18 protein-coding genes (2 of these 18 running past the window's edge) are annotated in these 57,671 nt (G+C 60.0%); 2 read left to right on the forward strand and 16 right to left on the reverse strand.

Annotation, left to right across the window (positions count from 1 at the left end; all coding sequences use genetic code 11):
• From J3R75_RS05275 to J3R75_RS05350, 16 genes are all read right to left on the reverse strand, one after another.
• Positions 1-32,831: the 5' portion of a LamG-like jellyroll fold domain-containing protein gene (locus J3R75_RS05275; RefSeq protein ID WP_307260324.1), read on the reverse strand. 18,136 nt of this gene lie to the left of the window's left edge; only the first 32,831 of its 50,967 coding nucleotides appear in the window; its start codon is at positions 32,829-32,831; the stop codon falls past the left edge of the window.
• Between the two features lie 1,653 nt (positions 32,832-34,484).
• Positions 34,485-35,201: a transposase gene (locus J3R75_RS05280; protein WP_307260325.1), complete on the reverse strand. Its 717-nt coding sequence runs from the start codon at positions 35,199-35,201 to the stop codon at positions 34,485-34,487.
• A gap of 2,520 nt (positions 35,202-37,721) precedes the next feature.
• Positions 37,722-40,616 (reverse strand): secretin GspD/PilQ domain-containing protein, encoded by a 2,895-nt coding sequence (locus J3R75_RS05285; RefSeq protein WP_307260326.1) that lies wholly within the window; start codon positions 40,614-40,616, stop codon positions 37,722-37,724.
• Between the two features lie 152 nt (positions 40,617-40,768).
• Positions 40,769-42,001 (reverse strand): hypothetical protein, encoded by a 1,233-nt coding sequence (locus tag J3R75_RS05290; RefSeq protein WP_307260327.1) that lies wholly within the window; start codon positions 41,999-42,001, stop codon positions 40,769-40,771.
• 3 nt (positions 42,002-42,004) lie between these two features.
• Positions 42,005-43,108, reverse strand: coding sequence for an Amuc_1100 family pilus-like protein (locus J3R75_RS05295; protein WP_307260328.1), 1,104 nt, complete (start codon positions 43,106-43,108; stop codon positions 42,005-42,007).
• A gap of 40 nt (positions 43,109-43,148) precedes the next feature.
• Positions 43,149-45,170 carry a type IV pilus assembly protein PilM gene (gene pilM, locus J3R75_RS05300; RefSeq protein WP_307260329.1) on the reverse strand — a complete coding sequence of 674 codons (2,022 nt, stop codon included), beginning with the start codon at positions 45,168-45,170 and terminating at the stop codon, positions 43,149-43,151.
• A gap of 50 nt (positions 45,171-45,220) precedes the next feature.
• On the reverse strand, positions 45,221-45,841 hold the full coding sequence (locus J3R75_RS05305) for an Amuc_1102 family pilus-like protein (RefSeq protein ID WP_307260330.1): 621 nt from the start codon (positions 45,839-45,841) through the stop codon (positions 45,221-45,223).
• Positions 45,842-46,107: 266 nt separating this feature from the next.
• On the reverse strand, positions 46,108-47,094 hold the full coding sequence (locus tag J3R75_RS05310) for a flotillin-like FloA family protein (RefSeq protein ID WP_307260331.1): 987 nt from the start codon (positions 47,092-47,094) through the stop codon (positions 46,108-46,110).
• Between the two features lie 80 nt (positions 47,095-47,174).
• Positions 47,175-48,671: an IMP dehydrogenase gene (gene guaB / locus J3R75_RS05315; protein WP_307260332.1), complete on the reverse strand. Its 1,497-nt coding sequence runs from the start codon at positions 48,669-48,671 to the stop codon at positions 47,175-47,177.
• Positions 48,672-48,788: 117 nt separating this feature from the next.
• On the reverse strand, positions 48,789-49,331 hold the full coding sequence (locus J3R75_RS05320) for a Jag family protein (RefSeq protein ID WP_307260333.1): 543 nt from the start codon (positions 49,329-49,331) through the stop codon (positions 48,789-48,791).
• 58 nt (positions 49,332-49,389) lie between these two features.
• Positions 49,390-51,219: a YidC/Oxa1 family insertase periplasmic-domain containing protein gene (locus J3R75_RS05325; RefSeq protein ID WP_307260334.1), complete on the reverse strand. Its 1,830-nt coding sequence runs from the start codon at positions 51,217-51,219 to the stop codon at positions 49,390-49,392.
• Positions 51,220-51,295: 76 nt separating this feature from the next.
• Entirely contained in the window at positions 51,296-51,520 is a 225-nt protein-coding gene (gene yidD, locus J3R75_RS05330; protein WP_307260335.1) for a membrane protein insertion efficiency factor YidD, read from the reverse strand.
• Entirely contained in the window at positions 51,513-51,950 is a 438-nt protein-coding gene (gene rnpA, locus J3R75_RS05335) for a ribonuclease P protein component (RefSeq protein WP_307260336.1), read from the reverse strand. The genes yidD and rnpA overlap by 8 nt, the downstream gene beginning before the upstream one ends.
• A 9-nt stretch (positions 51,951-51,959) precedes the next feature.
• Positions 51,960-52,094 carry a 50S ribosomal protein L34 gene (gene rpmH / locus J3R75_RS05340; protein ID WP_307260337.1) on the reverse strand — a complete coding sequence of 45 codons (135 nt, stop codon included), beginning with the start codon at positions 52,092-52,094 and terminating at the stop codon, positions 51,960-51,962.
• Positions 52,095-52,456: 362 nt separating this feature from the next.
• The gene (gnd, locus tag J3R75_RS05345; protein WP_307260338.1) at positions 52,457-53,905 is read right to left on the reverse strand and encodes a decarboxylating NADP(+)-dependent phosphogluconate dehydrogenase; all 1,449 of its coding nucleotides are present in this window, start codon (positions 53,903-53,905) and stop codon (positions 52,457-52,459) included.
• A gap of 69 nt (positions 53,906-53,974) precedes the next feature.
• Positions 53,975-54,856 (reverse strand): HAD family hydrolase, encoded by an 882-nt coding sequence (locus J3R75_RS05350; RefSeq protein ID WP_307260339.1) that lies wholly within the window; start codon positions 54,854-54,856, stop codon positions 53,975-53,977.
• A 471-nt stretch (positions 54,857-55,327) separates the two neighbouring features.
• On the opposite strand from J3R75_RS05350, the gene J3R75_RS05355 reads away from it, so the two are divergent.
• The gene (locus tag J3R75_RS05355) at positions 55,328-56,359 is read left to right on the forward strand and encodes an ABC transporter substrate-binding protein (protein ID WP_307260340.1); all 1,032 of its coding nucleotides are present in this window, start codon (positions 55,328-55,330) and stop codon (positions 56,357-56,359) included.
• Positions 56,360-56,465: 106 nt separating this feature from the next.
• A protein-coding gene (gene hrpB / locus J3R75_RS05360; RefSeq protein ID WP_307260341.1) for an ATP-dependent helicase HrpB crosses the window boundary here: on the forward strand, positions 56,466-57,671 show its 5' end (the start). It continues 1,350 nt past the right edge of the window; 1,206 of the gene's 2,556 nt are visible here — the first part of the coding sequence; its start codon is at positions 56,466-56,468; its stop codon lies beyond the right edge, outside the window.

The following is a 57,671-nucleotide window of genomic DNA, read 5'->3' on the forward strand; positions in this document are numbered from 1 at the left end:
ACCGTCCAGAAGCGGACTTCGTCCACCATAGCGCCAGCAAGAGCGGCCGTACCGCCCAGGTTCGCAATCGTCACAACCGAACCCAGATCGAAGGTCGATGTGACAACGTCACCCATGACCGACAGAGCATCGCGATACAGACGGAAGCTGCCATTGGTGGGATCCCAAACCACCGCCAGCTGTGTCCAAGTGCTCTGCACTAAGGCCGGCGCGACTTGCGCGCCGCCGACAGTGGCAATCACGTCAGTGCCGTTGGTCCGATACAACTCGGCGATGGGCGCGCTGTTTTCCAGACCGAGACGGAAGCCATAGCCCGTCGCGCCCCGGAGCTCGAACAGCCACTGCGTGCCAGCGGCAACACCATCTGCCTTCACCAGCATTTCCAACGTGAACGCGCCGGTGCCAACCGCAAAACGCTGAGCCAGCGGCAACGCATAGGCGCCCTTGCTCAGATCAAGCGCCTTGGCCGACGCCTGGGCATAGCGGTAGGACTGCGCAGCGATGTTGGCGCTGTAAGCACCCGTCACTAGGTTGCCGGCAGCATCAACCACCACGGCCTGCGGATGCGTCGGCGAGCTGCCAAAGGCGACTTCCACGCCATCCACAACGCCATCGTCGTCCGTATCGGCAAGCGTCGGGTCCGTGCCCCACTTCTGCTCGTCAATACTACTGAGGCCGTCACTGTCGGCATCGTAGGTCATGTCCGGTATCGGCTGACCCACGCCATCCGTGTAGGTGTAGTTTCTGGTCGGATCGGTACCTGCCAGGTATTCGTAGTAGTCGTTGAGACCATCACCGTCAAAGTCGGTATAGCCATTGACCGAACCCGGACCGGCGGTATAGAGGTCGCCGAAGTAGTCGTATTCCCACCAGTCGGCCATGAGGTCGCCGTCACTGTCGCCGTCCAAGTAGTCCTTGAAGTCGGCTACCGCGAAGACTGCGCCGCCTTCGAGCGTCGCCGCAGCGGCCACAAAGACCTTCACGGCCAACGTGTCGATCTTGGAGCCAGCGAAGGACCGCGTCGCATCTTCGGCAGTCACGCCGTCGTCGTCAAAGCGGTAGTACGCCGCCAGGCTGGCCCAGGCGTTTTCGGTCGCCGCCGTGCGGAACATGTCACGCGCCACCGCCACCTGCGCCGCCGTACGGGCGCTGTTCCAGATGCGGACTTCGTCCAACAGCATGCTCAAGCCACCGGCCGCATTTTGGCCGAACACTAGGTCGCCCTTGTTGCTGGCCGTGTACTTGGCGCCATCAACAGTGATTGTCTGGCTGTACTCAACGCCATCAACGCTGACCAACGCAGTCACATCCGTACGCGTCGTGCCGTTGGCACTGATGACCACGGCCACGTGCACCCACTGGCCAGTCACGACCAGGTTTACCGGCAGACCGGCAAAGCTGGCCGTAGCCAGTGTAGCCGCGCTGCCAGCCTTGCGATAGCGGACCGTCAGATCGCCGTTGACCAAACCAACCCAGAAGTCGCCCGTCTGGCCGGCCACACTGGCCGTCTTCTGCACAAAGGCACCGCTATTGGCAGAACCAGCATTGAGCTGGTACCAGAATTCGACCGTCAGGGCTTGCGACGGATTGACCTGCGTTTCAAACTCCGCCACCTGCGCATAAGCGCCGGCGACAGTCAGGTCCAGAACGCGATTGACCAGCGGCGAATAGGGATCGTGGGCATCCGTGCCCGCAAGCACTTCGTCGCCATCGGTCTCGCCATCGTCGTCGGAGTCGTCATTGGCCGGATGCAGGTTCATCGCCCACTCTTCGCCGTTGGTCAGGCCATCGGCATCACTGTCATCCAGGGAATCGAGGTCACCGAAGACCAGATTGCTGATGGGATTCCACGGATCGCTACCAGCCAAGAACTCGTAGAGCTCACTGAGGTCGTCGGAATCACTGTCGCCTTGAGCACCGGCAACGCCAAGCAGCTGGCCGAAGTACAGATACTCCCACCAGTCGGCAATCAGGTTACTGTCCGTATCCACAAAGTCTAGCTCACGATCGCATTCCACAAATACCACACTGTTGTTCGAGAACGCGCCAGCGCAGTCCAGGTTAGGCAGCTCATAGCCCGCCACATAACTGACATTCTCAACAAAGTTCTGAGCACTCACGCCGCCATCCTCAAAGTTGGCGTAGAGAGCCAGACTCGGGAACATCGTCGCGTCGAGCACCGCGTCGCGGAACGTCGCGATCTGCTGAGCCGTACGCACGCCCGACCAAATGCAGAGGTTATCGATCTCAAGGTCGGCCGCCATGGCAGCATCGCCAATGACCACGGCCGTACCGGCACTGGCCGGGACATCACCAAAGGCGCGAGACTTGGTGCTGACTTTCTCAACCAGTTGCGCGCCTTCACGCTGCGCCAGACGCAGGGTGAGGATCGGCGACGCACCAGCCGTATAGGTCGCGGCGATATGCGCCCAACCACCAACGGCGGCGACCTCCGCGCTCTTCAGCGTCTGCCCACCAACCGTGAAGCTCACATAGCCCGTGGCATCGATATCAATCTGGTAATGCGGCGCCACACCGGCCGTCGAGGCCTTCTTCAGCAGCAGGCCAGCTCCACCTTGATTCTTGAACCAGAACTCGACCGTGAAGCTGCCATTGATCGCCGCGCGATCCGTCGCCGCCGACATGGGCCGGAAGACCACCGTCTGGCCAGCAGATATCAGCAGGCTTGCGCCGCTGTCATAGTTGATGAAGCCCGGATGCATGCTATTCCACGGATCCGTACCAGCAGCCAGCTCGTCGCCGTCATTATGGCCATCGTCATCGCTGTCGAGCTTGCCGGGATTCAGACCCAGAAGCTGCTCATAGCCATTGGTCAGACCGTCGTTATCGGAATCAACCAGACTGTCATTTTCACCGACTGCGGCCGGATCGGTCTTGGGCAGCAACGGGTTGGTACCTGCGAGATACTCGTAGAGGTTGTTCAAGCCATCACTGTCAGGATCGGCCGTTTCATCACCGGCAGCCAGGAGCTGACCGAAGTACAGCATCTCCCACCAGTCGGCGATGAGATTGGCATTGCTGTCCACAAAGTCGGCCTTGCGCGCCGCGATATTGTCAAAGGCCGCGCCGCCGCTGAAGACACCAGCCAGGGCCAGATCCGGCACCTGACGACCAACCATGTGCTCAATGCGGGCAACATGATTTTCAGCCGTGCCCGTGCCGGCAACAACCGCCAGCGAGGGCGCAGGCAGAACCTGCTGCACGCCGCCATCGTCAAAGCTGGAGTACAGCGCCAGGCCGGCCGCGTCATACGCAAAGACGGCGTCGCGGAACTGCGCAATCTGCGCTGCCGTCCGCGCCTGCGACCAGAGCCGCAGGTCATCCAGATGCCAAGCGCCAGCAGCGGGGCCGCTCAGCACGAGGTTGGTGCCCACGCTTGCAGGCATGCTGCCCTGGGCATTGACACTGGTCACGCGGGCTTCTTCTGCACCGGCGACCGTCCACGGCGTCAAACTCAGAGTCAGGGACGACTGCGCGCCGGCACTGTATACCGCCGCAACATGCGACCAGGCAGGCGCAGCGATCGTACCGGCCAGAGCAACGTGGCTCGTGACCTTGTCCGCACCCACCGCAAAGCTCAGCTTGCCATCGGCAGCAACCGACAACTCGTAGTGCGGCAGCGCACTCGTCGCCGCAGCCTTACGCACAATCGTGCCGCTCTGGCCAGTCGTGTAGCGGAACCAGAACTCGACCGTGAAAGAGCCGGTGAAAGCCACGGCGTCCGTGTCGTTATCATCGGGGCTATACACCAGCATGGCGCCAGCGGGTAGCACGACGCACTGCGGCGCATCCTGCACCGGGCTGCGGCTGTCACGCGGATTCGTACCCGCAATGGCCTCGGCACCGTCGAGCTCGCCATCATCATCCGTGTCCGGATTGGCCGGGTGCGTGCCCAACGCCTGCTCCTGAGCGTTGGTCAGGGCGTCGCCGTCGTAGTCTTCGTCGGCATCACTCGTGGCATCGCCGTCGCTGTCGGCCAGGATCGGGCTGGTGCCGGACAGGTACTCGTAGTACTCGCAGAGGCCGTCTTTGTCGCTGTCGAGATATTCCGCACCGGCGGCCAGCAAGGCGCCGAAATGCAGCATTTCCCAATCATCAGCAATGCGGTTGTTATTCATGTCGCGAACTTCCATGTCGCGCACGTCGGTGGAGAAGTCGACCTTTGCGGTGTCATTCAACCAGCCAGCCTGTTCGAGAGCCGGGATAGCGAAGCCAGCCATGAGTTCGGCGCTGGCCTTGATATCCTCGGCGCTGTAGCTGCCAGCAACACCGGCCGTCGCCGTACCGAAGTCATCAAAGCTCGAGTACAGAACCAATGCCGCATTCGCGATCATATCGGTAACAGCCGCATCGCGATTGTCAGCGATCTGCTCGGCACTACGTGCACTGTTCCAGATGCGCAGTTCATCGACATGGCCGACAAAACCACCGCCGAGAACCAGGTCGGTGCCAGCGGCGTCAGGCATGACGCTACCAAAGGTCTGCACCGTCATCTCGCTGTCCTGAACATTAGCCTGCGCATCCACATAGTAGAGACGCAAGGTTATGGAACCGGCGGCAGCGTCGTAAACAGCCGCCACCTGCGCCCAAGTCAGAGCCGGTATTGCCACTGCGCTACTGACGCGGTTGGCACCCATCCAGAACACCACCTTGCCAGCAACCATCTCGGCCTTGAAAAGCGGCTGCGCGCCGGTCTTCACCGCCTTCTTGACCAAGACCTGGCCATTGGCATTGTCGGCCGCCGCCTTCAGCCAGAATTCCAACGTGAAGGAGCCGGCAAAGGCCAGCTTGTCAGCAACCTGAGCTTCAGGCTGGTAGGTGACCGTGCCATCAACAGCCTTGAATTCCATACTGTAGGTCGCGACGCTCGTACGGCTCAGGCTGGAGCGCGGATTCGTGCCCGCCGCCACTTCGACACCATCGGTCTCGCCGTCGTCATCCGTATCCGGATTGTTCGGGTAGGTACCAGCCAACTGCTCGTCGAGATTCGTCAAGAGGTCGCCGTCGAAGTCGCCGTTCGGGCCGACCGTGTTGTCGTTCGGGTCGGTCGCGCTCAGGAACTCATAGAGGTTGTTCAGGCCGTCGCCATCGGCGTCGGCGAACTCTTCGCCAGCAGCGAGCAGGCGCTCGAAGTTCGCCTGTTCCCAGCTGTCCAGGATGTTGTTCTCGTTGGCGTCGTCAACCCGGTCGTTGACCGTGAACACACCGAGAGTGATGTCGCCGTTGGTTTCCGGATCGCGATAGGTCTTGCCCGTCATCAGGAAGGTCAAGGCGCCATTGCGGTTTTCGGCCGTCGCACCCAGGTCGTCGAAGTCGGCCGTCAGGACCGCCGTCGCGCCACTGGAAACAACCACGTCGTCAATGCCGAAGGCGCCGGTAGAGCCCAGCACGATGTCGGCCGTCGCAGCCGGCAGATCGGCCGCGAACATTGAACCGGTCGTCACGAAGTCGACATAGACGTCGTTAGCCAGTTCGTCGTAGCTCACCGTCAGGGTCAGGGCCGCGCCAACGCGCTCGGCCGTCACCTGGTACCACCCCGCGCCAGGCAGAGCGTCACTGGCAAGCTGATACTGGCCGATCGAGAAGACCACTTTGCCACCCACGAGCGCGACATTGAACTGGTCGAGGCCCACCGTGGTGGAGGCGCGGCTCACGAAGGTCGCGTCAGCGAGGTTGTCCAGGCGAGCCCAGAAGCTCACACTGAAGTCACCCGCAAGCACGATCTCCGCACCCGGGAAGGTCACCGTGTCAGCGGCGGCAAGCGCCATGTAGTGGTTGACGATGTTGTCAGCACTCGACAGCGGGTTGCGACCCGCAGTCACTTCGGCAAAGTCGTTCTGGCCGTCGTCATCCGTGTCAACTTCCGTCGGGTCCGTACCCGCAAGCTGTTCCTGCAGGTTCGTCAGGCCGTCGAGGTCGAAGTCGCCGTTCGGGCCGACCGTGTTGTCGTTCGGGTCGGTCGCGCTCAGGAACTCATAGAGGTTGTTCAGGCCGTCGCCATCGGCGTCGGCGAACTCTTCGCCAGCAGCGAGCAAGCGCTCGAAGTTCGCCTGTTCCCAGCTGTCCAGGATGTTGTTCTCGTTGGCGTCGTCAACCCGGTCGTTGACCGTGAACACACCGAGAGTGATGTCGCCGTTGGTTTCCGGATCGCGATAGGTCTTGCCCGTCATCAGGAAGGTCAAGGCGCCATTGCGGTTTTCGGCCGTCGCGCCCAGGTCGTCGAAGTCGGCCGTCAGGACCGCCGTCGCGCCACTGGAAACAACCACGTCGTCAATGCCGAAGGCGCCGGTAGAGCCCAGCACGATGTCGGCCGTCGCAGCCGGCAGATCGGCCGCGAACATTGAACCGGTCGTCACGAAGTCGACATAGACGTCGTTAGCCAGTTCGTCGTAGCTCACCGTCAGGGTCAGGGCCGCGCCAACGCGCTCGGCCGTCACCTGGTACCACCCCGCGCCAGGCAGAGCGTCGCTGGCAAGCTGATACTGCCCGATCGAGAAGACCACTTTGCCACCCACGAGCGCGACATTGAACTGGTCGAGGCCCACCGTGGTGGAGGCGCGGCTCACGAAGGTCGCGTCAGCGAGGTTGTCCAGGCGAGCCCAGAAGCTCACACTGAAGTCACCCGCAAGCACGATCTCCGCACCCGGGAAGGTCACCGTGTCAGCGGCGGCAAGCGCCATGTAGTGGTTGACGATGTTGTCAGCACTCGACAGCGGGTTGCGACCAGCCGTCACTTCGGCAAAGTCGTTCTGGCCGTCGTCATCCGTGTCAACTTCCGTCGGGTCCGTACCCGCAAGCTGTTCCTGCAGGTTCGTCAGGCCGTCGAGGTCGAGGTCGCCGTTCGGGCCGACCGTGTTGTCGTTCGGGTCGGTCGTGCTCAGGAACTCATAGAGGTTGTTCAGGCCGTCGCCATCGGCGTCGGCGAACTCTTCGCCAGCAGCGAGCAGGCGCTCGAAGTTCGCCTGTTCCCAGCTGTCCAAGATGTTGTTCTCGTTGGCGTCGTCCACGCGGTCGTTAACCAGGAAGCCCTGGTGCGTAAGAGGCTTGACCAAGTCATGGGCTTCGCTGAAGGCGCCGTTGGTTTCCGGATCGCGGAAGTTCTTGCCCGTCATGAGCGAGATCAAAGCGCCATTGCGGTTCTCGGCTTCAAGGCCGAGGTCGTCAAAGTTGGCGTTGATGAGCGGGGTGGTCACGACGGTAGTCGTCGTCACGGGCTGGTTGTTGACGATGGTCGTCGTCGTGACCGTGCGCGTCGCGGCCAACGTGAACGCGTCGATGCCGAAGGCGACTGCGCCGCCAATGACGACGTCAGCCGTCGATGCCGGCAGATCGGCCACCGCGAAGGCGGTCGTCGTCGTCTCGGACACGACCACGTCGTTGCCAAGCTCGTCGTAGCTCACCGTCAGGGACAACGCGCCGTTGTTCAAAGCGGCATTGACCTGGAACCAGGTGAACGTTTCAACCGGATTGGCAACGATCGCGGCGCTCGTCACGCTCTTGGCGCCAACCGTGAACACCACTTCGCGGTCGCCGGTCAGGGCGATCTTGAACTGGCTGCCAGCCGTAGCAGCGGCGCGCTCGACCAGCGTGGTCGCAGCGCCGAAGGACGCGTTGTCCAAGCGAGCCCAGAAGCTCACCGTGAAGTCTTCGGCAATGGCGAAATCAGCGCCGGGGAAGCTCACGGTATTGGCGGCCAAAAGCGCGAAGTAGTGGTCAACCACGTTGTCCACGCTCAATAGCGGATCGCGATCGGCATCGACCTCGGCCTTGTCATTCATGCCGTCGTCGTCCGTGTCAACTTCCGTCGGGTCCGTACCATAGAGCTGCTCGTAGTAGTTCGTCAAGAGGTCGCCGTCGAAGTCGCCGTTCGGGCCAAAGGCCGCGTCGTTCGGGTCGGTCGTGCTCAGGAACTCATAGAGGTTGTTCAGGCCGTCGCCATCGGCGTCGGCAAACTCTTCGCCAGCAGCGAGCAGGCGCTCGAAGTTCGCCTGTTCCCAGCTGTCCAGGATGTTGTTCTCGTTGGCGTCGTCAACCCGGTCGTTGACCGTGAACACACCGAGAGTGATGTCGCCGTTGGTTTCCGGATCGCGATAGGTCTTGCCCGTCATCAGGAAGGTCAAGGCGCCATTGCGGTTTTCGGCCGTCGCACCCAGGTCGTCGAAGTCGGCCGTCAGGACCGCCGTCGCGCCACTGGAAACAACCACGTCGTCAATGCCGAAGGCGCCGGTAGAGCCCAGCACGATGTCGGCCGTCGCAGCCGGTAGATCGGCCGCGAACATTGAACCGGTCGTCACGAAGTCGACATAGACGTCGTTAGCCAGTTCGTCGTAGCTCACCGTCAGGGTCAGGGCCGCGCCAACGCGCTCGGCCGTCACCTGGTACCACCCCGCGCCAGGCAGAGCGTCACTGGCAAGCTGATACTGGCCGATCGAGAAGACCACTTTGCCACCCACGAGCGCGACATTGAACTGGTCGAGGCCCACCGTGGTGGAGGCGCGGCTCACGAAGGTCGCGTCAGCGAGGTTGTCCAGGCGAGCCCAGAAGCTCACACTGAAGTCACCCGCAAGCACGATCTCCGCACCCGGGAAGGTCACCGTGTCAGCGGCGGCAAGCGCCATGTAGTGGTTGACGATGTTGTCAGCACTCGACAGCGGGTTGCGACCAGCCGTCACTTCGGCAAAGTCGTTCTGGCCGTCGTCATCCGTGTCAACTTCCGTCGGGTCCGTACCCGCAAGCTGTTCCTGCAGGTTCGTCAGGCCGTCGAGGTCGAAGTCGCCGTTCGGGCCGACCGTGTTGTCGTTCGGGTCGGTCGCGCTCAGGAACTCATAGAGGTTGTTCAACCCGTCCGCATCGGCGTCGGCGAACTCTTCGCCAGCAGCGAGCAGGCGCTCGAAGTTCGCCTGTTCCCAGCTGTCCAGGATGTTGTTCTCGTTGGCGTCGTCAACCCGGTCGTTGACCGTGAACACACCGAGAGTGATGTCGCCGTTGGTTTCCGGATCGCGATAGGTCTTGCCCGTCATCAGGAAGGTCAAGGCGCCATTGCGGTTTTCGGCCGTCGCGCCCAGGTCGTCGAAGTCGGCCGTCAGGACCGCCGTCGCGCCACTGGAAACAACCACGTCGTCAATGCCGAAGGCGCCGGTAGAGCCCAGCACGATGTCGGCCGTCGCAGCCGGCAGATCGGCCGCGAACATTGAACCGGTCGTCACGAAGTCGACATAGACGTCGTTAGCCAGTTCGTCGTAGCTCACCGTCAGGGTCAGGGCCGCGCCAACGCGCTCGGCCGTCACCTGGTACCACCCCGCGCCAGGCAGAGCGTCACTGGCAAGCTGATACTGGCCGATCGAGAAGACCACTTTGCCACCCACGAGCGCGACATTGAACTGGTCGAGGCCCACCGTGGTGGAGGCGCGGCTCACGAAGGTCGCGTCAGCGAGGTTGTCCAGGCGAGCCCAGAAGCTCACACTGAAGTCACCCGCAAGCACGATCTCCGCACCCGGGAAGGTCACCGTGTCAGCGGCGGCAAGCGCCATGTAGTGGTTGACGATGTTGTCAGCACTCGACAGCGGGTTGCGACCAGCCGTCACTTCGGCAAAGTCGTTCTGGCCGTCGTCATCCGTGTCAACTTCCGTCGGGTCCGTACCCGCAAGCTGTTCCTGCAGGTTCGTCAGGCCGTCGAGGTCGAAGTCGCCGTTCGGGCCAAAGGCCGCGTCGTTCGGGTCGGTCGCGCTCAGGAACTCATAGAGGTTGTTCAACCCGTCGCCATCCGCATCGGCGAACTCTTCGCCAGCAGCGAGCAGGCGCTCGAAGTTCGCCTGTTCCCAGCTGTCCAGGATGTTGTTCTCGTTGGCGTCGTCAACCCGGTCGTTGACCGTGAACACACCGAGAGTGATGTCGCCGTTGGTTTCCGGATCGCGATAGGTCTTGCCCGTCATCAGGAAGGTCAAGGCGCCATTGCGGTTTTCGGCCGTCGCGCCCAGGTCGTCGAAGTCGGCCGTCAGGACCGCCGTCGCGCCACTGGAAACAACCACGTCGTCAATGCCGAAGGCGCCGGTAGAGCCCAGCACGATGTCGGCCGTCGCAGCCGGCAGATCGGCCGCGAACATTGAACCGGTCGTCACGAAGTCGACATAGACGTCGTTAGCCAGTTCGTCGTAGCTCACCGTCAGGGTCAGGGCCGCGCCAACGCGCTCGGCCGTCACCTGGTACCACCCCGCGCCAGGCAGAGCGTCACTGGCAAGCTGATACTGGCCGATCGAGAAGACCACTTTGCCACCCACGAGCGCGACATTGAACTGGTCGAGGCCCACCGTGGTGGAGGCGCGGCTCACGAAGGTCGCGTCAGCGAGGTTGTCCAGGCGAGCCCAGAAGCTCACACTGAAGTCACCCGCAAGCACGATCTCCGCACCCGGGAAGGTCACCGTGTCAGCGGCGGCAAGCGCCATGTAGTGGTTGACGATGTTGTCAGCACTCGACAGCGGGTTGCGACCAGCCGTCACTTCGGCAAAGTCGTTCTGGCCGTCGTCATCCGTGTCAACTTCCGTCGGGTCCGTACCCGCAAGCTGTTCCTGCAGGTTCGTCAGGCCGTCGAGGTCGAGGTCGCCGTTCGGGCCGACCGTGTTGTCGTTCGGGTCGGTCGTGCTCAGGAACTCATAGAGGTTGTTCAGGCCGTCGCCATCGGCGTCGGCGAACTCTTCGCCAGCAGCGAGCAGGCGCTCGAAGTTCGCCTGTTCCCAGCTGTCCAAGATGTTGTTCTCGTTGGCGTCGTCCACGCGGTCGTTAACCAGGAAGCCCTGGTGCGTAAGAGGCTTGACCAAGTCATGGGCTTCGCTGAAGGCGCCGTTGGTTTCCGGATCGCGGAAGTTCTTGCCCGTCATGAGCGAGATCAAAGCGCCATTGCGGTTCTCGGCTTCAAGGCCGAGGTCGTCAAAGTTGGCGTTGATGAGCGGGGTGGTCACGACGGTAGTCGTCGTCACGGGCTGGTTGTTGACGATGGTCGTCGTCGTGACCGTGCGCGTCGCGGCCAACGTGAACGCGTCGATGCCGAAGGCGACTGCGCCGCCAATGACGACGTCAGCCGTCGATGCCGGCAGATCGGCCACCGCGAAGGCGGTCGTCGTCGTCTCGGACACGACCACGTCGTTGCCAAGCTCGTCGTAGCTCACCGTCAGGGACAACGCGCCGTTGTTCAAAGCGGCATTGACCTGGAACCAGGTGAACGTTTCAACCGGATTGGCAACGATCGCGGCGCTCGTCACGCTCTTGGCGCCAACCGTGAACACCACTTCGCGGTCGCCGGTCAGGGCGATCTTGAACTGGCTGCCAGCCGTAGCAGCGGCGCGCTCGACCAGCGTGGTCGCAGCGCCGAAGGACGCGTTGTCCAAGCGAGCCCAGAAGCTCACCGTGAAGTCTTCGGCAATGGCGAAATCAGCGCCGGGGAAGCTCACGGTATTGGCGGCCAAAAGCGCGAAGTAGTGGTCAACCACGTTGTCCACGCTCAATAGCGGATCGCGATCGGCATCGACCTCGGCCTTGTCATTCATGCCGTCGTCGTCCGTGTCAACTTCCGTCGGGTCCGTACCATAGAGCTGCTCGTAGTAGTTCGTCAAGAGGTCGCCGTCGAAGTCGCCGTTCGGGCCAAAGGCCGCGTCGTTCGGGTCGGTCGTGCTCAGGAACTCATAGAGGTTGTTCAGGCCGTCGCCATCGGCGTCGGCAAACTCTTCGCCAGCAGCGAGCAGGCGCTCGAAGTTCGCCTGTTCCCAGCTGTCCAGGATGTTGTTCTCGTTGGCGTCGTCAACCCGGTCGTTGACCGTGAACACACCGAGAGTGATGTCGCCGTTGGTTTCCGGATCGCGATAGGTCTTGCCCGTCATCAGGAAGGTCAAGGCGCCATTGCGGTTTTCGGCCGTCGCACCCAGGTCGTCGAAGTCGGCCGTCAGGACCGCCGTCGCGCCACTGGAAACAACCACGTCGTCAATGCCGAAGGCGCCGGTAGAGCCCAGCACGATGTCGGCCGTCGCAGCCGGCAGATCGGCCGCGAACATTGAACCGGTCGTCACGAAGTCGACATAGACGTCGTTAGCCAGTTCGTCGTAGCTCACCGTCAGGGTCAGGGCCGCGCCAACGCGCTCGGCCGTCACCTGGTACCACCCCGCGCCAGGCAGAGCGTCACTGGCAAGCTGATACTGGCCGATCGAGAAGACCACTTTGCCACCCACGAGCGCGACATTGAACTGGTCGAGGCCCACCGTGGTGGAGGCGCGGCTCACGAAGGTCGCGTCAGCGAGGTTGTCCAGGCGAGCCCAGAAGCTCACACTGAAGTCACCCGCAAGCACGATCTCCGCACCCGGGAAGGTCACCGTGTCAGCGGCGGCAAGCGCCATGTAGTGGTTGACGATGTTGTCAGCACTCGACAGCGGGTTGCGACCCGCAGTCACTTCGGCAAAGTCGTTCTGGCCGTCGTCATCCGTGTCAACTTCCGTCGGGTCCGTACCCGCAAGCTGTTCCTGCAGGTTCGTCAGGCCGTCGAGGTCGAAGTCGCCGTTCGGGCCGACCGTGTTGTCGTTCGGGTCGGTCGCGCTCAGGAACTCATAGAGGTTGTTCAACCCGTCCGCATCGGCGTCGGCGAACTCTTCGCCAGCAGCGAGCAGGCGCTCGAAATTGGCCTGTTCCCAGCTGTCCAGGATGTTGTTCTCGTTGGCGTCGTCAACCCGGTCGTTGACCGTGAACACACCGAGAGTGATGTCGCCGTTGGTTTCCGGATCGCGATAGGTCTTGCCCGTCATCAGGAAGGTCAAGGCGCCATTGCGGTTTTCGGCCGTCGCACCCAGGTCGTCGAAGTCCGCCGTCAGGACCGCGGAGGCGCCAAGCGTCACAACCACATCGTCGATGCCGAAAGCCCCCGTCGCACCCAGCACGATGTCCGCTTTCGAAGTCAGCAGATCGGCCGCGAACATCGATCCGGTCGTCACGAAGTCGACATAGACATCGTTACCCAGCTCGTCGTAGCTCACCGTCAGGGTCAGGGCCGAGCCAACGCGCTCAGCAGTCACCTGGTACCACCCGGCCGACGGCAGAGCGTCGCTGGAAAGCTGATAGGCACCCACCGAGAAGACCACCTTGCCGCCAGAGAGCGCCACCTTGAACTGGTCAAGGCCCACCGTGGTGGAGGCGCGGCTCACGAAGGTCGCGTCAGCGAGGTTGTCCAGGCGAGCCCAGAAGCTCACACTGAAGTCACCCGCAAGCACGATCTCCGCACCCGGGAAGGTCACCGTGTCAGCGGCGGCAAGCGCCATGTAGTGGTTGACGATGTTGTCAGCACTCGACAGCGGGTTGCGACCAGCCGTCACTTCGGCAAAGTCGTTCTGGCCGTCGTCATCCGTGTCAACTTCCGTCGGGTCCGTACCCGCAAGCTGTTCCTGCAGGTTCGTCAGGCCGTCGAGGTCGAAGTCGCCGTTCGGGCCAAAGGCCGCGTCGTTCGGGTCAGTCGTGCTCAGGAACTCATAGAGGTTGTTCAGGCCGTCGCCATCGGCGTCGGCAAACTCTTCGCCAGCAGCGAGCAGGCGACCGAAGTTCGTCTGTTCCCAGCTGTCCAGAATGTCGTTCGCGTTGGCGTCGTCAACCCGGTCGTTCGGGGTGAACCAGACATGTTTGAACGGATCAGCGACCGTGCCGGAACCACCGACATTGGCCACGCTCGGCGTGCCAGCGCTTTCCGGATCACGATAGGTCATGCCCGTCATCAGGGAAATCAAAGCGCCGGCTTTGTTTTCGAAGGTCGCCCCAAGGTCATCAAAGTCACTGGAGACCAACTGCGTACCAGCAACGGTCAAAGTCAGATCGTCAAGGCCAAAGCGTATCCCATTGCCAGAATTGCCGATCACAACATCCTTGCCCGTCGAGGCCGGAATGCTGCCGGCATTGTACGGCGTCGTAAAGACATGGTCGGTATAGACGTCATTGCCAAGAGCATCGTCCGAAACCGTCAGAGAGAGGGCATTGCCGGCAAGAGACGCCTGCACCCGGAACCAGGTGTGGGTCAACTCGGGATGTTCGACAACCGCAGTACTGGTCACACTGGTTGTGCCTACCGTGAATTTAACTTCACCGGCAGCAGTCAGTTCAACCGTGAACTGGAAACCCGAAACGTCCGCAGCGCGTTCCAGTAATACAGCGGCACCGCCGCCCAAATCGGTGTTGGCAACACGCGCCCAGAAGCTCAAACTGAAATTCCCGCTGACAACCAGGTCGCGGCCCGAATAACTCACCGTGCGATCGGCGACCGGGAACGAAAGGTAGTGGTTCACGATGTTGTCGTCGCTGGAAAGCGGATCGCGGCCATTGGCCACTTCCTCGCCATCCTTCACACCATCATCGTCCGTGTCGGCAACCGTCGGGTCCGTCCCATAGAGCTGCTCGTAGTAGTTCGTCAAGAGGTCACCGTCGAAGTCGCCGTTCGGGCCGACCGTTGCGTCCTTCGGGTCGGTCTGGCTCAGGAACTCATAGAGGTTGTTCAGGCCATCCGCGTCCTCGTCGGCGAACTCTTCGCCGGCAGCCAGCAGGCGACCAAAGTTGTCCTGTTCCCAGGTATCAACGATGCCGTTGCTGTTGGCGTCATCCACGCGGTCGTTCAGGATGAACCAGACATGTTTGAACGGATCAGCGACCGTGCCGGAACCACCGACATTGGCCACGCTCGGCGTGCCAGCGCTTTCCGGATCACGATAGGTCATGCCCGTCATCAGGGAGGTCAGAGCGCCGGCTTTGTTTTCGAAGGTCGCCCCAAGGTCATCAAAGTCGATGGAAATCAACTGCGTACCAGCAACGGTCAAAGTCAGATCATCAAGACCAATCTGAATACCATTGCCAGAATTGCCGATCACAACATCCTTGCCCGTCGAGGCCGGAATGCTGCCGGCATTATACGGCATCGTAAAGACATGGTCGGTATAGACGTCATTGCCAAGAGCATCGTCCGAAACCGTCAGAGAGAGGGCATTGCCGGCAAGAGACGCCTGCACCCGGAACCAGGTGTAGGTCAACTCGGGATGTTCTACGACCGCAGCACTGGTCACGCTGGTCGTGCCTACCGTGAAGATGACCTTGCCATCAGCAGTCAGTTCAACCTTGAACTGGCTCCCGGAAATATCCGCGGAACGCTCTAACAAAACCGCAGCAGTCGAACCAAGGTTCGTATTCGACACACGCGCCCAGAAGCTCACACTGAAATTCCCGTTGATGACCAGGTCGCTGCCAGGATAACGCACTGTACGTGCCGCAGGCATGCGCAGATAATGGTTCACGATGTTGTCGTCGCTGGAAAGCGGATCGCGGCCATTGGCCACTTCCTCGCCATCCTTCACACCATCATCGTCCGTGTCGGCAACCGTCGGGTCCGTCCCATAGAGCTGCTCGTAGTAGTTCGTCAAGAGGTCACCGTCGAAGTCGCCGTTCGGGCCAAAGGCCGCGTCGTTCGGGTCGGTCTGGCTCAGGAACTCATAGAGGTTGTTCAGGCCATCCGCGTCCTCGTCGGCGAACTCTTCGCCGGCAGCCAGCAGGCGACCAAAGTTGTCCTGTTCCCAGGTATCAACGATGCCGTTGCTGTTGGCGTCATCCACGCGGTCGTTCAGGATGAACCAGACATGTTTGAACGGATCAGCGACCGTGCCGGAACCACCGACATTGGCCACGCTCGGCGTGCCAGCGCTTTCCGGATCACGATAGGTCATGCCCGTCATCAGGGAGGTCAGAGCGCCGGCTTTGTTTTCGAAGGTCGCCCCAAGGTCATCAAAGTCGATGGAAATCAACTGCGTACCAGCAACGGTCAAAGTCAGATCATCAAGACCAATCTGAATACCATTGCCAGAATTGCCGATCACAACATCCTTGCCCGTCGAGGCCGGAATGCTGCCGGCATTATACGGCATCGTAAAGACATGGTCGGTATAGACGTCATTGCCAAGAGCATCGTCCGAAACCGTCAGAGAGAGGGCATTGCCGGCAAGAGACGCCTGCACCCGGAACCAGGTGTAGGTCAACTCGGGATGTTCTACGACCGCAGCACTGGTCACGCTGGTCGTGCCTACCGTGAAGATGACCTTGCCATCAGCAGTCAGTTCAACCTTGAACTGGCTCCCGGAAATATCCGCGGAACGCTCTAACAAAACCGCAGCAGTCGAACCAAGGTTCGTATTCGACACACGCGCCCAGAAGCTTACGCTGAAATTCCCGTTGATGACCAGGTCGCTGCCAGGATAAGTCAAGGTACGGAGAGGAGGCATGCGCAGATAATGGTTCACGATGTTGTCATCGCTCGACAACGGATCGCGGCCTGCGGAAACTTCCTCGCCATCGGTCACGCCATCATCGTCGGTGTCCTTCACACTCGCATCCGTTCCGTAAAGCTGCTCATAGTAGTTAGACAGCCCGTCGGAGTCGGCATCGAGCACCGCATGATCTTCAGCTGTCTTGGGATTGCTGTCAACCAGGTATTCGTACAGGTTGTTCAGGCCATCTTCGTCGGCGTCCTCAAACTCCTCGCCGGAAGCAAGCAGGCGACCAAAGTTGTCCTGTTCCCAGCTGTCAACAATGCCGTTCTCATTGGCATCGTCCACGCGGTCATTGACCATGAAGCCCTGATGCGTGAGAAGCGCGGGCACGGTCACGGCCAGCGCCTCGCTGAACAGGCCGTTGGATTCCGGATCGCGGTAGGTCTTGCCCGCCATCAGCGAGATCAGAGCGCCATTGCGGTTTTCGGCCGCCAGGCCCAGGTCGTCGAAGGTGGCGTTGACCAAGGGCGTGGTCACGACGGTCGTCGTGGTCACGGGCTGGTTGTTGACGATGGTCGTCGTCGTGACCGTGCGCGTCGCGGCCAACGTGAACGCGTCGATGCCGAAGGCGACTGCGCCGCCAATGACGACGTCAGCCGTCGATGCCGGCAGATCGGCCACCGCGAAGGCGGTCGTCGTCGTCTCGGACACGACCACGTCGTTGCCCAGCTCGTCATAGCTGACGGTCAGGGTCATGGCGCCGTTATTCAGAGCGGCATTGACCTGGAACCAGGTGAACGTCTCGACCGGATTCACAACGATCGCTGCGATCGTCACGCTCTTGGCGCCAACCGTGAAGACCACTTCGCGATCGGCAGTCAAGGCGACCTTGAACTGGCTGCCGGCGATATCGGCGGCGCGCTCGACCAGCGTCAGGGCGGCGCCGAAGTCCGTGTTGTCCAAGCGGGCCCAGAAGTTCATGTTGAAGTTGCCGGTGATGGCCAGCGCCTCGCCAGGGAAGATCACGGTATTGTTGGCGATCACCTTGAAGTAGTGGTCAACCACATTGTCGTCGCTCGACAGCGGATCGCGGTCGAGATCGACCTCCTGCCGGTCCGTCAGCCCATCGTCGTCCGTATCGCGTTCACGGGGATCGGTGCCAAAGAGCTGCTCGTAGTAGTTGCTGAGTAGATCGCCATCCTTGTCGCCGTCGGGGCCATCAGCGGCATCGCGGGGATTAGTGCCCGAGAGATACTCGTAGAGGTTGTTGAGGCCATCGGCGTCGGCGTCGGCGAGGGCGTCGGCGGGATTGGCGGGATCGAGACCGTACTGGCGTTCCCACCAGTCGGGCATGAGGTCGCCATCGCTGTCGATGTCGCTCACCGGGGCTTCGCTGGTAGCGGCGACGGTAGCTGCGCCCTTGAGTGTGGCGGCGTTGATCCAGGCATTGGCGGTATTGCCGGCAAACTGCCAGCCGGTCAGCCAGTCTTGCGGCTTGGCGAAGTTCTCGACTTTACCCTTCGCGGCGGCGTCGTACACGTCATCGAAGCGGAACCAGCCGACGAGGCCGGCGCGGTCGTTGGCGGCCAGCTCGGTGTTGTAGTTCAGCTGGATGTCGGTCGCGCTGCGGACGGCATTCCACATGCGCAGTTCGAATACAGAGCCGATCATGCCCTTGCCGATGTAGGCAGCGGGTGCGGCATCCACGACAGTGCGCGGAGCGGCGACCAAGCTAACGCCGGGGGCGTAAACCAGGGCATTCTCGCCATTGATGTAGAAGGCGACGCTGTTGGGCTGGCCGGCGGCGGCGGGGCCGAAGGCCACGGCGACGTGCGTCCAGGTCTCACCGTCCATAGCCGGAATGGCCAGCGCCGACGTGACGGGCTTCTCGTTGCCAAGCTGATCGTGATAGGTCAGGCTGAGTTTGCCAGAATCCAGAAGCTCGAACTTGTAGTTGAAGAGGCCGGCGCCTACTTCGCGGGCGACGATGCTGCCCTGCCCCGCCGCTTTTGGTTTGATCCACGCTTCCAGGGTGAAGGCCGTGAAGGCGTAGTCCAGATGCATAGGCAGCTCGACGTAGTCTGCGGCGCCAGTCAGCACCAGTTCGCGGGCGATCAGCGGGCTGCGACTGTCAGCCGGGTCGCTGCCATCGTCAAATTCGTTGCGGTCCAGTTTGCCGTCCCAGTCGGTGTCGGCGGCGGCATCGTCGACCGGGATGGCACCCAGACGTGCAGCGGTGGCATTGTCCATCGGGAACGCCAAGAACTTCTCCGCACCGTCGGCGACGCCGTTGCTGTCCGTATCGTCGTTGTTGGGATTGTTGCCTGTGAGGTATTCGTACCAGTTGCTGAGGCCATCGTTGTCCCAGTCGTCATCTTTCATGTTGTTGTAATTCAGGAAATTGCTGTATTCGACAATAAAGCTGTCGGCATCGCGATAGGCGCCGTTACTGCCGGAGTAAATGGTGTTGCCGTCAACGGAATCATTCCAGAAGCCAACCACCAAATTGGGATTTTGCTTGCCTTCGCCGACCAGCAGGACGTAGTCTTCGGAGGCATGCTGCGTACCGCCCCAGAAACCGTCATTGGGCTCGGCAGTCCGGCCCTGGGACCAGTTGCTGTAGCCGGAGGAGGCGAGCGGTGTGCCATTGACCCAGACGAAGTCGCCCTCATTGTTGACATCAGTCAGGCCGATCCAAGCTCCCCAGCGGCCCTGCAGCAGGTAATTGGCAACGAGGTCATTTTCACCCTGGCTGGTGATGATGGCGAGCTGGCCGCCAAGGGCAGCGGCCTGGCCGTTGGCGTAGGTCCAGGTCCAGGCAGTGGCATCCGAGAGGTCGCCGACCTGGTAGTAGTGGCCGTTATACTCGGTATTGATGCCGAGGGCTTGGGGCGTGGCGTACATTTCCGCCCACCAGTTCGGGATGGCGTTGGGACGCTCGTGGCTGACCGGCGCCCCTTCCGCCGCCAGCCAGGCCGACGTGCTGCCGGCCGCCGGATGTTTCAGTGCGTAGGCTTCGGCCGCGCTGCCCGGGAAGGGCCGCGTGAAGTCTTCCACCGTGCTGCCGCCGTCGTCGAAGCGGTAATACGCCAGCAAGCCGGCAGCTTGAATATCGCTGGCCAGGCGCATCTGCTCGCCGCCGATTTCGGAGAGCACGCGGGCATAGCCCCAGACGCGGACTTCGTCCAACAGACCACTGGTCTGTTGGGTCGCGCTGCTGCCGTTGCCGCCGAGGATGAGTTCGCCAAATGCGTCCGGATCGGGCAGGGTCGCACCGGCCGGCAGGGTAGTCGTGACGACGGTCAGGCCATCAACAACGATGCTGACCGTTCCGGCAGCGCGGTCAAGGACTGCGGCCAAGTGATGCCACCCGGCAAGGCTGGCGGCGCGCAAGTTGTACTGCGTGTTTTTAGCCGTCAGAATCGTCTTGACGGAAGCGGTGTCATAATACATCGCCTGGGCATAAGGATTGCCGGCAGCGCTGATACCCATCCTGAATACGCTGTCGCTGCCAATCACATAGTTGACCAGGAAGCCACCGTTGTCGTCAGTGCCGCTGTACTTGTACCAGGCCTCGAAGGTCATTGATGCACTACCCTGGAAACGGCGGGAGAACGGCACTTCCAGGCCGTTCGGAGCGTTGGCAGCCATCGAGGCCAGGTTAAGAGCTTTGGGCGGGGAAATCTCCGTCGCGGCAGCGCCGTCTCGGCGGGCGATGCTGTAGCGCGGGTTGGTCACCAGGCGGTGATTGGCAGTATTCCAGGTGGCTATTTCCTCGCCGTCTTTGAGGCCGTCGTCGTCCGTGTCAGCTAGATTGGGGTTGGTACGCCACTGCTGGGCTTGCGCCAAAGTCAGGCCGCTGCCGCCTGGGCAGGGAAGCACCAGTTGGGCGGAGTTGTCGGTATCGTAGGGATCAAACCCCATACGGAACTCGTAGTAGTCGTTGATGCCGTCCTGGTCATAGTCCGTCCACCAGGCGGTGCCATCGACGACATCGCGGCCGGCGGCGTTGATGCCGGCGGTAGTGAGATTGCCAAAGTGTTGGAGTTCCCAGAAGTCCGGCATGCTGTCGCCATCGCTGTCGCGATTCAGATAGGTAAATGTCTCATCGCCTTCCTTGACCGCCGGCATAGGCAGACGTACAGCGGCGCCGGTGAGGACCAACGACGAGGACACGGCCTGGCGGCGTGTTGCCGGAAGCATGCTGCCGACAAATGAGCGTTTGGCATCTTCGAGGTACGTACCGGCATCATCGAAACGGAAATACGCCACCAGGGCATTCCAGCCAGGAGTGGAGTTGGTCAGGAACATCCCGCGTTGATCGCGTATAGCATCGCCATAGCGGCCACGGACGTTGTTATTGCTATCAGTCTGTTGGGTTTGCCAGACGCGCACTTCGTCCATGGTCAGCTTCAATGCGCCCGTGCTGTCCGCGCCAGCGAAAATGAGCTCGCCGTCACAGGGCACGGTGTCACGCAAGCCCACGGCAACAAAGGTCTGGTCGTATTCGAAGCCCTCGACCTGCGCAAAGAACGTGATGGTCATGGCATCGGGTTTGGTGCTGTTCAGTCGCGGAGGTTCCACAACAACGGCTGCATGTACCCAGCCATCAGCAGCAGTCAACGGCAAATCAGCGTAAGTGACAGGGACCAGCGTATCTTTCAAGTTGCGATATTTGAAAGTAAGCTTCCCGTCGACGAGGCCGAACCAGAAGTCGTCTGCGACTGCGACGCCGTCTTTCCGTGCGGTTTTGCGTAGCAGTGAGCCAGAAGAGGCCGAGTCAGCATCCAGCTTGAACCACAACTCCAGGGTCAGAGGACGAGTCGGGTCAATGCGGCCGGCATCGAAACCGGCAACCTTCGCCGAGTCTGTCACAGCATCGGGCACATAAAGCGCGCCGTTTTTGAGTGGTGAGTAGGGATCCAGGGGGTCTGAATAAGCCGTGACTTCGGCGCCATCTTCCACATCGTCATCATCGGTATCTTTATTATTGGGATGGGTGCGCAGGTCCTGCTCTTCCAGGTTGGTCAGACTATCATTGTCCGTATCGACATCACCATCGTAAGTTCCGGGCGTGGTTTGGGGCTTGGTCGGATCCAAGCCAGCGAGGAATTCGTAATAGTCGCCAAGGTCGTCACGATCATAATCCGAGTTGGCATTGGCGGTCGTCAAGTTACCGAAGTACTGACGTTCCCACCAATCGGCAATGCCATCGCCATCGCTATCGCGGCCAACTGAGGAGGTGCCGGGGATGTCGTCGACAGCGCTGTCGGTGACGGTTGTGCCCGTGGCCATTGCCGCATGACGCCAATTGTGCATCCAGTCATCGGCAAACACGGCGGCATTGTTTTGGACACTGCTGCCACCGTCATCGAACATGAACCAGCTCACCAGTGCCGCTTCATTGCCAGTCGGCTGGTCCTCGTATGTGGTCGTGCTGATCGCACGCACCGCATTCCACAAGCGCAGGTCGAAGAGCGCCCCATTCAGATAGCGCCCGCTGCGGACCGCAACCGGGCCGGCTGCGGTCAGCAGGGGCACCCTGCTCGTACTGGGGAGCAACTGATCGGAAGCGTCCTGCCCGTTGACATAGAAACGAGCTTGGAAACGATGGTAATCCGGAGAGGTCGTAACATTGCTGACGCGCCCGAAGGTGACCGCGACATGCGTCCAAACCGCATCGACGACTTTCACATTTGTGTCGTCCCTGGACGTAATCGTATGTAGCTGGGTCAGATCACCAGCGTTGTAATTGTAGTCCAATTGGAGACGGCCATCGTTCAAAATGACAAAGCGGTAATTGAACGCGGTGGCAGTGATCTGCCTTGACACGATCTCTGCAGGCGTGCCGACGGCAGGAAGAGCAGTGAGCTTGACCCATGCTTCCAAGGTGAAGCTGTCCATGGCATACTGGGCCAAATTGGACAGCGCGAGATACTGGTTACCTGTGGCATCCAGGTTCAATTGACGCAAGGTCAGCGGTGAACGGGCGTTCAGTGGATCGGTTCCCGCCGTTTGTTCAGCCACGTCCGATTTTGTATCATCATCAAGATCGGTGCTGAAGCCCGGTATGGTGCCAAGTTCCTGAGCATCGAGATTGGTCATGCCATAGGCGCCAGTAATTTCGTTGCGATCGAACACGCCGTCGTTGTCCGTATCGGCGCGGTTAGGGGCCGTGCCACAGAGGTATTCGTACCAGATATTCATTCCATCATTATCGGCATCGACGACCATCGCGCCAGTACCAAAGTACATGGTGGACCACCATGCCGGGAACTGCCCGGTGGGAATGCCAATATTATCCATCCACAAAGAGGAGTCGTTCTTCAGCCAGGCGGGAACGCCAATGGCCAGCGCATAGCGAGTATTGCGGTTGGGGTAAGGACGATCCGTCGCGTAAGCCCAGGCGTAGTCCTCAATGCTGGTGCCGGCGTCGTCAAAGCGATACCACAGTTCCAGGCCAGCCGGTACGGTCTCGTACACGACAAATTGGTTCTGCTCAATCTGTGCCAGCGTCCGCGCGCTCTTCCACACGCGCAGCTCATCCACATAACCCGTCGTCAGGAGGTCGGCCGCAAGAGCGCTGCCATTGCCGCCGATGAAGAGCGTGCCAGATGCAGGTTCGGCAAGCATTTCCTCGGCCGTGAAGTGGTAAGACGTCGTCGCCACGCCGTCAACATACAGCGACAAGCTGCGAGCCTGCTGATCCAATACGGCCGCCAGGTGATGCCAGCCAGTAGTGTTGTCAAACGTGTAACCGCTGGCGGCGGTAGTTTTTGTCGTGCCATCTTTGAAGGTGACCTTGGCCTCCGGCTTGCCGGCGTCCATACGCAGACTGAACACCTCAACCGCAGGAGTGCCGACCATGTAGGCCAGCAGCACGCCAGTGCCGTCAGTCCCTGCTTTGTACCACATTTCGTAGGTCATTGACGTCGCATCATTGAAACGATGGCGGCCGTGGGGCGTCTCCAGACCCTTGGCGCCTGTGGCAGACGACAAATCAAGGACTTTGTTCGGTGTGCGCACAAAGGTGCCCGCAATGTCTTCCATACGCGCCACGCTGTAGCGGGGGTTAGTCAGCAGGCTGTGGTCCTTGTCCAACGCGTACCAGTCAGCTATTTCGGCCGCGTCACTGACGCCATCGTCATCGCTGTCATTGAGATTGGGATTGACCCGCCAGTATTGCGCACGCGCCAAGGTCAGGCCGCTACCGGCAGTGGCGCCGTCAACTTCGGTATTCATGGCAGTGGCATTTTCCCGCAGTGGATTGCTGCCGGTCATGAATTCGTAGTAGTCGTTAATGCCATCGTCGTCGGTATCTGTCCACCAGATAGAACCATCGGGGCTGCTGATGGTGGCGGCAATCTGAGCGGTGCTCAGGTCACCAAACACCATGCGCTCCCAGAAGTCGGGCATGGAGTCATTGTCACTGTCGCCATATAAGTACTGGAAGGTCACGTCGTTGACATGGGAGGACTCGATTGCCACCATGTCACCATTTTCAATCGTGACGGCAGCCCGCAGCACATATTCGGGAATGACGTCAATTGACGAATAGCCGGCCAAGCTCATTGTTGCGTTCTCGGCGGTATGGCCGCCATCATCAAAGCTGTAGTAGGACGCCAGCTGATTCCACTGCGCACTCGGCAGAGCCCCGCCATAGAGCACGGCATTGCGCCACTGGGCAATGGCAGTAGTGCTACGCGCGGCATTCCACAGACGCAATTCGTCCATGTACATTTTCAAGCCACCGCTTTGCTTGCTGAGGTACAGATCACCATCATTGGCGGCGGGATTGCGCCGACCAAGGACCTGCAGGGTCTTGCTATGCTCAAAGCCGTCTACATTAACCACGAAAGTCACCGCCATGCTGTTGTCGGGATCAACGGTGCTGTTCTGCAGGACGACGGCGACGTGTATCCACTTGTCAGTGTCAGCTGATAAATCCAGGCCAGCCAGCTCAACCGTGGACTCGGTGTCCTGCAGTTTAGGCGCGCTGTTGGGGAAGGTCTTGCTTTCGCCCATGGTGCGGTACTTGAAGGTCAGAATGCCGTCAGCCAAACCCACCCAGAAATCGCCTTTTTTCGGCAGGGCCGGCTGGGTATTACCGAGGTCGTCCGTCCAGTCACTGCCCGGATAGGCGCTCTTGTAGATAAAAGGCACCACAGCATCGTCCGCAGGAGCCTCTGTGAGGCGATACCAGAACTCGATGGTCAACGGCGCGGAGTTGTTCACCAAGTCATAGTTTTCGACCTTGCCGAAGGCGCCGGCAGTAGTCAATTTCAGCGCACGGTTGATCATCGGCGAGTAAGGCGACTGCGGGTCGCTGGCCTGGACGTAGTCCACCGTGGTCGTGCCGCCGGCAAAATTGTCATAGGTGACGCTGAATTCGCCGGTAATTTCGCGGGTGGTAGCAAGGCCATCATCATCGGGGTCCAGCTCATCATAATTGTCACGGTCAACGCTGCTGGTACCCGCCAGTACCGAGCAGTAGTTTTCGTCGGCAGTGAAGGCGTGGTCAGTATCGTTGTTGTCAGCTGACGACCAGTAGGGATTGTGCAAACGGGACTCGGCATGGTAGCTCACCACTGCGTAATAGTAGGTCACGCCGTTGGTCACCGAGGTATCCGTAAAGGTCGGGGCATCGCCACTGTAGAGGGTCAGGACGTTGATGCTTCGGGTAACGGTGTCCACGCCGCCGACGAGCTCGGTTTCGCTGTAAACCACGTCGTTCTGGTTATACACCCGGCCATCAGCCAGGTAGAACGGTAGCTCCGCCGGGATGAAGGCTGAGGTCGAGCGCAGGATGTACACAGGATTGACCACATCCACCTGGCCGTTCTTCGGCCACTTCCACGTCAGTTTCACCGACAAGGCGCCGAGCCCAGTGGTCTGGCTGAGACCAGCGAGATCGCTGACCGAAGCCGGACGGTTGTTTTGGTCAGCCGACAAGGCGTTCGGCGTGCAATAGGCGTTGGCACTTTCATCGGAATAATTGCCGTTACGGGTATCGGTGACATCAATGAAGGGAGCGTCAAGGGCATAAAGCGCATAGTGATAGGTGACATTGTTGCTCAGGTCGCCCGCATCAGTAAAGGTGAATTCGTAGTAGTCTTTGGAATCGGCACCTATTGTGTGTGTCTTTTTGGTGAGTGCGATGGTGTCCTGGGGGTTGACGCTGTACTGGTTGGTGCCGCCACCGAGATCACGGGCGTACAGAATGGCAATGACTGTGGCATTCCGGCCGAAGACATCGCCAAGCGTGTACTGCTGGCCGTCATTAGGCGTCCCGTCAACGGCTGCGCCTTCGGAGCGCACGACAATGATATCGCCGGTGAAGGGCTTGTAAGCGATGGACTCCTCGTCATTATTTGACGATCCCAGGGCGTTATTGGCCGGGTGGTCCCAGTACAGGGTCAGTGCGGCATCACCGGGCTCAATGCGTAGATTGCGTACCGGCGCTGGCCGGGAGTCATCATCGGTGAGTTCCACGCCCCAGCCGCCGTAGGCTTCAATCATCTGGTCGCGGTCGTTGTTGAACGTCTTGCTGTTGCTGACCGGTTCCGCTGCGGTAGGCACCACTGAGTTCGGCGTGCCGTCATCGCGGCCATTGGTGATGTCGCCTGCGAAGGCCATGTAGTAATACCGGTTGCCGAAGGTGACATCTTCGTCAACATATCCAGTGTCCTTACCGACATAGATGACCTTGGTATTGCCAATGAAATCAGTCAGGCTGTAGGTCTGCCCTACTCCAGCCGGTACGGTTGTGTATACCGGCGTCACAGTGGCCGCAGTCACTGCAATGTCATGTGTAAAAGCTGGATCCGGATCCGTGAGGTACTCGAGATTGCGGGTGTAATCAAGAGGCAGAGATGCACCGGAAGCATCAACTAATGCCACGCTGCCATCCAGTTTCGTGCTTGCAGAATAGACAGTCAGCACAGGCGAAATCTTAGCTTCGGTCCGATCACTTTTGATGGCTATCGTCGGAGCGACGGTCACTACAAAATATTTTATTCCGCCTACGTCTCCGGTATTCCACTTGGGATTGAGATCGGCAGGCATAAAGGTGGTGGTGCCATCGTCGTCGGTGTACAGGCCAGTAGTCTCGTTGAGAACCAACGGGTTTACTGTATCGGCCTTATCGTAAAACACGTACGGATCCGCAACCGTGCCACTGCCGGTCCGGCAGATGACGGGGTCCGCGGCGTCAACAATATCCGCACTAAGGTTGCTGCCGATGACAAAATCCAAGGCCGTGACAGTCCCTCCCGCAACCGACGTCGTGCCCTGGGTCAATGACAGATTGCCGCTGCCGCGAGTTGCGGGATTGATGGTAAAGGCCATCGTGCTGCCGCCAATGTCAGCAGTTTCGTAGAGCGGGCGCAAGTCGGCTTCGGTAAAGGTGACAACGACATCCAAGGAATTCTTTGTCGTGTAATTCCCGGCACCATCAGCGACCAGTTTGACGCTGATGTCATTTTTATTGTAGTAGTGATACACGTAGGGATCGCCGACTGTACCGGAGCCCGTCCGTACGCGGGCGATGACGGGGTCCGCTATCGCAGCGCTGGCAGCAACCAGGTAGTTAGTTCCTGCTGGATCGATCATGAAGTTGACGCTGTTGGTCAGGCCGGAGGTGGACGTCTGCGTCAGTGGCGTGTTGCCGTTGGCACCGGTCGTGAGATAAAAACGCAGAGGCGCGCCGACAATAGTAGGCACGACGCTGTTATCCCCCACCGACCGATAATCGGTACCATCGAAATACAGCTCCGTGTCCGTATCAATGACCCTGAAGACAGGGTAGCTGTTAGGTCCAACAGAGTGCATTTTTTGCACTCTGCCGCCAAAAATATCGTCTGGCGTGTACGTGACAATCGGCCCCGTGCTGGAATCGGCCCGCGCGTATCGCAGCAGTCTGGTGTATTCAGGGTTGGTCGAAGACTCGCGCGACGAGTAGAAGCGCTTCATGGTCGGATAGCCATCCGGGAACGCCATGTAGCTGTTGTAGCTGCTAGGATATTCAGAACGGACGATGACGATATTGTCAAACGTCGTTGTCGGGTTTTCCCATGTCAGGGTGATCTGTCCCGCGCCCTTGTCACTGGTGCCGCGGCGAGCGGTGAAATTGGTTATTGCCCCGGGGATGATCTTGGCGGTGATCAAGTTGGAGACGACATTACTGGACGCGTAGGAGTGCTCCTCGTTATCTGCCGAGGTGCCGTAGATCACCCCGCTGGACAACACGCTCATCTTGAACTGCAGATTACCGAAAATGTGGGGATCGGTGTTGATCTTGCAGGTGATGTAGAAGCTATCGGTAGCGGAGAGAAGGCGCGGCGTGGCCAACTCGATGTCGGCAAAGTAGCCCAACTGGGTACGGCCAGCACCGAGGAAGTAAAGGTCGTCACCCACAGCGGGAAACGCTGGAGTCGGGTAGGTAAATGAACTGTTGCCGTCTCGATCAAGATAGGCAAAGCCGTGGGTGGAACCGGACACCAGTTTGCCGTAGGCGTTGCGGTGCGGGTTGCCCGCCAACAGCACGTCCGTCCCTTCGACATAGAAGTCGGCGTTGAGGGTGTCCGCGCTGGCCCCCATGTTGATCCACAGGGCGTCCTCGCTGCTCCACACGCCATTGGCATCGGCGTCGTACCAGATCAGATTGTCGGTAATGGCAAACACCGTCAGCGCAGCACCATTGGGTGGCTGACTGACGGTCGTGTCCTGCCGCACGCTGTGGGTGACTTTCGCCCCGACTGCACCCACTTCCTTATTATAGGCAATGTAACCATGGGTGTAATCAGATTTCCAACTGGTGCTCTTGGAGGTCAAGAAGGTATTACCGTCATAAATCTGCACACCGGCGCTTCTGGTGCCATCAAGCGGATTCAGCACCCAGGTCGGGTTCAGCTGGTTGGCCGCATCGGAGTCGAAATAAACCCGCACCCGACGCAAGGCCATCTGGTGTCCCGTGGTCTGCAGCGAACCGGGGTAGCCCACGTCAATGCGCATCAGGTTGAAATCGCCAGCGGTCGGCGTGACCTGCAGCCCCACATCCACCAGATTAGTGATGACGTCATTGGTTACCGTCTCAACAATTTGTGTATCAGTGACGATGCGCTTGTAGGTAATCGGTGGCGTGCAGGGATCAAAGGGGTCACGCGTCTGCACGGTCTTCGGCGTCAATATGGGAATGACTATGGGGGTGTCTAGCACGCCATCGTCGTCCAGATCGCTGGCACCACTGCCCCAAAATGCCTGGAAAATCACAGGCATTATAAGGCCATAGTTTCCGGAGGTCAGGTAGCTGACAAGTTGAACAGTCTCTGGAAATGCCGCATAGGTTGGGCTCTCCGCTGCCACGGCGCCTGGGCTGTAGGACACCCCCTGAGGAATAAAGCGCAGCATCTCCAAGGCGCCGTAAGGCACTATTTGTGCTTGCAGTTGCGCTATGTAATCCGTCCCTGGAGCGATTCCTGCTAATGGCAAGCCATCTTCACCCAACTCTTGCAGAGTAACGGTAGGAAAGAGATCTAACCACTCAGTGCCCAATAAAATATCAAAATCAATTGTAATACTCTCCAGGATATCTCTGATTTGGTCGCTAGTATATTCGAGATAGACGGGGTCGCCGCGTTTGTCTGTGATGGTGCGGGTGCGATCAGCGCCTAGTTGCTCCCAGCTGGAATAGACGTCGTTATCCCTGACGATATAGCTGATCGTGTCGTCGTAGGTGCCGAGAAGGTCGCTGCCCCAGAGCTGAATTTGAATGCTGTCGCCGGGGTCAGCATGTTTGGTGGGCTGGAGGACGAGGAAAAAGTCTGGTCCGGCGTTGTTGCCCAGATTATTCGTGGGCAGATCGCCGACCGAAACCGGGTCCAGGTCCATTTCGATCATATGCACAAAGGAATTGACATTCCAAGTGATGGTGTTGATCCTTGGCAACACTTGGTAACCGGTGGCATCAGTGACGTAGCGAAGGCGCGTGTCAGTCTGCTCGTCGAAAATACCATCGCCGTTATCCCTATATAAAGCGATACCACAATCCGCGCCGGTGCTATTGTCATCTATAAAGTCATTGGCGGCAAAAGCGGCGTTGTTATCCAATATCTGAAATGCAAAGTGATTGAAGCTGTAGCGGTACTGATCACTCTTCGGCGCAGTGATATCTAACGCCAAGACCGCTTTCTTTTCATTGACGGCCAGATACTGCCCATTGTCCGGTATGGAATAGAAGGTCGGCATGGCCATCTGTACTTCCGTACTGACACCACCAAAATTAGGACGGGCGTCAATCGGATGCGGGTCAAAGGGAGCGATCTTATTAGGATCAGGGTCTTCATAAGTCAGCAAGTCGTTGGGTCCGGGGGGTAGACCGGGTTTATTACCATCGTCCCAAGCCATGGTGTCAACAGCGGTCACACCGTGGCCGAACAAAAAGTCCTGCGAAGGACGGACCGTGACGCGGAACTTCTCGCCGTAGTCGGGTCCGCGATCATTGTCCGCATAGGACCGGCCGACACCGCCGCCACGAATGGCAATGATATAGTCCATGCCGCCATAGGCACCCGTGCCATACGAAGTTCCGTTTGTGTCGGAATTGAAAAAGTCGTGCTGATAAAGGGGAATTGCCGCCTTGGGACGCAAGACGACGTAGAAACGATGGATGGACTTCCCCGTGACGGGGTCGCTATATGCGGGTACTATGCTCTGAGTGACTTCACCATTCCAGAGAGTGCCATCCCAGTTGTACCAGACCAAGCTGTCTGTGCTCAGGGGAATCAGATTGTCACTAATGCTTGGCATGCGCGTGTCGTTGCCGCCGCGCGGATCAAACAGGCCCTTCTCATAAAGAAGGTTACCACTCTTATTGTCTTTCCACAGGCTCACGCCGGACATCGTGTCGTCCGTCAACGCCGCCAAGTCACTAGGCAGGAAATTCTCGCCCTCAAACCACACGCGGATGCTGTGCAGGGTCTCGTGGATATTGGAGTCTCGACTCGCCGCCATGTTGAAGCTCATCACCGGATTCGGGAAGCCGTCGGCCTCCAGGGCGTCCGGAACATGCGGAATGACATCAAAACTGACCCGCGCCTGCTTGACCTCTTCCTTATTTATATGGATGTTCGGATTCGCTACGCCGGGCCTGTTCTCAACCGTCGTCAAAAACGTGACGTTCTGTATCACGTTCTGAACACTCACCTGCAACTCACGGGTGGCGCGCCATTCTTCGTCACGAAGTACAACGCTGCTTAGCCCCACATTGGCTAGGTTGGCTGTGCGTGTGTAGAACTGCTCTTCCGGAAGGGGGTTAGTTCGACCATCGTCGAGGCTATTGATAAAATTCCTATATTCAGTCAAGGCTGTGGTGAAGGTGGCAATTGCGGTGTTGAAGGTGTTAACTGCCGAAGTCACAGACCCGATATTAATGCCAGTGCCGTTCAAGTACTCACCGAATTGGCCGCCGCAATAACCATTGCGCAAAGTATCAATTTGGGCTCTGGCAGAGGCGTAGTTAATTACGGCATTATCAAATGCTGTTAATGCACTTATGTAAACATTACGAGCAGCAGCAATCTGTCCGTCGCTAAAAGGAGGAGCGTTTGTCGATGGGCTGGCTGGTGCGCCCAAATCAGAATCCCTTGAATACTGGGGGAAGAAGTCATAGATGTCATCTCTGGCGAGGTAGATATTTGCCGACGGCAGTTCCTGCGGGAGGAAGACCCTGAAATCCGCGCCATATTTGGGCTGATGGGTCACTGACGCCGTGTCGGGCTTGGTCGTAATACACACGAAGTAGTCAGGCAGGCCATTCGCGACGCTGGGGATCTTATGTCCACTTGCTCTTTGTGGGTGATCGTGCAAAGCAAGCGTCACGGTGGCGATGTAGTAGTCCTTGTTGTCATCAAATGCCATGCGCGACAGCCAGGAATTAGGGTCGGCTGGGGTGAAATTGTCCGCATACCACCGGTCTTTCAAGGCCGCGCCGCGAGCAACTAGTTCTTGGTTTACGTTTGTTGGCGCAGGCGTTGTCGCCGTGTTTGGTAAATATATATTGTTCCATATCGCTGCGGTGCCACTGCGGCGAGGTAAGGAATGAAAATTCGTCGAGGAGACACGATTTTGCGCGAGTGCGACTGCATAGTCGACATTGCCGCTGAACCGTGTTTCCAAGCCATCAATGAACTGGCGGAAATAGCCGTCATTTGGCGTTTCCCCAGCCATTTTCAAGCGTTTGACCACCACATTGCCATGGGTATCAGCACCAGTATCGTTCGTGTGCCGGCTGACCAACAAGTCGCTAGCGTACTCGAAAGTGCCGTTGGCGTTGGCGTCATACCACACGGAAATATTAGCCAATCGGGTATCCGAGGTCTGCTCTTCGGTGGTCAGGTCAGTCAGGGGGTTGAAACTGGAAACACGTGGGTCCACCTCAATAACCACCGTGACGCTTTGGAGCCATTCGTCGTCACCACGACCGTCCGTGGCACTCACCGTACCACGCCGCCCAGCTACATTGATGCCCAGGACCGGATAGGGATCATGGATGCCCATGAGCTCCCGCTGGGCGATCATCTCATAGTAGGCGTCCGGCGCCGTACTGTCCTCGGGGTCAAAGAAATTCGGCAGGTTGGTCCAGCCTGAATTCAACGAATAGTACGCTAGGGGCGAATTGAGGTACTCACGCACTCGGGAACGATTGCCAATGAAGTAAGGGGGGTAGCCCAGATAGTCGTACAACTCGAAAGGCTGCCCCTCGCGAATAAAGGTGCGATGCGCAATCATGTCAATGACGTTCGCTTCGCAGACTAAGGTGTTGCTCCGCGCATGTCGCGGGCCGGATACTCCAAAAAAGGTCGGGGCGGTGCCGCCCGTCAGCTGATACCAGACGTTATCCACGAAAAGATTGAATGTTGAACGCGTGTTGCCGAAATTGTTTTTCACTTCTCCAGTACTGCGCTGAACCTTGAAGACGTCGTTTACAGTGTCAGTATTGAGGTCTGTTGCCTCGCCATTTGAAACAAAGGGTTTCGTCTTGATCACAACCCAGTAGTAGTAGGTCCTTGCCGTGGAAGTAGTATAGTTATCACTTACGGTCGAAAAAGCGCCAAGGCCATGCGCGTTCGTGTTACTGGCCTGGCGGTATTTGTTATCCGGCGCTTGGCCATTGTAAGATTCAGTAATACCGGTATGGACCAGGCCGACTTCGTCCAGAATGGCCGAACCATTCTGCATGTATTGGCTCAAGGAAAAGGTAATGTAGGTGGGAAAGGCCGACGCAGCATCGTCCTTGGTGACTGTTTGTTCAATCATGATGACCGCCGTCCAGGGACTGCCCGGCAAAATGCCCTGGTTCTGGTCCGTGACCGGCTGAAAACTAAAGCTGGCAGCGCCACGGACGACACCGGCGCTGAGAAGCAAGGTGGCCAGAAACAGCCAGTGCCAGTGCCCTCCCCGACGCCAGCCCGTAGCCCGGCCGGCCTGCTTCTTGGTCTCTGCTGCCATCGTGCGGCGATTCTCGGTGTGCGTGATTTTCGTCATCATGCCTTGACCTCTTTGCTCGTTCGTGGTTTCGTTTTGTTGCTTGTTGTTCATATGTAATTTGTGTTTCATGTGCTGATGATGGTCACGGACCAAACTCGCCCGCTGTCCCGGGGCTTTGCCGCCGCGCTGAGCGCCAACCGGGACCGTCCCGACTAGGCCGCGCTCGACACGCGTAGTTCTATTTGCTCTATTATTTAGCAATTTCCGTGCCATATAAAAACAAAATTCCCCCGGGGATACTTTTTGCCGCCGGGACGGCCCGCGTTCACAATTCTCTCCCCGCCTTCAACCCCACTTAATGGCTTCCACAGCCACGACTAAGGCCAATTCAGGTAGAATAACGGAAAACTCTTTACAGTAGGGGACGATGCGCAAATTGCAAGATTCGCAAAGGCATTTTTAGCCTCAGATGAGGCGCCGAATTCAGGCTGTTCCTTCTCAATTTTGCGATTGAGCCCTTTTTGCACGTTTGTAAGTGCAAGCTAGTCGGCAAACTGACGGCACTTGCGACACCTGTCACGAATTCTTATTATCAGGCTTTCCGCAGCTTCACCCCAGCTTTGTTTATGGCGACAACACAGCTTCCACATAGCTTAATCCCCATATCCGGACAATTTACGCACAAGTTATCAACAGCCGATGCTTGCAGTAATAGCGCAAAGTTCTTGCGTTTGCTTTCACCGAACAAATTTTCGCCCGGCCGGCCCACCGCGCGTTTTTTCCCGGCCGTGGCGCGGGGAGCTTTTTTTATCTACAGATTACACAGATTACCACAGATTTGTTTTGAGATTGGTTGCCTGGCAATCCAGGGCCGGAGAGCGGGCGTCCCGCCTGTCTCCCGGCGTGGAGTGGGCGTCTCGCCCACTCCGACAAGACGGTTCATTTCCCCGTCCGCGCCATCCCCGCCGACCGTACCCGGTCCGTTTCCCGCCGACCGTACCCGGTCCGTTTCCCGCCGACCGTACCCGGTCCGTTTCCCGCCGACCGTACCCGGTCCATCTCCCGGCCATCGCGCGCCCATCTCCCGGCGTGGAGTGGGCGTCTCGCCCACTCCGACAAGACGGTTCATTTCCCCGCACTCGCCATCCCCGCCGACCGTACCCGACCCGTTTCCCGGCGTGGAGTGGGCGTCTCGCCCACTCCGACAAGACGGTATATTTCCCCGTCCGCGCCATCCCCGCCGACCGTACCCGGCCCGTATCCCGGCCTATCCCCACCGACCGAACCCGGCCCGTCTCCCGGCGTGGAGTGGGCGTCTCGCCCACTCCGACAAGACGGTTTATTTCCCCGCACTCGCCATCCCAGCCGACCGTACCCGGCCCGTCTCCCGGCCTATCCCCGCCGACCGTACCCGGCCTGTTTCCCGACGTGGAGTGGGCGTCTCGCCCACTCCGACAAGACGGTATATTTCCCCGTCCGCGCCATCCCCGCCGACCGTACCCGGCCTGTATCCCGGCCTATCCCCACCGATCGAACCCGGCCCGTTTCCCGGCGTGGAGTGGGCGTCTCGCCCACTCCGACAAGACGGTATATTTCCCCGTCCGCGCCATCCCCGCCGACCGTACCCGGCCCGTCTCCCGGCCCATATCCCGCCCGTCTCGCGCCCGTCTCGCGCCCGTCTCGCGCCCTGCCTGGGCACAGCCCAGTGGCGCGTCATGCTTGATCATCGGCGTCCGGTGGCAGCCAGGATATGTCTGGCATACGTGGCCAGTCGTCCGTTGGCGCGGGCAGTTCTTGTATTGGCCACACCCACTGCCAATTATGCAGACCAGCGCTGACTGGATTGCGCACTACGTAATTCACCTGATTGCGGTATTCGTCTTCATTGCGAATGATATGGTCGTATGATTCCGACAACCAGACCTTTTTGCCCGGCGTAGCGCGCAACTTATTGATTTCATGCGCTGTATAGCTTTTCCAGTTGCGAGTGACATTTGACAACATTATACCATCAGCTGGTTCGACAATGACATGTACATGATTGGGCATGATAGCCACCGCATGCAGATAGTATTCCTCGTTGTCCCGAAACCAAAGTGAATTCCACACTACTTGCGCAAAACGATCCTCGCGGAGAATGCATTCGCCAGCACCAGCTGACAGATAGTATTGCACCGCCACCGAATCTTGGTCATAACGCGGCGTATGGCGATTGATTCCCAAACACTCATCGCTTGTTATTGCAGCCATGTAGTCATCAAGTTGTAAGCGCCACTCCCTCAGTAACTCCTGTGGCATGGAATCTATTAGCCTGAAACAACAAGAGTAGATCGCGCCGTAGGCGTGGACGTGAGGTAAATGTTGCCAGTCGCTGTGACGGTATACGCCGAAGAATGGATCAGGTAGGTAGTTAAATTCGCTCCGGGGCATGATTATGGTCTCCTTATAGCAATCTTATAAAGCATTCAATAAATTGCTTTAGGAGCAATAATGACATGCATAAAAAGAAAACATCAAGTGCGAAAATGAAATAATGGCATATTGCTTCAAATGCTGCGGACCGGTATCGCCTCGTGCTTGGGACGCCGGGATGGCGTCGTGGCCACCTCGCGGTAGTGACGTCGCTGACGTTCCGCCGCGCGCAGACGTTGGCAGTCGGCGTGATCGCAGTAACACTTGGACGAAGCGGCCGGCCGATTGTCACCTGCCACATAAAGTGGCCAACGGCCGGTCAAGTCGCGGCCATTGCCAGTGGCAGCGTTACGGCCACTTTATGTAGCAGGTGACACGCGGGACAGGGTGCGGGCGAGACGCCCACTCCACGGGCCGGGTACGGTCGGCGGGGATGACGAGGGCGGGGAAATGAACCGTCGCTTCGGAGTGGGCGAGACGCCCACTCCACGGCCGGGAGACGGGCGCGGGACAGGGTGCGGGCGAGACGCCCACTCCACGGGCCGGGTACGGTCGGCGGGGATGACGAGGGCGGGGAAATGAACCGTCGCTTCGGAGTGGGCGAGACGCCCACTCCACGCCGGGAGACGGGCGCGGGACAGGGTGCGGGCGAGACGCCCACTCCACGGGCCGGGTACGGTCGGCGGGGATGACGAGGGCGGGGAAATGGACCGTCTTGCCGGAGTGGGCGAGACGCCCACTCCACGGCCGGGAGACGGGCGCGGGACAGGGTGCGGGAGAGACGCCCACTCCACGGGCCGGGTACGGTCGGCGGGGATGACGAGGGCGGGGAAATGAACCGTCGCTTCGGAGTGGGCGAGACGCCCACTCCACGCCGGGAGACGGGCGCGGGACAGGGTGCGGGCGAGACGCCCACTCCACGCCGGGAGACGGGCGCAGCACGGCCCTGGATTGCCAGACAACCAATCTCAAAAAAATCTGTGGTAATCTGTGTAATCTGTGGATAAAAAAAGCTTCCCGCAGCACAGCCGGGAGACGGGCGCGGGACAGGACGGGAGACGGGCCGGGTACGGTCGGCGGGGATGACGAGGGCGGGGAAATGAACCGTCGCTTCGGAGTGGGCGAGACGCCCACTCCACGGCCGGGAGACGGGCGCGGGACAGGGTGCGGGCGAGACGCCCACTCCACGGGCCGGGTACGGTCGGCGGGGATGACGAGGGCGGGGAAATGAACCGTCGCTTCGGAGTGGGCGAGACGCCCACTCCACGCCGGGAGACGGGCGCGGGACAGGGTGCGGGCGAGACGCCCACTCCACGGGCCGGGTACGGTCGGCGGGGATGACGAGGGCGGGGAAATGAACCGTCGCTTCGGAGTGGGCGAGACGCCCACTCCACGGCCGGGAGACGGGCGCGGGACAGGGTGCGGGCGAGACGCCCACTCCACGGGCCGGGTACGGTCGGCGGGGATGACGAGGGCGGGGAAATGAACCGTCGCTTCGGAGTGGGCGAGACGCCCACTCCACGCCGGGAGACGGGCGCGGGACAGGGTGCGGGCGAGACGCCCACTCCACGGGCCGGGTACGGTCGGCGGGGATGACGAGGGCGGGGAAATGAACCGTCGCTTCGGAGTGGGCGAGACGCCCACTCCACGGCCGGGAGACGGGCGCGGGACAGGGTGCGGGCGAGACGCCCACTCCACGGGCCGGGTACGGTCGGCGGGGATGACGAGGGCGGGGAAATGAACCGTCGCTTCGGAGTGGGCGAGACGCCCACTCCACGCCGGGAGACGGGCGCGGGACAGGGTGCGGGCGAGACGCCCACTCCACGGGCCGGGTACGGTCGGCGGGGATGACGAGGGCGGGGAAATGAACCGTCGCTTCGGAGTGGGCGAGACGCCCACTCCACGCCGGGAGACGGGCGCGGGACAGGGTGCGGGCGAGACGCCCACTCCACGGGCCGGGTACGGTCGGCGGGGATGACGAGGGCGGGGAAATGAACCGTCGCTTCGGAGTGGGCGAGACGCCCACTCCACGGCCGGGAGACGGGCGCGGGACAGGGTGCGGGCGAGACGCCCACTCCACGGCCGGGAGACGGGCGCGGGACAGGGTGCGGGCGAGACGCCCACTCCACGGGCCGGGTACGGTCGGCGGGGATGACGAGGGCGGGGAAATGAACCGTCGCTTCGGAGTGGGCGAGACGCCCACTCCACGGCCGGGAGACGGGCGCGGGACAGGGTGCGGGCGAGACGCCCACTCCACGCCGGGAGACGGGCGCGGGACAGGGTGCGGGCGAGACGCCCACTCCACGGGCCGGGTACGGTCGGCGGGGATGACGAGGGCGGGGAAATGAACCGTCGCTTCGGAGTGGGCGAGACGCCCACTCCACGGGCCGGGAGACGGGCGCGGGAGAGACGCCCACTCCACGCCGGGAGACGGGCGCAGTACGGCCCTGGATTGTCAGACAAGCAATCTAAAAAAAATCTGTGGTAATCTGTGTAATCTGTGGATAAAAAAAGCTTCCCGCAGCACGTCCCTGAGGCTTAGTGCCGGAAGTCTGGGAGGCCGCGGAGGTCGTTGGCGCGGATGGGCAGGCCTTCGGGGTTGACCAGGCGGGCGTTGACGAAGATAAGCAGATTGGTTTTGACGCTCTTTTCGCCCTTACTGGAGAAGAGGCGGCCGAGAAGGGGCACGCGGCCGAGGAAAGGCACGCGGTCGTTGTATTTTTCCAGGCGTTCCTGGATCATGCCGCCGAGAACGACGGTTTCGCCATCCCAGACGACCAGCTTGGTGTAAGCCTCGCGTTTGGAGAGGATAGGCATGTTGTACTTGACTTCGAGAGGCTGACCGGAAACGATCATGAAGGTATTGAATGACGTTTCGTATTCGAGGAAGTCGATGACCTGGGGGCTCAGTTCGATGTCGATGGAGTAGCCATCGGCGGAGACAGTCGGGGTGACATCAAGGATGACGCCGATGTCGGTGCCATCGCCGAATTCCGGCATGGACGGGGTGTAGTCACGGGCGCCGCTGTCGCCTTCGGGGGCGCCGAGTTCTGGTGGGGTCCAGCTTTCGGGGAAATAATGGACCGTCACGACTTTGATCTGGGCGGTAGTGCCGCTGATGGTCGTGATTTTGGGCGCTGAGAGGACGTCGGAATGGGTTTCCTGTTCGAGCGCATGGACGATGGTATTGAACGCGTAATTGCCGAGGATGGAATAGACATTAAAGAGGGTGTCAGAACTACCGCCAAACATTGATTCAGCGAAACGCAGACCGCTGGTGATAGCGGGTTCTTTACCGATGCCCAGCTGGAAGTTGTCGCCTTTATTGCCAATACCGGTGTTGTGGCCGCTGTACTCGTCGTTGAGATAATTCTGGCCACCGACTTCGGCCGCGCGGTTGAAGCTGACGCCGCCAGCGACCATGGACCATTCGAAGCCCAGTGAACTCAAGTCGGTTTGTTTGACTTCGACGAATTTTGCTTCGATGCTCACCTGGGTCGGGGTGATGTTGAGTTCCTGGAGGATCTTCTCTACCCGCAGCTGATTTTCCGGCGTGTTATGGACAATAAGTTTGCCGGCGCGGGGGTAATGCATGATGCGAGCGCCCGGGGGATAGGTCACGCCCATGCCCATGAAGATACTGGCGACATCAATAAAGTACTTGCTACCGCCGGTGCCACCACCGGTGTCGTTATCATCATCGTCGTCATCGTCGTCATCGTCGTCATCGTCATCGCCGGTGTCTAGCGTCAGCTTGGAAAGTTTTTTGCGGGTACGACCGACATCGAAGACACCTGCTTCGACATTGTAGAAGCGCGTTTCCATTTCGTCCATGGGGTTTGCCGGGTGGTTGATGACAACCGCTTTGCGCTCGATTTTTTGTTTGACGCCGGTGATCAGGCAAATGGTATTGAGCACTTCATTCATGGTCACGTTGGACATTTCCATGGTGATGGTCTTGTCGGCAAAACTCTCGGTGATGACCGGTGCCGCAGCAGCGGCGCCCATACCCATGCCCATGTCCATCCCCATGCCCATGCCCATGCCGCCCATATCTCCCATGCCGCCCATGGCAGGAGCGCCCATGCCGCCCATGCCGCCCATGGCGCCCATATCACCGCCCATAGCGGGAGCGCCCATGGCGCCCATGCCCATATCGCCGCCCATGGCGGGAGCGCCCATGCCGCCCATGCCCATATCACCGCCCATGCCGCCCATGCCGCCCATACCCATATCACCGCCCATGCCGCCCATGCCGCCCATGCCGCCCATGCCCATATCTGGGCCCATGCCAGCAGGTGCAGCGGCTCCGGCGCTGCGGATGGGTTCGAGTTGGACGACGAAATTGATGCCCTCGCCATCGGGGTCAAGTTCCTGACTCAGCCGTCTGAGTTTGGCAAAGACGTCGGCCAAGGGCGTGTCCTGGAACTTGACTTGGGGAATGATCATGGTTTCGAGTTTATTACGCAGGCCGAGTGTTTCGTCGGTTTTTTTGAGGGCTTTGGAGCCCAGAGCGCTACTGGAGCGGGTCAGCAAGGGAGTGACGGGTTCTGCCCATTTCCAGCGCACTTCGGCGAGGCGTTCCGCAAGAATGCTGCCCAATTTGGCGGTTGCGGCCTTTTCCAACTCAGTAGAAATACGCGCGAGATAGCGAATGGCTTCCAGGTTGTAGGGATCATCCAGGAGCACGGTCTCAAAAGTATCACGGGCATCGCTGTAGCGTCCATAGGCCAGTTGCACTTTGCCGGCTTGGAGCAGCTCCTTGATTTTGTAATTGATATCAGCCACGTCCTTGACGACATTTTCTGGCTTGGTTGCTTCCTTGAATTCAATGTCTTTGCTGGCGAGGGCGTAGTCACGGCGGAGCTTGTTGATACGGTCTTTTTCGCCCGGGGCGTATTCGAGGGCGCGGGTCAGTTTTTCCAGAGCGTCTTCCACCTGTCCAGCCTGTATTGAGCGGCGGGATTCTTCCATCAGGTGTTCGGCCCAGTCGAGGTACATTTCGTATTGCATGCGCCGGATGTACTCCATGCGTTCCTGTACGACCGGGCTGCTTTCGCCGGCGCGTTTCATGTATTCGCTGGCCTCATTGAGTTTTGCGGTCGCCTGTCTGAACTTGGCTTCGGCCTCATAGAAATCCCGGTCAGTATAGGCGTTACGGGCCTGCACGATAAGTTCTTTGCCGGCTTCAAAGCACTCCTGGCGGCGGATGCTTTCGCGCATATCGAGTTCGTTGCCGATCTCTTCCACGGGCGGTTCCACGACAGCGGGTTTTACCGGTGGTGGGGCTGTGGCGCCGTCGCCGGCTCCGATGGCGGCGTCTGGGGCGGGTGCCGCGGCGTTATCGGGGGCGAGCTGTGCAAAAGACACAGTAAGCAACAGGCATGCAAGAATAATGCAGGCCAGGCAGCGGCTGACGACGTTGTTTTTCATTATGACCACACTTTTCTGTTGTTGCATCATGGATGACAACTCCCCGTTAGGACGGGGGGAATGAGCAGGGCTACAATATGCCACATTTCCCCGGTCTCTCTACTATGTTACAATAATTTTGTAATAATATTCACGCTGGTGTAAAAGAAACGTTAAAATTGTCGTCTCAGGTTTCCTGGCATCATGCCGTCGCCGCCGGGCGGCATGCCCATGTCGCCACCGCCGATGGGGGCGGTATTAGGCAGGCCGACGTCATCGTTGAGGTTATAGAGTGGCACCTGGATTTCAAGATTGACTTCGCCCTTGGGGGCGGCCAGCCTGCCGATGGTGATGGTGTTTTTCGCTTCATCGGCGGCAAGGATGCGGTAGTATTCGGTGTACGGACCGGTGCTTTTTTGTTTTTGCAGCGGGAATTCCTCGCCGACAGTCTTGACCATGGCGAAGCGGGTGAAGACCAGGCGCTGGTATTCGCGCAGGCGGTTGGCGAGGAAAACGAACTGCACCGTGACATCGTTGTAGGTGACGGTGAGATTCTGAACCAGGCGGTAGCGTGTATTCGGGTCGTTGGTCGGGGAGATGACAGCGAAGGCGGTTGCGGTGTCACCCTCGCCGTCGAAACCGGCGTCGATCAGCTTGAAGTCCATGAAGCTTTCGCCGATGAGCAGTGTGCGGCTGCGTTGACGTTGGGATTTGGCGTCGAAGTAGTTGAGGGCGACTTCCCACTTGGCCTTATCCGTGCTGTTGTAGGTATCGACAGTGCGCATCTGCAGCGGCAGTGGCCGGCGGAAGGTCTTGATGCTGCGGATGAGGTTGCCCAGTGGGGGGAAGACGTCCGGATCATCCATGGCTGTTCCGGCGCGGTGTTCTTCGACATTGAGGAAGCCGTCGTTGTCATAGTCCTGGCGGGCGTCCTGCGGGTTAAGATAGTTGAGGAAGGTGGGGTATTTTTGTTCAACGAGATCGGGGATGCCGTCGCCGTCCGTATCGTCGCCTTCTTCGGAGTCCTTGCCGAGGTCGAGTTGTTTGGTGGCGCAGAAGGGGCAAGTGTCTGATGAGAGGGCAAGCAGATAACTGCATTTTTCACTAAGGCATTTGATATAACGGTGGGGGACGACGAGGCTGCCTTTGGGATCGTCCTTGACTGTACTGACAATGGTGATGTTTTTGCGCGTATCGCGGAGATTTTCCTCGGCAGTAAAACGAGTGGTGTCCAACACAGGCAGTATTGAGCCGCCTTTAACCATGCTGCTGGCGCCCTGCTTTTTCTGTTCGAGGTCTTTTTTGCTGCGGTCGAAGGCGCCGAGGACGAAGACGCTGCCCAAGAGCAGGAGGAGCAGGAAGAGTCCGAGGACGACCTTTTCGTAATGTTTGATGAAGATATCCACTGATCAGTTCCCCTGCGTAGTGGTCTGGGAGTTGAATTCGATAAGGTCTAGGCGCACGTTCAAGGTGACCTGTTTGGGAGCGAAGACCAGATAGTCTTGTCGCTTTGGCGGTGGCAGCATGGCGGCGTTGGCTGCGGCGCCCTGCCCGGCCATGCCGGGGTTCATTCCCATACCGTCCATGCCCATGCCATCCATGCCCATGCCGGGGTTCATGCCCATGCCGGGGTTCATGCCCATGCCGGGGTTCATGCCCATGCCGGGGCGGCGGCGTCCGGGTGCCATGCCGTCCATGCCACCCATGCCGTCCATCCCCATGCCCATGCCCATGCCGGCGCCGGCTCTGCCGCCCACGCCGCCGCTCAGGGTCAGTTCCTGGGCGATGGCGAGGCTCATGCCGAGGTCAGTGAACTGGTCGGGGGCGCTTATATCGACCGTGCGGATGAAGAAGAGGTATTTGGCTTCGTTGTTGATCAGATTGAGAAGCTTCTGAACGGATTCCGGGGAGCCAGTGGCCACGATTTCGACGGGGGTGTAGGTATAGATGTCTTCTTGCTGCACGACCAGGTCCAGGGGGCGGACCAGGCTGTCCAGCGAGCTGATGCCGGACAGGGGCAGAATGCGGCAGACCTCCTTGATGATGGCCAGCTGGCGGAAGATCTGGAAGAGGTCGTCCTTATGGGGCAGCTTCTCCTGCATGGCAATATTGTCGAAGGTAAAATAGGCGCTGGTTGGGGCAAAGAGGACATTGCCGTCGGCCAAGGCCTTCTGGAGAGCGGTAATTTCGCTTTTGAGGACGCGCACGGCCTCCAGCGGGGTTGCCGGCACCTGTGGCTCAATGTGTGATTTTTCAGCCAGGCTGAGTTGCAGATTATTGAAATGCTCGGTGGCAATGCGCAGATTGTTTTCGGTGACTGTGATGTTGTCTTGGCTGAGCTTGATATTGCTGCCTTTGACGCGGTCAAAGAATTCGAGTTGCTTGGCGGTTTCGGCCTGGTGTGCGGCGAGGGTTTTGTTCGCTTGCAACCAATAGACGATGATACCGATAGCCACCACGAAGCAGACGACCGCAATGGCCAGGAAGCCCCAATTTTTTTTGACAAAATCCATAGCAGACCTTTGTTAACTCCGGCTGAGTCCTTGCATCGTCCTAGAAATTACCGCCACCCATGCCGCCACCCATGCCGCCGGTGCGGCCGGCCCTGGCTGTGACCTCATAGAATTCAACTGGCATGGTGAATTTGACCTGGATGATGAAGGTGCTGATATTTTTGACGGTAGTTGCCGAGCGATAGATTTTGAGCACGGTCATTTGCGGGTCGGCGGAGAAGAGCTGTGACTGCCGGAGGGCGGCCTCGAATGCCAGCTCAGGGGTACTGCCGGCCTGCCGCATGGCACGAGCGATTTTATCATTGTTGGTCAAGGGGGCGGCCGCGTCGCTGCCGTCGGCTGGGACAGCGTCGGGCTCTTCGGGTTTATCGACGGTGAAAGGCAGGGGAATTTCGTCGCCGATGCTGAAACTGACGGGGCCTTTATCAGGCATGACCGAGTAGCCGACTATTTCCAGGCCGCCGACGGTGGTCATTTTGCCGAGGGCAACCGCTTCGCCGCCCAGCATGGCGCCGTCCATCATGCCGCCGTCCATAGGGCCGAACATGCCGCCATCCATGGGGCCGAACATACCGCCGTCCATGGCACCGGGGGCGGTATCAGCGGCGCTGACGGGTACGAAAGCCTTCACTTCGCCGTAGATGGGCTTGATGGAGGACAGCCAGAGATTGTTGGGTTTGATGCGGTTAATCTCATTGAGAATGACGGGCCATTTCGCCTGCTGCAGCAAGAGGTCGCTGACGGCCTGGTACTGGTCTTCCTTTTGCCGGGCCTTGTTGCGGGCCTCTTCGATTCTCGCCAGAGTGGGCTTGTTTTCGATCTGCAGTTTTTCCAGCTCGCGTTTGGTCTGTTCGAAGATTGTCCCGCGAACGCTGACGCCATAGGCGACGACGCCAAGAATCATCAAGCCGGCAATCATACTGAAGACGAAGTAGGGTTTTTTCTTGTCAAAATTCTGTTGGCGGCGGATCGTTTCCGGTATGAGGCTCAGTTCGATGGGGCAGGAGCTGGCGTAGCGCATACCGAGGCCGATGGCCTCGCTGAACATGTGGGCGACTTCCTGCAGGCGATTGCGGTCGACGCTGGGCAGGAGGGTGACCACCTGGAAAGGATTGAGGTATTCGACTGGTATGCCCAGCTTTTCGGAGAAGAAGACATCGCAATAGGAGAGAATGGAGCTGCCGCCGGTCAGGTACATTCTGACGGGGCGGGAGCCCTTCTGCTGGGCGCGGTACACGTTGATGGAACGGGCAATTTCGCCGTGCAGCCGCGCCATGACATTGCGGATGATCTTGGAGACGTTGGCGGCGGTCTCGGATTCGGGCTCGGCATAGGCACCGCCGAGGGCGACGAAGCCATGCCGGCGTTTGAGCTCTTCGGCCTCAGGCAGGCCGATGCCGAATTCCTTGGCGATCTGCTGCGTGATGGCGTGGCCGGCAATGGGGATGGTACGCGCGAAAAAGTGATCGCCTTCGGCAAAAATCAGATTGGAACTGCGACCACCGATATTGAGGACCACGACGCATTCGTTATCGCCAATGGCATTGGCACGGACGGCGTTGTAGCAGGCGGCGGGGGCCACGTCAACCAGAATGGGTATGCAGCCGACCATCTGCACGGCGGCGGTGAATTGCTCGACGATCTCGTTTTTAATCACCACTGACATCACGTCGATGTTTTCGGCGTTTTCGCTGGCGATCAACTGGTAGTCCCAGATGACCTCGCTGACGGCGAAGGGGATATTCTGGATGGCCTCGTATTCGGCGAGCTGCTTGATCTGCTTGCGGTCGTAATTCATGGCCGGCAGGCGGCTGAAGCGGGTCAGTGCGGATTGGCCGGACATGCAGATCATGGCTTTGCGGGCGGTGAAGCCGCCCTCGGCGAGCATCTGTCGCAGGAGGCCGGCGACGACGCCCATGCGGGTTCCTTCGGACAATTCCTCTTCATATTCCCGGTGTGCGAAGAGGGCCAGGCGCACTTCGCCGCTGGATGCGTATTCGAATTCGCACAGCTTGATGCTGGTTGCGCCGATATCGATTGCCAGAATCCGATCGTGTGCCATGGATTACTGTTCCGCTGTCAGGTGGTGGAAAAGACGGGTCCGAAACGACATTAGAAGCTCACCTTTTCGTGCTCATAGTAGTCGTAGTCGAGGGGTGCGAAGGGCGTCTTGCTCTTGGGGAGCAGCTCGGACTGAATAATGCGGCCGGCGGCCTCGGCTTTGTTGTACCAGCCGTCGGGTATGCGGTTGGACTTAATTTCTTCGCGAGCGACGCGCTGGCCATCAACGCGTATCTCGACATAGACGCTGAGTTTGCGCGAGTCGATCCGGGAGCTGCCGATGTAGCGCTTGAAGAATTTGGGTTTGAGGTAGATGCAGGCGGCGTGTTTGCCGTCTTCGACATCGGTGTAGAACACGGACTGGGTCATAACGAGGGGTTTTGAGGACACGTCGGACTCGGCCAGGATCATCCAGAACACCTCGACTTCATCGAGCCAGCCGTTTCTGGCGCCCTTGGTATCAAAGGCCAAATCAATGCGGCACCATGTCTCCCGTGAACCCTGGCTGCCGCGGCTGGAGTCTTTGAAGGACGGCGTGCGCTCGCTCTCGAATTTGAGGCTGGTGATTTTGGTATCGACCCGGCTGCGCTGGGCCATGGCCAGCGGCGCCATGGCCAGGCAGAGCATGGCGAGCAACCGTAGCAGCGTCCGGTTGAGGGCGATAAACGACATGATGACCTCCTGTCCTTTTTCTATACCAAATTAGGGCAACCACATTACTGCAGCCGCCATAAGCGACAAATATTGGCTGCCTCAGCGCATCACAGATGACGCCGCGCTGCGGTCATGCCTGCTCCTACCCGTGCATGTGCCATAACAGGGCGTTACCATAGGCGTGCTTCAAGCGCAAATCAAGAACGACGCCGTGGCTTTTTCTTGTTTTTATGTCACACTGGCCAATAAATGGCCACTTCATCCGATATGCGGCCGCTTCGGCGTCATTCAAAGCGCATGGTCGCCGGCAGCAGCGCGGCGATGGGTTGCGGCGAGCCCAAGTTGTTGCCGTCGCAGGCGGCAGCGACGGCCAGGGGCAGATTCTCCCGCGCCTCGACGACCCTGGCGCGCATTGCCATGGTCTGACTGAGCATTTCCTGATTGCTGGCCACGGCATTGGCACGACGCTCTTCAGCCTTGGCTCGAGCGATGCGTTTGTCCGCATCGGCCTGTTGGCTGCTGAGGCGCGCGGCCACGTTGTCCATGACGTCAATGTCGGCGATATCGACCGAGAGTATTTCGAAGCAGGTGCCGCTGTCGAGACCGCGTTTGAGGATTTCCTGGGCGATGAGCTCGGGGCTTTCGAGTATCTGACGGTGTGAGTCGGCGTGGCCAATGGCCGTGACGATGCCTTCGCCGACACGGGCGAGGATCGTGGCTTCGCCCGCGCCGCCGACCAGGCGGTCGAGGCGGGTACGGACCGTCACGCGGGCCTTGACTTCCAGGCGGATGCCGTCTTTGGCGATGCCAGCAACGCCGGGTTCGCGACCATCGACCAGTGGCTGGCCCGGGACTGGGCAACGCAGGACCTTGGGGTTGATGTGGCTGTCAACAGCGTCACGGACATCGCGACCGGCCAGATCGATGGCGGCGATGTCTCGGTAGCCGAGTTTGATGCCGGCCTTGTTGGCGCCGACGACGGCGCTCTTGATACTGGCGAGATTGCCGCCGGCGAGCTGGTGGCTCTGCAGGTCGGCCAGGGTCACTTCGACGCCGGCTTTGCGCATGACTTTGAGGCAATCGACCAGTTCGACCGGCTGTAGCTTGCGCAGGTGGATAGTGAGCAGGTCAATGAAACCAACACCCAGACCGGCCGCGTTGGCCTCAAGCCACAGGGGGAAGTGCCGGACAACGAAGGCGACGAACCAGAGCAGCAGAATTGCGCTGGCCACAGCCAGCACAATGGACAGCAGCAGGATGACCTGTAACATGGCCGGTCCTTTCTCCCCCGTCGGGGTATGACGTTGACTGTTCGGGCGATTCAGGCAGCTTTAAGCAACTCCGCGATGCATCAAGTCGCGCGATAATTCGGGGCGTCTTTCTGGACGATGACGTCGTGCGGGTGGGCTTCATGGAGGCCGGCCGAGCTGACGCGGACGAAGCGGGCGTTTTCCTGCAGAGCGGCAATGGTGCGGGCGCCGCAGTAGCCCAGGGAAAAGCGCAGACCGCCGATGTACTGGTTGAGCACTTCGGACACCGAGCCGCGGTAGGGGATCATGCCTTCGATGCCCTGCGGCACGAGTTTTTCGGTGGCGCATTCGGCACTGACGCCGTAGCGTTCCCGGCTGCCCTTGCCCTTGCGCATGGCGTCCAGGCTACCCATGCCGCGATAGATGACGTAGGTGCGGCCCTGGTGCAGGATGCGCTCGCCGGGGCACTCCTCGGTGCCGGCCAGGGCGGAGCCCATCATGACGCAGCTGGCGCCGACCGCGATGGCCTTGGCCACGTCGCCGGAGTGGGCGATGCCGCCATCGGCGATGATGGGAATGCGGTCCTTGATGGCTTCGTTGGCCTGGAAGACGGCGGTGAGTTGGGGGATGCCGACGCCAGCGACGACGCGGGTGGTGCAAATGGACCCCGGGCCGATGCCGACCTTCACCCCGTCCGCGCCGGCTTCGTAGAGCGCGGCGGCGCCTTCGGCGGTACAGACATTGCCGGCGACGACGTCGACCTGCGGGTAGTCCTTCTTGAGTTGTTTGAGGGTCTCGATGACACCCTTGGAATAGCCGTGAGCAGTATCCAGGACCAGCGCGTCCACTTCGGCGGCGACCAGGGCGGCGATGCGTTCGTCGTCATAGGGACCGACAGCAGCGGCGACGCGCAGGCGGTGGCGGGCATCGCGGTTGTAGTTGGGCTCAATGTTTTTGAGCAGGGTACGCACGTCGTGGAAACTGTAGAGACCGCAGAGGCGGCCTTCGCGGTCGACGATGGGGAGTTTGCCGACCTTGTTCTTGCGCATGATTTCAAAGGCCTCGGTCATGTCGGTGTTGGCCGTGCCAACGACGAGGTTGCGGGTCATAGCGTCAGCGACGGTGATGTTGTAGTCAGTAAGGTACTTGACGTCGCGGGAGGTCAGGATGCCGACCAGGCGGTCGCTGTCATCGACGATGGGGAAGCCGCTGAAGGTATAGTGCTGTTCGTCCTTGGTGCGCAGCAGGTCAGCGACCTTGAGGTTTTGATGGAAGACGATGGGTTTCTGGATGAGGCCGTGGAGGTACTGCTTGACCTTGGCGGCCTGCTCGGCCTGCACGGCCGGCTGCAGATTCTTGTGGATGACGCCAATGCCGCCCAGCTTGGCCATTTCAATGGCCATGCCGCTCTCGGTCACGGTGTCCATGGCGGCGCTGACAAAGGGCGCATTGAGGGTGATATTGCGGGAAAACTGACTGACAATGCTCGCCTCCGCAGGCAGAAAGTCGGCATAGCGCGTTTCCATGGAGACGTCATTGAAGGTCAGGGCCTCGAAGCCCTGGGCTTCCATAAAAGCCTTGATTTGCGGATTGACCATAGCTTGGCTCCTTTGCCGATCGGCCCTGCGGGCCTCTTCACTGCGCGCTGTCTATGTTATACAATGGCCTGCGGGAAAACGCAACCCGCCGCGTCGGCGGCAGGCGGCAGGCGCTCGTCACGCGTTGTCTTTGAGACGGATGGTAATGCGTTTGCAGCCGTTAGCGTCGGCCTGTTCATCGCTGATGGTTTCGACTTCGGGATCATCGCGCAGGGTCAGGTGGACCAGGCGGCGTTCGGCGGGGGTAAAGGGCCCGACCTGTCGGGGGCTGCGCCAGCGCTTGACTTCCTTGGCGGCGTCGCGGGCGATGCCCTCCATGCGGGCGGGGTCCGGCCGGTTACCGCCGCCCTCGTGGCCGCCGCTGCGGCCGGCGTCGCCGTTGCCGCGGCGGGTAACGCTGTAGCCATCGACCTCGACGGGCACCCACGGCAGACTCTCGTCGTTATTGTGCTGGCAGCGCAGGATGCGATTGAGGATGAGTTCGAGGCTCTCGAGGGTCTGCCCTTTGCGGCCGATAAGCCGACCGGCCTCTTCGGACTGCACGGACAGCCGGAAGTCGTCGTCCTGTTCCAGACAAAGGACTTGCGCGGTCGTCCCCAGCAGCCGCAGGAGTTCGCTCAGGACCTGTTGCGCTTTTTCTTGTTGTGTCTTTTCCAACATGATAACAGCTTCTCCTTCAAAAGGCAGACGGACTATGTGAATGGCAGGGAAGATCGGGTTATTTGGCCACGGCAGGCACGGGGCTGGTCTTTTCCATTTTGCGGGTGATGACAGTCTGGCCAATCGTGAGCAGGTAATTGACGGCCATGTAGAGGGTGAGCGCCGACGGCATGCCATAGAATAGCACGATAAAGAAGAGCGACATCATGTTCATCATCTTGGCCTGGTTGGGGTCGGCCGACGGCGTCATCTTCTGCTGCCAGTACATGGTTGCGCCCATCAGGATGGCGAAGGGGCGGATGGGTAGGAAGTCCGGCGAGAAGGCCAGAGTATCTGGCAGCGACAGGTCGGCGGCCCAGAGGAAGCCGGCGTGCCGCAGTTCGACAGCGTTGCGGAAGGTGTTGAAGAGGGCGAAGAAGACGGGAATCTGCAGCAGCATGGGCAGACAGCCACCAAGCTGACTGACCTTGTTTTCCTTGAACAGCTCCTGCTGCTTGCGGTACATCTTTTGGGCATCATCCTTGTACTTTTCGCGCAATTCCTTGAGTTGCGGCTGCAGAGCCTGCATTTTGCGCATGGACACGGTGCTTTTGTGGGTGAGTGGCCAAAAGAGCAGCTTGACCAGCAGGGTCAGGCAGATCACGCCCATGCCATAGCCGATGCTGGGCGGGAAGAGCCCGCTGATCCACACCATGCCCTCCAGCAGCATGCGGCTGAGGAAGCCCATCCAGGCCGGCCGGAAGAAGAAGAAGCGGTCCATCTCCATGATGGTATCGACACCATTGCCCAGCGCGTGCAGGCGCTTGAAGTTCTTGGGGCCGGCGTAGGCATTGAAGGTCCATTCCTGGTCGCCGGCAGGCGGCAGCTCGACCGCAGGCAGGCGCAGGCGCAGGCGATACCGGCCGTGCTGCTCAGTGGGAACGCCTTCCTGGTGTGCGGACGGCGCGGTGGCGGCGTCAACGCCGGCGAAGAGGCCGCTGCTCTGCCAGATGTGGAAGAGAAAGTACTTGGAGTGCACGGCCGTCCACGCCACCGGCGTCTGCAAGAGCTGCTGCCGGTCGACAGGACTCATTTTCACCAGGTCCTTCATGCCGAGCATGCGCGCGTGCTTTTCGCCCTGAACGCTGACAGCGGCGCCACCGGAAGACTCGCCGCGCCCGGCCTTGCGGTCCGGCGAGATAGACGGCGGCAGCGAGCCGCCTTCGAGCAGCAACCCGTCGAGGGTGATGGCGCTGTCAGTGAGATTGCGGATGCGCAGAGTATAGCGATACTGGTAGCTGTTGTCGGGATCAGCCGACCAGGTTTCGGTGAGAGTCAGGCGGCCATCAAGGCTGGTCCGGCTGAGCTGCACGTCGCCATTGGCGTTCTCGGCCTGGGCGCCATTGAAGGACAGACCGGCAGCACTGGCATCCAAGGCCAGAAAAGGGGCGTCGTGATTGCCAAGAACGACCGAGCTGGGCTCGGCATCGCCGCGCCGAGGCTTGTCCTGAAAATAATTTTCGAGGACGACGCGAGTCATGCCGCCGCCCAGACTGTCAATGCTGGCCACGCTTTCGCCGGGGCGAATCAAGGGCAGCGGCACGCCGGCGGCATCGGGCCAGAGCCGCGGCGCACCGGGAACACCGGCAGGCGAAGCCACAACCGGCGCGGCAACCGCGGCAGCGCCGGCGGGATCGGCGGGCGCTGCGGGATCGGCGGGCGTGGTGCCGTCGGTGGCAGCCGTGGCGGCAGCGCCGGCGGGCGGTGTCATATCAGGCAGGACGGTGGTCTGCTGGTCACTGTTGCTTGCGGGTGGCGGCAGTTGCGGCCGCGGCGCCAAATACATCAGCAGGATGAAGGCCAGCACGCAGCCGGCCACGCCGAGAATGGTCACTTTGTCGTATTTCATGCTTACCGTTCGTCTGCCGCGGCCTGGGTGTTTCGGCTGCGGCGGTCCTTCGCGTCTGATACGTTTATCTCTATGTTTAATGCTTAAGATCGGGCACGGGGTCATAGACCGGCCCGTGGTAGAAAGGCTGGCAGCGCGCGAGACGCCAAAGGAGCAATCCCGTGCCTTTGCAGGCGCCATAGCGGCGAATGGCCACCATGCCATACTCCGAACAGCTGGGCTGGAAGCGGCAGCAGGCCGGCTTCAGGCCGCTCAAGTAGCGCCGATAGAAGGCAATCAGCGCGACCAGAGCGTCACGCATCCAATGTTGTACTGGGCTCGGAGTCATGATCCGTTGGCGCCGGCGCGACCGTGAACAGGCCGGCTTTCCGTGCTTGCTCGTCGACATCCTTGAGGACGTCCGCCAGGCCCGCGTCCCGCAGGCGCTGCCGGGGAATGAACAACAGCCACGATGGCGGCAGCTGCTCGTAAATCTGCCGATAGACTTCCCGGAACAGTCGCCGCGCCCGATTGCGCACAACGGCGAGATGGCTGTAACGCCGGGAAATCAAAAACGCCGCCTTGCGCATTCCGTCAGGCGGCGTTTTCAAGACAACCAGGACGCAGGTGACACCGGCATATCGCCGGCCTGCGGCACGCATGGTCGCAAATTGCTTTTGCTGACGCAGCCGGGCAGCGGAGCCAAAGGCCGGGTTGCGCTTGCTCGCCCTCGTGCTGGGCAATGCGTCCATCAGCTGTCCTCACAACGCCAGGCGAACACGGCCTTTGCGGCGACGATTGGCCAAGACCCGGCGGCCATTTTTGGTGGCCATACGAGCGCGGAAACCCAACTTGCGCTTGCGATGCAGACTGTGCGGTTGAAATGTTCTCTTCATGATAGTATTCCTTGTTTCTCTGGCTGCACGGCGCCACCGAGCGGCGCTGTATGGATATGGTAAAAGACCATTGATGCGGCGGAGCCCGTTAAGATAACGCCCCATGGCCAGTTCGGCAACCGGCCAGCAGGACTTTTTTCCGAAGCGAGGGGAGCGCCGCAGGCCAGCGAAATCGAGAATCTTCAGGTCATAGGTCCTCTACGTCCCCTACGTCCTCTACGTCCTCTACGTCCCCTACGTCCCCTACTTCCCCTACGTCCTCTACGTCCTCTACGTCCCCTACGTCCTCTACGTCCCCTACGTCCCCCTTGCCGTGATGCGCAGCGCATGGCGCCGCGTATCGCGTCATCCAGGGCGTAGAATTACACCACGTAGGTATTGGCGGTGGTATTGCCGCCGTGGCCGGTCCAGTTGGTGTGGAAGAATTGGCCGCGGGGCTTGTCAACGCGTTCGTAGGTATGGGCGCCGAAGTAGTCGCGCTGGGCTTGGAGGAGATTGGCGGGCAGGCGGTCGCAGCGATAGCCGTCGAAATAGCTCAGCGCCGAGCTGATGCAGGGCATGGGCACGCCGGTTTCGATGGCGGCGACGGCGACGCGGCGCCAGGATTCCTGCGAAGAGTCCATGACGTCCTTGAAGAAGGGGTCAACGAGGAGGTTTTTGAGTTCAGGATCGCGATCGAAGGCCTCTTTGATGCGGCCGAGGAAGAGCGAGCGGATGATGCAGCCACCGCGCCACATCAAGGCGATGCCGCCGTAGTTGAGTTTCCAGCCGTATTCCTTGGCGGCAGCCATCATGAGCTGGTAGCCCTGCGCGTAGGAAACGATCTTGGCGGCGTAGAGGGCCTTGCGCAGATCGTTGATGAGTTGGTCACGGCAGCCGCTGAAGGGCTTGACCACGCCTTTGAGGATGCCGCTGGCCATGACGCGTTCGTCTTTGATGGCGGAGAGACAGCGGGCGAAGACGGCCTCGCCGATCAGAGTCAGGGGCATGCCGGCGTCAAGGGCGGCGATGGCCGTCCATTTGCCGGTGCCTTTCTGGCCGGCGGTATCAAGGATGAGATCAACGACGGCCTGGCCTTCTTCGTTCTTGTAGCCGAGGATGTCGCGGGTGATTTCGATGAGGTACGAGTTGAGTTCGCCATCGTTCCAGTCGCTGAGGACCTTGTGCATCTCCTCGTTGCTGAGGCCGATGGACTTCATCATGTGGTAGCTCTCGCAGATCATCTGCATATCGCCGTACTCGATGCCGTTGTGGACCATCTTGACAAAGTGGCCGGCGCCATTTTCGCCGACCCAGTCACAGCAGGGCTCGCCGGCGTCGGTATGCGCGCAGATAGTCTGGAAAATGTCCTTCACGTGCGGCCAAGCGGCAGGCGAGCCGCCGGGCATCATGCTCGGGCCGGTCAAGGCGCCCTCTTCGCCGCCGGACACGCCGGTGCCGATGTAGAGCAGGCCCTTGCTTTCCAAGTACTGGGTGCGGCGAGTGGTGTCAGGGAAATGACTGTTGCCGCCATCGATAATGATATCGCCGGGCTGGAGTTTGGGAATGAGCAGCTCAATGAAGTCATCGACGGCCTGCCCGGCCTTGACCATCAGCATGATTTTGTGCGGGCGTTTGAGGTTGGCAATCAGCTCGTCGATGCTATGGGCGCCAATGATGTTCTTGCCCTTGGCGCGATCGTTGAGAAAGTCGTCGACTTTGCTCACGGTGCGGTTGAAGCAAGCGACGGTGAAGCCCTTGCTTTCCATGTTGAGGATGAGGTTTTCGCCCATGACGGCCAGGCCGATCAAACCGATGTCTGCTTTGCTCATTGCGATGTCCTTGCTTTGCGTTGCTATGGTTGCGGGAGAGTCAGGATATAAAAAGAAGAGCGACGGCGCTTACGACCAGCTGGGATGCTCAGGCAGCGCACGGTCAAATTCAGCCAACAGCTCCTGCTGGTAGGCGCCGGCGAAAGTCCCGGCAAAAAATTTGCCAATGGCTTCCTGGTGGAAACGCTCCCAGGATTTCTCTTCTTCGCCGGGAATGACCGGGAAGAACAGCGCGGCGTTGCCCTTGGCGGCCTTGAAGTCGCCGGGAGCGTCGCCAATCATGAGAATTTTTTCCGCCGGGTATTTGTCTTTGGCAGCGAGTGTCAGATGCTCAGTCTTGGTGCCGGCTTCCTGTCCCGCGATGAAATCGACGTAGTGGTCAATGTGGTGTTCTTCCCATTCGCGTGTCAGCGCTTCGACGGGCGTCTGGCTGACCACGATCATGTCGGCTTTGCCCTGGAGCTGCGCGAGGCTCTCGCGAACGCCCGGGAATGGCGGCACGCCGAAAACCATGTCCTTGATGCGGACATCGACCTCAAGCGACCAGGCGAGGATCTTCGCCAGCGCCTCGTCGCCACTGGCGGCGACTTTGGCCTTCAACGCCGGTATGCCCAGCTTGCTCTCTTCCTTGATCCACGCGTCCAGCGACGGAATGTTCGTCATGTAGATGTCACGCGCGATAAACACCGACCACTCGCCTATCAGCTGCAGGGCGCGCTGCACGGCCAGATAGCGGTTGCAGCCACGGGTTTTGGAGTACAGATTGACAAACAGCCACACTTCACGCGCGTACTTGCTGGCGGCCTGCAGACCGAAATGCTTGATGAAAGCCGGGCAGAAACACTCTTTCTGCTTGATCTCCATGGTGTCGAAAATGCAGCCGTCGCTGTCGAAACCGATGAAAAAATCATGTTTGCGCTGGAGTTTCTTGAGCTCTGAGACGTAATCCATGTGCTTCTCCTAATGCCTGTGCCGAACACGAAAACGGGTACTGCCGCCGCTCACGGCAAACGCGCCGAGAGCAGTCGCTGGGGAAAAAACGTGCGGAGCGACGAACCAGACGCAGCGGGTGCGACCGCCATCGGCCCCAAAAAAACGCGTTGTAATCTAATGCTGCGTAGGGCCTTTTGCCACCGTGAAAACCCAGTGGACTCGGTGGACCCAGTGGACTCGGTGGACCCAGTGGACTCGGTGGACCCAGTGGACTCGGTGGACCCAGTGGACTTGGTGGACCCAGTGGACTTGGTGGACCCAGTGGACTCGGTAGACCCAGTGGACTTGGTGGACCCAGTGGACTCGGTAGACCCAGTGGACTCGGTGGGCTTCTTGCTGATTGCTGTTTGCTCCGGTGACCATTGCGGAGTAAATTTGTTGTTTCGCATTTTTCCACTCAATCCGATCAATGATAAGGACCCCCCGGCAATGAAAATGAGCATGAGTCTCCTGTGCGGCCTGATTGTGGCGTTTTGTCTCTGTGGCTGCGGCAAAAGCAAGGCCACCCTGCATTTATACAGTTGGGCGGACTACTTCAGCCCCGACGTCATCAAGCAGTTCGAGAAAGAGTTCAAGTGCCGGGTGGTGTACGACACTTTTGATTCCAACGAGGCGCTCCTAGCCAAACTCCAGGCTGGCGCGACCGGCTACGACGTGATCGTCCCCAGCCACTACATCATCGCCTCGCTGGTCAAGGACAACATGCTCCTGGAACTGGACAAAAGCCGCCTGGGCACCTTCAAACACCTCGACCCCGAAGTGGTCAAGATGCTGCCCGACCCCGACTGCCAACACGCCATCCCCTACATGATGAGCTACACCGGCATCGGCTACAACAACACCAAACTAGACAACCCACCCGACTGGCAGGTCTTCGCCCGTAGCGACTTCAAAGGCCGCATGACCCTGCTGGACGATATGCGCGAAGTCATCGGCGCCGCCCTCTGCGCCCTCGGTCTTGACGCCAACAGCACCAACGACGAAGACCTCGCCAAGGCCCGCGAACTGGTCATGACCTGGCGCGCAAATATCGCCAAATTTGAAAACGAGCAGTACAAAAACGGCATCGCCTCCAACGAATTCTACGTCGTCATGGGCTATTCCGGCGACCTCATGCAGGTCGTTGACGAAAATCCCCACGTGTCCTTCACCATTCCCAAGGACGGCTGCCTGCTCTGCTGCGACATGCTGGCCATCCCCAGCAACGCCAGCAACAGTGACCTGGCCTATCAATTCCTCGATTTCATCCATCGACCCGACATCGCCGCCGCCAACACCGAACACGTCTTCTACTGCTGCCCCAACAAAGACGCCTATCCCCTGCTCAGCGATGACGTCCGCAACAACCCGGCCGTGTTCATCGACCCGGAAATCTTCGCCAAATCGAAATTCACCCTCGACCTCGGCGAAAACCTCGGCAAGTACACCAAGCTCTGGGACGAAATCAAGGCCGGCAAGTAAGCCCGCACCGACGACTTCGCTGATCGGACGGATCCGCGAAGAAGACAGAAGACCAGACGGATCCGCGAAAAAGCCAGCCGCTCCGTCTGCGAAAAAAGAAAGCCCCATGCCCCGTCTGCCCATCTACGACATCGAAGCGAGTTTTCTGGCGGCGCTGCGCGCGTCGGGGCAGGTTGTGCTGACGGCGCCGACGGGTTCCGGTAAGTCCACGCAGATCCCGCGCATGATGCTGCCCTTGCTGCCGGCTGGCGAGCGCATACTGGTACTGCAGCCGCGGCGCCTGGCCGCGCGCATGCTTGCCGAACGGGTCGCCGAAGAGCTGGGTGAGAAGCCGGGTGGCCTGGTCGGCTACCAGACCCGCTTCGAGCGCTGTCACGGTGCCGACACACGCATTCTTTTCATCACCGAGGGCATACTGCCACGCATGCTGCAAGGCGACCGCGCCCTGCGCGGCATCGGTGCCATTATCTTCGACGAGTTTCACGAACGCAGCCTCCATGTCGACCTCGGCCTGGCCCTGGCCCGTGAATGCCGGCAGTGCTACCGGCCGGATCTGCGTCTGGTGGTAATGTCGGCGACCATCGTCGCCGAGCCCCTCCAGGCCTACCTCGATGGCTGCCCGCACATCCACGCCGATGGCCGCTGCTACCCGGTGACGACCAGCTACCTGCCGCCCGCGCCGCGACAGCCTGTCACCAGCGCCGCCGCCATGGCCGCCCGGCAGATCATCGCCAGCGGCGAAATCGGCGACATCCTCATTTTCATGCCCGGCGTCTATGAAATCCGTCAGACTGCGGACGAATGCCGGCGGCTCTGCGGCGCCGCCAGCGTCAGCGTCCTCCCGCTCTACGGCGAAATGCCACCAGAAGAGCAGCACCAAGTCATGGCTCCGGCCGACAAGCGTAAAATCATCATCGCCACAAATATCGCCGAGACCTCGCTGACCATACCCGGCGTGCGTATCGTCATCGACAGCGGCCAGGCCCGCAGCAACCGCTACGACGCCGTGCGCGGCGTCAATATGCTCGAAACGCGCCCCATCGCCCGCGACTCTGCCGACCAGCGCGCCGGCCGCGCCGGCCGTGAGGCACCCGGAAGCTGCTGGCGCCTTTGGTCGGAGCTCGAGCACAACGCCAAGCCGTCACGCAGCCTGCCGGAAATCCAACGCGTGGACCTAGCCGAAACCCTCATGCTCAGTAACGCCTTCGGCTTTCATGCCCCAGCGGCCTTTCCCTGGTTTGAAGCACCGCCCGAACGGGCAATCACCGGCGCCCAGCGACTACTGGAAGAACTGGGAATACTGCGTAAGAAC

The organism is Oligosphaera ethanolica (assembly GCF_030814695.1).
Taxonomy (GTDB): domain Bacteria; phylum Verrucomicrobiota; class Lentisphaeria; order Oligosphaerales; family Oligosphaeraceae; genus Oligosphaera; species Oligosphaera ethanolica.

Excerpts from the sequence above, each read along its gene's own strand:
- pilM (WP_307260329.1), bottom strand. The coding sequence starts at position 45,170 with ATGGCACACGATCGGATTCTGGCAATCGATATCGGCGCAACCAGCATC.
- J3R75_RS05295 (WP_307260328.1), bottom strand. The coding sequence starts at position 43,108 with ATGGATTTTGTCAAAAAAAATTGGGGCTTCCTGGCCATTGCGGTCGTC.
- J3R75_RS05305 (WP_307260330.1), bottom strand. The coding sequence starts at position 45,841 with ATGTCGTTTATCGCCCTCAACCGGACGCTGCTACGGTTGCTCGCCATG.
- J3R75_RS05280 (WP_307260325.1), bottom strand. The coding sequence starts at position 35,201 with ATGCCCCGGAGCGAATTTAACTACCTACCTGATCCATTCTTCGGCGTA.
- gnd (WP_307260338.1), bottom strand. The coding sequence starts at position 53,905 with ATGAGCAAAGCAGACATCGGTTTGATCGGCCTGGCCGTCATGGGCGAA.
- rpmH (WP_307260337.1), bottom strand. The coding sequence starts at position 52,094 with ATGAAGAGAACATTTCAACCGCACAGTCTGCATCGCAAGCGCAAGTTG.
- J3R75_RS05310 (WP_307260331.1), bottom strand. The coding sequence starts at position 47,094 with ATGTTACAGGTCATCCTGCTGCTGTCCATTGTGCTGGCTGTGGCCAGC.
- yidD (WP_307260335.1), bottom strand. The coding sequence starts at position 51,520 with ATGCGTGACGCTCTGGTCGCGCTGATTGCCTTCTATCGGCGCTACTTG.
- rnpA (WP_307260336.1), bottom strand. The coding sequence starts at position 51,950 with ATGGACGCATTGCCCAGCACGAGGGCGAGCAAGCGCAACCCGGCCTTT.
- guaB (WP_307260332.1), bottom strand. The coding sequence starts at position 48,671 with ATGGTCAATCCGCAAATCAAGGCTTTTATGGAAGCCCAGGGCTTCGAG.
- J3R75_RS05320 (WP_307260333.1), bottom strand. The coding sequence starts at position 49,331 with ATGTTGGAAAAGACACAACAAGAAAAAGCGCAACAGGTCCTGAGCGAA.
- J3R75_RS05355 (WP_307260340.1), top strand. The coding sequence starts at position 55,328 with ATGAAAATGAGCATGAGTCTCCTGTGCGGCCTGATTGTGGCGTTTTGT.
- J3R75_RS05350 (WP_307260339.1), bottom strand. The coding sequence starts at position 54,856 with ATGGATTACGTCTCAGAGCTCAAGAAACTCCAGCGCAAACATGATTTT.
- J3R75_RS05325 (WP_307260334.1), bottom strand. The coding sequence starts at position 51,219 with ATGAAATACGACAAAGTGACCATTCTCGGCGTGGCCGGCTGCGTGCTG.
- J3R75_RS05285 (WP_307260326.1), bottom strand. The coding sequence starts at position 40,616 with ATGAAAAACAACGTCGTCAGCCGCTGCCTGGCCTGCATTATTCTTGCA.